Genomic DNA, 55,913 nt, shown 5'->3' with positions numbered 1-55,913 from the left:
GCGTGAGTCCAATCCACCGTCATTCAGACTCAAACCTTAAGAATCTAAGATTCTAGATTTGAGAAGGGCGCTACGGACGGATATGTGTGCGCTGGAAGAACTTAACGAGTTCTTACTATCCCCAGCGACCTCTGCGCTGGGCGGAAATTCGGACGTTGGAAATGCTTGAAGAGCTCTATCCGTGGATCAAGGCGCTGCACGTGATCGCTGTCATTTCCTGGATGGCGGGCATGCTCTATCTGCCGCGGCTGTTCGTCTATCACTGCGAGGCTGAAATCGGCTCGAAGCAGTCGGAGACCTTAAAGGTGATGGAGCGCCGGCTGCTCAAGGCGATCATCAACCCTGCCATGGTCGTGACCTGGCTCGCCGGGCTCTATCTCGCGTGGTCCGGCCACTGGTTCGCTTACGGCTGGTTGCACGTAAAGCTGGCACTGGTGCTGACGCTATCCGCGGTCCACGGCTTTTTTTCGCGCTGGTGCAAGGATTTCGCTGCCGACCGGCGCCCGCGGTCACAGAAATTCTATCGTATTATCAATGAGGTGCCGACCGTCCTGATGATTTTCATCGTGATCATGGTGATCGTGAAGCCGTTCTAGGCAATCATCGTGATTGATCGCTCAGCGCTTCGGCTTGCGGAGTGAAGAGCGATTTTCTATATTGTGTTTATCCCACCCAACGCAGGCGGATGTGGTTGTGGCCGAGCTTTTGAAGGCCGGACACCGCATCAGGTTTGAAGCCCTCCGGCACTCACCTTGCTAGACCTGCGGACCTTACCTGCACCTGCTCGCGTCCGCATTTCTGAGCCTCCTCGCACCCCTCCCAAGGTTACCCCACAGGACCACCCCAATGCGGGAAATTAAACTCCAAGACCTTAAGTCCAAGACCCCGGCCGAGCTCGTCTCGTTCGCGGAAGAGAACGGGGTCGAGAACGCCAGCACCATGCGCAAGCAGGAGCTGCTTTTCGCCATCCTCAAGCAGCTCTCGCTCGCCGAAACCGACATCGTCGGCGAGGGCGTCGTCGAGGTGCTCTCGGACGGCTTCGGCTTTCTGCGCTCACCGGATGCCAATTATCTGCCGGGCCCGGACGACATCTACGTCTCGCCCTCGCAGATCCGCCGTTTCGGCCTGCGCACCGGCGACACCATCGAGGGCCACATCCGCAGCCCGAAGGAAGGCGAACGCTACTTCGCGCTGTTGAAGGTCAACACGCTCAACTTCGAGGATCCGGAAAAGGCCAAGCACAAGGTCAATTTCGACAATCTCACGCCGCTGTTTCCGAATCAGCGTTTCCGCATGGAGATCGACGATCCCACGCGAAAAGACCTGTCCGCGCGCGTGATCGACATCGTTGCGCCGATCGGCAAGGGCCAGCGTGCGCTGATCGTCGCGCCGCCGCGCACGGGTAAGACCGTGCTGATGCAGAACATCGCGCACTCGATCACCGCGAATCACCCGGATTGCTATCTGATCGTGCTGCTGATCGACGAGCGCCCGGAAGAAGTCACGGATATGCAGCGCTCGGTGAAGGGCGAGGTGGTGTCCTCGACCTTCGACGAGCCGGCGGTGCGCCACGTCCAGGTCGCCGAGATGGTGATCGAGAAGGCGAAGCGCCTGGTCGAACACGGCCGCGACGTGGTGATCCTGCTCGATTCGATCACGCGTCTTGGCCGCGCCTACAACACCGTGGTGCCGTCATCCGGCAAGGTGCTGACCGGTGGTGTCGACGCCAACGCGCTGCAGCGGCCGAAGCGCTTCTTCGGTGCCGCCCGTAACATCGAGGAGGGCGGTTCGCTGACGATCATCGCAACCGCGCTGGTCGATACCGGCAGCCGCATGGACGAAGTCATCTTCGAAGAGTTCAAGGGCACCGGTAACTCCGAACTGATCCTCGACCGCAAGGTCTCGGACAAGCGTACCTTCCCGGCGATCGACATCTCGCGCTCCGGCACCCGCAAGGAGGAGTTGATCACCGATCCGCAGGTGTTGAAGAAGATGTACGTGCTCCGCCGCATCCTGAACCCGATGGGCACGATGGACGCGATCGACTTCCTGCTCGACAAGCTGCGCTCGACCAAGAGTAACGCCGAGTTCTTCGACTCGATGAACACCTGAGCCGGTGCGCAAACGTCAGAATTCGAAAGGGCGCCTCGGGGGCGCCCTTTTCTTTTGTGCGGCTTTGCTGCGCGAAGGTGCAGCATGGCTGGTTTTCTGTTTCTCAGCATTACCGCAATTTAAGATATTGATTTTGCTAGTAAAAAGTAGAATATGGCCGAATCCGTTGGCCTGGAGTGGGGAGCTTTCGCAGCAAAAATGCTGCACTCTATCTTGCGGCGCAACACGCAGCACTTACTGCGACGGTAGAGCGACAAACAGAGCAATCGGCGACCGAAACGGTGTTTGCCTTTTCATCGGCACCCGGACAAATAGGCCATGCATCCGCGAGACCAGACCATCTTTGCACTGTCGTCCGGCCGACCGCCGAGCGCGATCGCCGTGGTGCGTGTCTCGGGGCCGCAGGCCGGTCTGGTGCTGACGACGCTCGCGGACAAGTTGCCGGCACCAAGGCTGGCGAGCCGCAGGCTGCTCCAAGACAGTGCGGGCCTGCCAATCGACGATGCCGTGGTGCTCTGGTTTCCGGGGCCGGCGAGTGCGACCGGCGAGGACGTTGCTGAATTTCATGTCCATGGCGGACGCGCGGTGCTGTCGGCCGTCTTCACAGCCATTTCTGCGATTCCGAATACGCGAGCGGCCGACCCCGGTGAGTTCACCCGGCGGGCGTTCGAGAACGGCAAGCTCGATCTCACCGAGGCCGAGGGCTTGGACGACCTCATTCATGCCGACACCGACCGGCAGAGGCGCCAGGCGCTGCGTCAGTTGCAGGGTCTGTTAGGCGATCGCGCGCGCGACTGGCGCGAGCGCATCATCGAGGCCTCCGCGTTGATCGAGGCCGGCATCGATTTTTCCGACGAGGGCGATGTACCGGTGGAGCTGATGGCGCCGGCGCTCAAGACAATCGGATCGCTCCACAGCGAAATTACAAAAGTGCTTGCGGCACAGGGTCATGCTGAACGTCTGCGCGAGGGCCTCGTGGTCGCCATCACCGGCCCGCCGAACGTCGGCAAGTCGACGCTGATGAATCAGCTTGCGCGCCGCGAGGTCGCGATCGTCTCGCCGCATGCCGGCACCACGCGCGACGTGATCGAGGTGCAGCTTGACCTCGACGGCTATCCGGTCACGGTGATCGACACCGCCGGCATTCGTGAGACCGATGATCCGGTCGAGCTCGAAGGCGTACGTCGGGCCAGGGCGCGCGCTGCGGATGCGGATCTCGTGCTGTGGCTGACCGGTCCTGGCGCCGAAGCGGACGGGCGGCAGGATGGCGCCGCACCGGTCTGGCTGATCCGCAACAAGATCGATCTTGGCGACGAGGCTTCGATCGCAACCGCGGCGGCGGACAGGACGTTCGCAATTTCGGCACGGCGTGGCGACGGTCTGACGGAGCTGATCGAGGCACTGGTGGGATTCGCCGCTGCGTTCTTCGCAACCGGTGAGGGGGCGCTGGTCACCCGCGCGCGCCAACGCGACCTGTTGCGCCAGGCGGCGGATTGTTTGCAGCGCAGTCTGGGCCTTGTCAAAGATGGTGAAGAATTGGTAGCCGAGGAGCTCCGCGCCGCCGCCTACGTGCTGGGTCGCCTGCTGGGCCGGGTCGACGTCGAGGATGTCCTCGGGGCCATCTTCCAGAAGTTTTGCATCGGAAAGTAGCGCTAGTTCTTCAATGTAGAATTAGCCCTTGTTCCAGTGCTTCGTTGTTTCACGTGAAACGTCGTTCCATATGGAACCTCGGCTACTTTGCATGGGGTTGTTTTGCCAAAAATGCGACGACGTCAGCATGCCGCGCACTTGTTTCACGTGAAACATTCGAGGGCCAGTTTCCGCTTCCGGCTTTTTCCCGGCTGAGCTAAAAGTTGCCCATGCGAACAGAGCGAGCGAGTTTCGACGTCATCGTCATTGGCGGCGGCCATGCCGGCTGTGAAGCCGCGGCTGCGGCTGCGCGGATGGGCGCGACAACCGCTCTGGTGACGCACCGATTTTCGACCGTAGGTGCGATGTCGTGCAATCCCGCCATCGGCGGCCTCGGCAAGGGTCACCTTGTCCGCGAGGTGGACGCACTCGACGGTCTGATGGGTCGTGTGGCTGATGTCGGTGGCATCCAATTCCGGGTTCTTAATCGTCGTAAAGGCCCGGCGGTCCGCGGTCCACGGGCCCAGGCCGACCGGAAGCTCTATGCCGCGGCGATGCAATCCGCGATCCGTCAGACCGACGGTCTTTCCGTGATCGAAGGGGAGGCCGACGAACTGATCATGGCCGACGGACGGGTGACCGGGCTTCGTCTGGCCGATGGCCGAAGCTTCCAGGCAGGAGCCATCGTCGTCACGACTGGGACCTTTCTGCGTGGTCTGATTCATCTCGGAGAGAAGAACTGGCCCGCGGGGCGCGTTGGTGAAGCGCCAGCGATGGGTCTGTCGAAGTCCTTTGAACGGGCCGGCTTCACCCTCGGGCGGTTGAAGACCGGGACGCCGCCGCGTCTGGACGGCACGACCATCGACTGGTCCGCGGTCGAAATGCAGCCCGGCGACGACCCGCCGGAGCCTTTCTCGGCACTGACAGATCGGATCACGACGCCGCAGATCCAGTGTGGGATCACCCGGACCACGTCCGCGACCCATGAGGTGATCCGGGCCAATGTCCATCGCTCGCCGATGTACTCCGGCCAGATCAAGAGCACCGGACCCCGTTATTGCCCCTCGATCGAGGACAAGATCGTCCGGTTCGGTGATCGCGATGGCCACCAGATCTTTCTTGAGCCGGAGGGGCTGGACGACACCACGGTCTATCCCAACGGCATCTCGACCTCGCTTCCGGAGGAGGTCCAGCTCGCGATTCTGGCCAGCATTCCTGGCCTGGAACGGGCGAAGATGGTCCGACCGGGCTACGCCATCGAATACGACCACATCGATCCCCGCGAGCTTGATCCGACCCTTCAGACCAAGCGGCTACGCGGCTTGTTCCTGGCCGGACAGATCAACGGCACCACCGGATATGAGGAAGCCGGCGGCCAGGGCATTGTCGCCGGGGTGAACGCTGCGCTTGCCGCCAGCGGCGCCGCGCTGACGGTGTTCGACCGGGCGGACGGCTATCTCGGGGTGATGATCGATGACCTCGTCACCCGCGGGATCAGCGAACCCTATCGAATGTTTACCTCGCGGGCCGAGTACCGGCTGACGCTGCGGGCCGACAATGCCGACCAGCGCCTGACCGAGAAGGGCATCGATTTGGGGTGCGTCGGCAGCGCGCGGACCCGGCATCATCGCGCCAAGATGGAGGCCTTGAACGCAGCACGGACGCTTGCGAAGTCCCTGGCCGTCACCCCGAATGAGGCGATCAAGCACGGGCTGTCACTGAACCGGGACGGCCAGCGCCGCTCAGCCTTCGAGCTGATGGCCTATCCGGACGTAGGCTGGAGCCAGGTGCGCGCGATCTGGCCGGAGCTGTCGGCCATCGATCCGGTCATCGCCACCCATCTCGAGATTGACGCCAAGTACGACGTCTATCTGGAGCGCCAGAGCGCCGATGTCGAAGCCTTCAGGCGGGACGAAGGGTTGGTGCTGTCCGAGGTTGACTACAAGCTGGTGCCGGGTCTCTCCAACGAGGTGCGCGCCAAGCTGGAGAAGGCCCGGCCGTTCACCGTCGGCCAAGCCGGTCGGATCGACGGGATGACGCCGGCGGCTTTGGGCATCCTCGCGGCCTATCTTCGCCGCGAAGCCCGCAAGACCTCGAAGGCAATCGCATAGGCGTTTCACGTGAAACAGCGCGGCGGCCCGGGCCGGGATAAATCATCATCACGGCAATCCAAGGCAGGCGAGGGTGGTGGCCGTCGATCCGGACCGGCCCCGACGAGCCCGAAGATCGATAGAGCCAGCGCGAACGATAAGTCGCTGGACTCTGTCCTGGCTACCGACAAGGTCACAGCACTCGAGCTCGCGCCGGTTTCACGTGAAACGGAAGTCCGGCTCGACCGCTACGTCGCGCTGCTCCGTGAATGGCAGGCCAAAACCAATCTGGTCGCGCCCTCGACGCTGCCGCACCTCTGGACCCGGCACATCGCCGATTCGCTTCAGCTCGTGGACCTCGCGCCGTCCGCAAAGCGCTGGGCGGACCTCGGCAGCGGCGGCGGTTTTCCCGGCGTGGTCCTGGCCTGCGCGATGGCGGAGACGGTGGGTGCGAGCGTCCATCTCGTCGAGCGAATCGCCAAAAAGGCGGCTTTCCTGCGCGAAGCGATTCGGATCACGGCGTCGCCGGGGGTCGTACATCTCGCCGAGATCGGGGATAATGTGGATAGAATCACCGGTCCGGTCGATTGCGTCACCGCCCGGGCGCTGGCTCCGCTACATCAACTCATCGGCTTTGCGGAGCCGCTGATGCGTAATGGGGCAAAAGCGTTGTTTCTCAAGGGTCAAGATGTAGAGGCCGAATTGACCGAAGCCGCTAAATATTGGAATATTCAGCCTCAGCTCCACCAAAGCCGCACGGGTGACGGCTGGATCGTGGAACTGACGTCCGTCGAACGGCGCGGGTGAGGGGGAGTGGGGAATTTGCGATGACCGTGATTGACGAGCCGCAGCAAGAACAAACCCAAGAACATACCGAAGTGGTGCCGCACGGCCACCCCCGCATCCTGGCGCTGGCGAATCAGAAGGGCGGCGTGGGAAAAACAACCACAGCGATCAATCTCGGCACGGCGCTCGCGGCAATCGGCGAGCGTGTCCTGATCGTCGATCTCGATCCGCAAGGCAACGCCTCGACCGGTCTCGGCATCGACCGCCGCAATCGCTCCTGCTCGACCTATGACGTGCTGGTGGGCGAAGCCAACCTGCGCGAAGCGGTGGTTGCGACCGCGGTGCCGCGGCTGCACATCGCGCCCTCGACCATGGACCTCTCCGGCCTCGAGCTGGAGCTCGGCCACACGCCCGGCCGGGCATTCAAGCTGCGTGATGCAATCGGCTCGCTCAACAACAACGTGTCGCCCGACGCCGACTACACCTATGTGCTGATCGACTGCCCGCCGTCGCTCAACCTGCTCACGGTCAACGCAATGGCCGCGTCGGACGCGATCCTGGTGCCACTGCAATGCGAGTTCTTCGCGCTCGAAGGCCTGTCGCAACTGCTGCAGACGGTCGAGCAGGTGCGCTCGACGCTCAATCCGAACCTGTCGATCCACGGCATCGTGCTGACCATGTTCGACTCGCGCAACAATTTGTCGAACCAGGTCGTCGCCGACGTCCGCCAGTTCATGGGCGAGAAGGTCTACAAGACCATGATCCCGCGCAACGTGCGCATCTCGGAGGCGCCGTCCTACGGCAAGCCGGTGCTGGTCTACGATCTCAAATGCGTCGGCAGCGAAGCTTATTTGCGGCTCGCCACCGAAGTGATCCAGCGCGAGCGCGAGCTGCGCACCGCGGATTGATACTGCCGTTCCGTAGGGTGGGTTAGCGAAGCGTACCCCACCAAGTGTCCCGCTCCGAGCAAACCAGTGGTGGGTTACGCTTCGCTAACCCACCCTACGAGTCTACGTTTCGAAATTCAGTTCTGGAGTGCTGCTAAGTGAATCCAAGGGAGCTGGCGATGGCCGACGAAGCGCGTTCGCGACTGGGCCGAGGTCTTGCGAGTCTGATCGGTGACGTCGGCGGCGAGGCGGCGCATGTCGAGCGTCCGCGCACGCAGCGCAAGGTGCCGATCGAATTCCTCAAGCCGAATCCGCGCAACCCGCGCCGCACCTTTCCGGAAGTCGAGCTCAAGGAGCTAAGCGACTCCATCAAGCAGCACGGCGTGATCCAGCCGATCATCGTGCGTCCGGTGAAGGGCACACAGGACCGCTATGAGATCATTGCCGGCGAACGGCGCTGGCGCGCCTCGCAGCTTGCTGGCCTGCACGAAGTGCCGATCGTGCCGGTCGACATCAGCGATAGCGATGCGCTGGAATTCGCGATCATCGAGAACGTGCAGCGCGAAGACCTCAACCCGATGGAAGAGGCGAAGGGCTATCACGCGCTCGCGGGTGAGTTCAAACGCAGCCAGGACGACATTGCCAAGGTCGTCGGCAAGAGCCGTAGCCACGTCGCCAACATGATGCGGCTGACAAAACTGCCGGCCGAGGTGCAGGCCTTCATCGCGAGCGGGGAGCTGACGGCCGGCCATGCCCGCGCGCTGATCGGCGTGCCCGATCCGCTCGCCGCCGCCAAGCGCATCGTCGAGGAGGGCCTCAACGTCCGCCAGGCCGAGGCGCTCGCGCATGAGGAGGGCGTGCCGGAGCGCAAGCCGCAGAAGGCGCGCGCCGGGGCCAAGGAGAAGGATCCCGATACGATCGATCTGGAGAAGCGCGTCAGCGACGCGCTCGGACTCAAGGTCACGGTGAACCACCGCGATCCCGGTGGCTCCGTGCAGATCAACTACCGCAACCTCGAGCAGCTTGATGAGGTGATGCGGCGGCTGGCGAAGGGCAATCTCTGACTCCGCCGTCATTCCGGGGCGCGCGACGGAATGACTGCGTTTTATCGTGCATCCATGTGCCCTCTATCACCCTCACCCTGAAGCGGCGTCTCGAAGGGCGAGGAGCACCGGCCGGGCCTTCATCCTTCGAGACGCGCGTTCCGCGCTCCTCAGGATGGGGAACCGACATCTCCACACATCGTCATTGCGAGCGCAGCGAAGCAATCCAGAATCTCCCCGCGGAGGGACTCTGGATTGCTTCGCTGCGCTCGCAATGACGTTTGGAGAGAGCGGAGCTCAGCTCCGCCGCTTCGCATTCGCGGCGATTGCCATCAGTGTGCGCTGGGCGATCGCGGCGGCAAGGGCCGGCTGCTTGCGCGTGTCGAGCGCGGCGGTTGCGAGCTGCTCGATGATGCCTGCGAGACGCGGTACGGTGAAATTGCGCAGCGCCGTCTCGACCGCGGGCTTTCGTGAAAAGTGCAGACGCGGAAATCCGCCGTCGAGCACGGCGGAGGCCGGCGTGCCGTCGGCGATCGCGAGCGCGGACTTGTGCAGCCAGGCGGCCTGACGCTGCGCCGCGGAGATGATCACGCCAGGATAGGTGCCGGCGATCATGGCTTTGGCGAACTCACTCTCGACGACATCCGGCCGGCCGGCGAAAGCGCCGTCGACGATCGGGTCGAGCTTCAGCTCGGAGGCGTCGGCGACGACGGCCATGACATCATCGAGCGTGATCTCGCCTCTGCCGTGCGCATAGAGCGTCAGCTTGCGCAGCTCGTTGCGCGAGGCCTGACGGTCGCCGCCGAGGAAGGACATCAGCGCGGCGCGGGCATCCTGCGCGATGCGCAGGTTCGCGATACGAAGCTCGTCCTCCATCAGCTTGGCGAGGTCGCGCTCGGTGTCGGGATAGCAGCCGATCGCCACGGCCGTCTTGGCGCGTTCGCAGGCCTTGCGCAGCGGCGACTCCGGCCGCAGCTCGCCGGCCTCGATTACGATGCGGCAATCCCTCACCTGCATCTCGGCCAGCGTGTCGATGCCGCTGGCAAAGCTGCGCGAGCCCGCACGCACGCGGATGGCGCGGCGGCCGCCGAACAACGGAACGGTCATGGCTTCATCGACAAGCCGTGATGGTTCGCCGGACAGCTCGTCGCCGTCGAGTTTCACGAGCGAGAAGGGATCATTCGGATCGTCGACGGCTGAGGCAATCAGCGCATCGGCGCGCTCGCGCACGAGGCCGGCGTCGGGACCGTACAGCAGGATGATCGGCCGGCCCGCATCGGGACGGGCGAGGAAGGCATCGATCTCTTTTCCGCGCAGCGCGACCATTTCGCCTCAGGACGTCATTCCGGGGCGCCTCGTCGGAGGCGAACTCCGGTACGCAATTGCGCACCAGAGAATCCAGAAGTTGCGGATCGAGATTCCGGCTTCGCCCTTCCGCCTTCGCTCCTTGAGCTTCGGCGGACACGTCGGGCGCCCCGGAATGACTGGAATGTGTTACGTGCCAGCCGTGAAGAACGAGGCGAGCCGGGTCGAGATATTCTCGGCGACCTCGTTGGCGGCGCGATCCTCGGCGTCGCGCACAGCGCGGTTGCGCGAGAAGCGCTGGTATGAGCCGGGCATATCGTACGACACTCGCGAGAACGTCGTGCCGGTCATCACCGACTTGTTGGTCGCGATCTCGATCAGATTGTACTGGACGTCGATGCCGTAATTCTCGCTGCTCGGCAAGCCCGTGTTGGGATCGATGATCAGAGACGAGCGGCTGGACGTGAAGCGCAGCACCAGGCGATGGGTTGGCGGCATCCCCGTGGCCGTGCCATAGAGCTTGAAGGCAAGGGCGTTGCGGACCTCGACCCCGACACGGGCCTCGCGGGAGGCGTTCGGCTTGTCGACCGGCGGGAGCTCGACCCCCATCAGCTTCTCGCGCAGGCCGGGGGTGCCGTCGGTATGCTCGGCATACATCGGCCGGAAGCAGCCGGCCGTCAGCGCCGCGAGGGCAGCGACCGCCAGCAAACGCGCTGCGATGCGGATCCTAGCCGACAACATTCACGATCCTCTTGGGGACGATGATCACCTTGCGGACGGGCTTGCCGTCCAGCGCCAGCTTTACCGCATCGAGGGCCAAAACGGCAGCCTCGATTTCCGGATTCTCGGCCGCTGTTGCAACCGTGATCTCACCCCGCTTCTTGCCGTTGACCTGGACCACCAGGATCACGCTGTCTTCAACCAGCAAATCGCGTTCGATTTGGGGCCAGGACGCCTCGGAAACCAGCCCCGTCAAGCCCAGGACCTGCCAGCACTCCTCGGCGAGATGCGGCATCATCGGGGAGAAGAGCTGGACCAGGATCTGGCTGGCCTCCCGGATCGCCCAGGCGAGGTCAGTAGCAGGCTGGCCGGGGCGCTGCAGCACCTCGGACAACGCGTTGGCGAATTCGCGGATATGGGCGAGGCAGACGTTGAAGTGCAGCCGCTCGATGCCCGTGGTGACCTTGTCCAGCGCGCCATGGGCGGCCTTGCGCAAGCCGGTCGCGTCGGGGCCGAAGCTTGCGGGCCGTGCCGCCGGCGCGGCCTTTCCGGCCTCGGCTGATTCGTTCACCAGCCGCCACAGCCGCTGCACGAAGCGAGAGGCGCCCTGGACGCGCTCGTCGCTCCAGATCACGTCGCGGTCGGGCGGGGAGTCCGAGAGCATGAACCAGCGTGCGACGTCGGCGCCGTAAGTCTCGATGATGTCGTCGGGGTCGACCGTGTTCTTCTTCGACTTCGACATCTTCTCGATGGCGCCGATCTGGATGGCTTCGCCGCTCGCCAGCAGCGTGGCCCGGCGGTCGTTGCCAGCGCCCTCGATCTTCACTTCGGCCGGCTGGACATAGGTGCCATCCGCCTTCTGGTAGGTCTCGTGCACCACCATGCCCTGCGTGAACATGCCGGCGAACGGCTCGTCCATTGCAATGTGGCCGGTTGCCTTCATCGCGCGCACGAAGAAGCGGCTGTAGAGCAGATGCAGGATCGCGTGTTCGACGCCGCCGATATACTGGTCGACCGGCATCATCCGGTTGGCGACCGCGGGCGTCGTCGGCGCGTTCTCGTTCCAGGGATCGGTGAAGCGCGCAAAGTACCAGGACGAGTCCACGAAGGTGTCCATGGTGTCGGTTTCGCGCTGCGCCTTGCCGCCGCACTGAGGGCAAGTCACGTGCTTCCAGGTCGGGTGATGGTCGAGCGCGTTGCCGGGACGGTCGAAGGTCGCGTCCTCCGGTAGTTTTACCGGCAGATCGGCATCCGGCACCGGCACCACATCGCACTTGGGGCAATGGATGACGGGGATTGGACAGCCCCAATAGCGCTGGCGCGAGATGCCCCAGTCGCGCAGGCGGAAATTGACCTGCCGCTCGCCGACCGGCGCGTTGCCACGCATCTCGGTTTCCAGGCGCTTTGCGATCTCTTCCTTGGCGTCGGCGATGGTCATGCCGTCGAGGAAGCGGGAATTGATCATGCGGCCGTCACCGTCATAGGCGGTGTCGGTGATGACGAAGCTCTTCGGATCCTGACCTTCGGGGCACACGACCGGCGTGTTGCCGAGATTGTATTTGTTGACGAAATCGAGGTCGCGCTGATCGTGCGCGGGGCACCCGAAGATCGCGCCGGTGCCGTATTCCATCAGCACGAAATTGGCGACATAGACCGGCAGCTTCCAGCTCGGATCGAACGGGTGGATCGCGCGGATGCCGGTGTCAAAGCCCTGCTTCTCCGCGGTGTCGATGATCTCTTGCGCGGTGCCGATCTTCTTGATCTCGGCGATGAACTCCGCGAGCTTCGGATTCTTTGCGGCGGCGGCGATCGCCAGCGGATGATCGGCCGAGATCGCCATGAACTTCGCGCCGAACAGCGTGTCGGGGCGCGTCGTGAAAATCTTCAGCTCGGTCTCGCCGGCCGGCGTCGTCGCCTGGTCCAGCGCGAAACGAATCAGCAGGCCCTCGGAGCGGCCGATCCAGTTGCGCTGCATCAGCCGCACCTTGTCGGGCCAGCGATCCAGCCCGTCCAGCGCCTCCAGCAGCTCCTGCGAATATTTCGTGATCTTGAAGACCCACTGGTTCATTTCCCGTTGTTCAACAACGGCACCCGAACGCCAGCCGCGGCCGTCGATCACCTGCTCGTTGGCGAGCACGGTCATGTCGACGGGGTCCCAGTTCACCTTGCGCTTCTCGCGCTCGGCGAGCCCCGCGCGCAGGAAATCCAGAAACATCTTCTGCTGGTGCTTGTAGTAGGACGGATCGCAGGTCGCTATCTCGCGGCTCCAGTCCAGCGACAGCCCGATCGAGCGGAGCTGCTTCTTCATCGCGGCGATGTTGTCGTAGGTCCAGGCCTTCGGCGCGACCTTGCGCTCGATCGCGGCATTCTCGGCCGGCAGGCCGAACGCGTCCCAGCCCATCGGGTGCAGCACGTTGAACCCCTTGGCGCGCATGAAGCGCGCCAGCACGTCGCCGAGCGTGTAATTCCGGACATGGCCGATATGGATGCGCCCGGACGGGTAGGGGAACATCTCGAGCACGTAGTATTTCGGCCGCGGATCATCGTTCTTGGAGACGAAGATCGCCTGTTCGTCCCATTGGCGCTGCCAGCGCGGTTCGGCGTCGCGGGCGTTGTAGCGTTCGGAGGTCATGGAATCGTTGGGTTTTCTTGGATTCGGCCGTCTAAAGACGGCGGACTAGGCCATAGAAGTCCTCAAGGGGTCAATGGGTTGCGACGGGCCGGATCCGCAGGGCCGACCCCCGCATAAATACTGAGACGGCCGTTGGGAAGCGATTAAGGGGTCGGTGCGAGGTTGCGGCCGGACAGAACCCCACAATACGCCCGATGGATACCAGCTTCGATGATCTCGATTTCGACTATGCCGCGTCGATCGCCCAACGGGCGATGCGGGGCATGGTGGAGCAGCGGATTCCGCCGACGCCGAACAATTTTGCCGTCTGGTTCCATTATTTTGCGGGGGATCATGACGATCTGCGTAACGCCGTCGACCTCCTGATCGACCACAACCGACCCTTCGACGCCCGGACCAATCAGGACCTGTTCACAACCTATGTCGCGCCCAATGCGGGCGTTGTCGCCCTCGAGACGTCCGAACGCCTGCATGCGCTGATGGGAACGGCGAAAGAATTTCTGGCCACCGTGATCGCCGACAACCGTTCCCAGATGCAGGTGATCAGCGACGTTGCCGATCAGAGCCAGGCCGGCGTCGACCCGAGGACCCTGGTCGCGCAGCTCATGAACGAGCTGGCACGCGCCGCCACCCGGGCGACGCGGTTGGAGGCGGGCTTTGCCGAAAAGACCCGCGAGCTCGACGTGATCCGCGATTCCCTCTCCAAATCGGAAGAGCGCGCCCGGACCGACACGCTGACGGGCCTGGCGAACCGGCGTGCGCTCGACGAATTCCTGCGCAAGGCGCAGGCGAATGCGATGAAGCAGGGCACGCCGCTCAGCGTGCTGATGCTCGACATCGACCACTTCAAGGCCTTCAACGACAATTTCGGCCATGGCGTTGGCGACCAGGTGCTGCGCCTGATGGCAAAAGTCTTGCGCGAAAAGGTTCGCGATATCGATCTGCCGGCGCGCTATGGCGGCGAAGAGCTGGTCGCGGTGATGCCGGATGCGGATCTTGCAGCCTGCGCGGCGATCGCCGAGCGTATCCGGCGTTCGATCGCGGCGTGCACCATCACGCGCCGTTCGACCGGGGAGGTGCTGCCCAACATCAGCATATCGATTGGCGTGGCGCAGTACCGGGCAGGCGAGCCGATCGCCGACCTCATCGAGCGCGGCGACCGCGCGCTGTATCTCGCCAAGGGCCGCGGCCGTAATCGCGTCGTGACGGAGAGAGAGCTCGACCGCGTCTGGGCCGCAGGTTAGCGCGCCGAATCAGCCCGCCATCGCCATCGTGCCGTCCTCGATTGGCGCGATGCCATGCTCGGCGACGGTGTTGCGGCCGCGATGCTTGGCGGCGTAGAGCGCGGCGTCGGCCGCCTCGATCAGATCGCCGGGACGCAAGCTCTCGTTCGGCCGCGTTGCGGCAACGCCGATCGATACGGTGACGATCATGTGGTTCGACGTGATGTGCGGCAGGCACAGCTTCAGCACCGCCGCGCGCACCTGCTCGCCGATCTCGACGGCGCGCGCCACGTCGGTGTTCGGCAGCAACAGGCAGAATTCTTCGCCGCCATAGCGCGCTGCAAAGCCCATCGTGTCGGCGGCGATACCGGACAACGTCTCGCCGAGCCGGGTCAGGCAGGAATCGCCCTCGAGATGGCCGTAGGTGTCGTTGAACAGCTTGAAATGGTCGACGTCGATCATCAACAGCGCGAGATCGCTGCCATATTGCTGCGCGCGCATCCATTCGAAATCGAGCCGGCTCTGGAAACCTCGGCGGTTGGCGAGCCCCGACAGCATGTCGATCGAGGCCATCACCATCAGCCGGTCGTTGCTCGCGATCAGCTCGCGCTCGCGTTGGCTGAGCTGCGCCGCCATCGCATTGAACGCGCGCGCCAGCGGCACGAATTCGGACGGCAGGCTCTTGCGCGCAGCGCGCGCCGACAGATCGCCCTCGCCGAGCCGCTTGGCCATGTCGGCGAGCATCTCGATCGGCTTGATCACGAGCTTCTCGGCAGCGATCAGCGCGCCGAGCAGGACGAACACGACGACGAAAGCGAGCTGGAGATAGGCGGTGCGGATGTCGCGGCTGACCGCCGCGGACACCTTGTCCTCATCGATGCTCGCAATCAGGCGAGCATTGGTGCCGGCGATGCGAATGAAGCTGACCGCGCGGCGCGAGCCGTCCGCGGCCAGGAAAGACAGCGAGCCTTCGTCCTGGTCCGAACGCAAGGCCCGATCCGCGATCGCGGACATCAGCGGCATGTTGTCGAGCGGACGTCCGACCGCGCTGTGCTGGTCCGCGGGCGCCGCCAGCACAGTGCCGGCACTGTCGACCAGCACCGCCGTGATGCCGGCGCGGCCGCCGAGATTGCTCATCACCTTCGACATCCAGTCGAGGTTGACGGTCGCGAGTACCACGGCGTCGGATACGCCGCTGAGCGCCGACACCGGGTAGACCGCCATCACGGTCGGCGACTGCACCGGACGCGAGAGCAGGAAGTCGGAGAGCACGAACCGGCCCGTCTCCTGCGCCTGCTGGAAATATGGCCGATCGCTGAGATCGAGGCCGACATACATGTTGTTGGTGGCGCACTGGATGCGCCCGTCCTCGCCCGCGATCAGAAGCGTGCGAATCCAGGGAAGGCTGGAGGGAAGGCTCGCCCGCAGCACATCGCAGCTTCGGCTGATGCCGCCGACCGATGCACGGATGAAGGCCTCCGATTTCAGGATGGTCTCGACCGATGAAATCACTTCGCGCTGCGCATCGGCACTGTGCCGCGCAATGGTGGTGAATTCGCCGGTGGCCTGCGCGATCTGCCGGGCGCGCGTCTCTTCGAGCGAGCGGATGCGCTCGAGCATCAAGGGCGCCACCAGAATCACCGCAAGCAACGCAAGCCGCGCCCGGATTCCGAGAACCTGCTTGAGTTTCGCTCGTTTGCGGTTGAAACTGACGTTTGCCATCTTCGCTACCACCCCAGGCGGCAAGGTAAAGCGAAGGGTTCAAAAACCCTTTCTTGAACTTGGTAAAATTGGAATTACCTCCGTCAGCATCAGCGACGGGTCAATTTCATGACAGACGAAAACGCCGCCCCGCTAACCGGGCATTCACCAAATGCGCTCGCTGCAGTCGAAGCGGAAATCGCGCGCGCCTGCAAGGACGCGCGGCGCGATCGCGCCTCGGTCACGCTGATTGCGGTGTCCAAGACCTTCGCTGCGGACGCAATTACGCCGATTATCGCCGCCGGACAGCGCGTATTCGGCGAGAATCGCGTGCAGGAGGCGAAGGGCAAGTGGCCAGCGTTAACGTCCGCTTACCCGGATATCGCGCTGCATCTGATCGGGCCGCTGCAGTCCAACAAGGCGAAGGAGGCGGTCGCGCTGTTCGATGCCATCCATTCGGTCGATCGCCCGAGCATTTGCCAGGCGTTAGCCAAAGAAATCGAATCCCAGAACAAGCACCCGCAGCTCTTCGTCCAGATCAATACCGGCGAGGAGCCGCAGAAGGCCGGCGTTGCGCCTGGCGAGGCCGATGCCTTCATCGCGAGTTGCCGCGACACCTACGGGCTGACGATTTCCGGGCTGATGTGCATTCCGCCGGTGGACGAGCCGCCGGCGGCGCATTTCGCGCTGACCGCCAAGATCGCCGCGCGCAACGGATTGAAGAATCTGTCGATGGGCATGAGCGCGGATTTTGCCACCGCCATCATGCTCGGTGCCACGCATGTGCGCGTCGGGAGTGCGATCTTCGGGCACCGCTAGGTTACCGGCGAAGTTGCTCCTGGTCGTCCTGGCGAAAGCCGAGGCTTGGACAAGCTCGCAATGACGGCGAAGTGTGAGCCGCGCTAGGCGAACCTGACCGACACTTTTCCCAGCGTACCAAAATCCGCGGCAAAATGATCGCCGGCCTGGATCGGCAATGGCGGATGGCACGTGCCTGTCGTCACCACCTCCCCTGCCCTCAAGGTGATGCCGAGTTCGCGCAGCTCGTTCGCGAGCCAGGCGAGCGCGATTCGGGGATCGCCGAGCACGTTCTTGCCGTGGCCGATGTAGCGCTTGTCCCGCAACGTAATCTGCGGCCGCTCCTCGACGAGATCCATCGCGCGCCAGTTGGCCGTGGTCGATGCGCCTAGCACGAACAGATGCGCGCAGGCATTGTCGGCGATGAGCTGGGCTTCGCCGGCGCTGACGAAATCGGCGAAGCGCGAATCAGGAATTTCGATCGCGGGATGCAAGCTGTCGACCGCGGCAAGCACCTCATCGACGCCGAAAGGCGCAGAGCGCGGCGGCAAATCGCGCCCCATGCGGAAGGCAAATTCCGGCTCGCCGACCCGCATCTCATTGCCCTCCATCGAGGCCGTGCCGCCATCGGCAATGACGGTGTCGTTCAATATGCGGCCGGCCATCGGGCCTGCGACATTGATGTGCTTCTGTCCGGCCTCGCTCGTTGCGGCGATCTTCCAGCCGAATAATTGTCCGGCCGAATGTGCTTCGAGCGCGGCCTGCACGGCGTAGCCTTCGGTGCGGCTCTGCGGCCGCAAGCGTGCCTCCAGCGCATCAAGCTTGGTACCGTCGCGCCAATGTTTGACGAGCACGCGCGATGCGGCGGCGATCTGATCTCTGTCGAGCATGGTCCCTCACCCGATGATGATTCTGGTTCGTGGTCCCAATCGTCGGAGCAACTGAAGCATCGCCGGTTTGGTCATGGAGACGCAGCCCGCAGTCGGACCGAAATTGTCGCGGGCCAGATGCAGGAACACCGCGCTGCCGCGACCGGCGATGCGCGGCTTGGTGTTGTGGTCGATCTCGACGATGAAATCGTAGAGGTGGTCGGCTCGCTTGAGCCGGTCGCCGCCCTGCTCCCGCCGGAGCCGGACCGGCTGATTGTAATGGCGGTCCTTCGGGTCTTCGCACCAGGCATCCTCATCGCCGATGCTCCGGGCCGACAGGAATGTCTGCGGACGGCTGTGGCGATCGCCTCGCCACCACAATTGCCGCGGCCGGAAGCTCCCCCTTGGGGTGCCGCCATCGCCCTCGCGCTTGTTGGCCAGGATGCCGCCGCGGCCTAGTGCTACCGGAATCGTCAGCGGTCCCGCCGTCAGCCAGCCCCGGCGCGGGTTACCGGCGGCCGGCCTGATGCGGATCGCCGAAAGCGGGCCCGCGCGCCGATTTTTGAGGTAACTATCTGAAATCGCGCTGTTTTTCATGTGAACGTGCAATGTCGGGTTCATTACAGGACATTCATCAAAACGCCCTGTTATTCTGAGCTAGAGTAATTCTGGCTTGTGAATCGGTAACAGCCCACTACTTCAACACGAACAACAATAAAAACGGCGACCTCTAAACTTTACCATCGCGGCTGGGCGCGGCATCCGTGCGCGTCGAGCCGGACTCCAAAAGGATGATCCCCAATGCCCAATGCCCGCAAGATCCTGATCGTGGATGACGATTCCGATCTGCGCGATACGTTGGTGGAGCAATTATCGCTGCACGAAGAATTTGAAGCTTCCGCCGTGGATACCGGCGCCAAGGGAGCCAGCGCCGCAAAGGCCAACTCCCCCGATCTCGTCCTCATGGATGTCGGCCTGCCCGACACCGACGGCCGCGAAGTGGTCCGCTCCTTACGCAAGGGTGGATTCAAGGCCCCGATCATCATGCTGACCGGCCACGACACCGATTCCGACACCATCCTGGGCTTGGAATCCGGCGCCAACGACTATGTCGCAAAGCCCTTCCGCTTCGCCGTGCTGCTTGCACGCATCCGCGCCCAGCTCCGCCAGCATGAGGCCAGCGAGGACGCAGTGTTCTCGGTCGGCCCCTACAGCTTCCGCCCCGGCTCGAAGATGCTGACGGCCGCCAACGCGCGCAAGGTGCGCTTGACGGAAAAGGAAACGGCGATCCTGCGCTTCCTCTACCGGGCCGGCCAGATGCCGGTCTCGCGCGAGACCCTGCTCCAGGAGGTCTGGGGCTACAACTCCGGCGTCACCACCCACACGCTGGAAACCCACATCTACCGCCTCCGCCAGAAGATCGAGAAGGACGCCGCCAACCCGGAAATCCTGGTCACGGAAGCCGGTGGCTACAAGCTGGTGCCGTGATACGCTTTGGGGGCGTGCGAATCGTTTCAAGTCGCACGCCTTTAAGTCTCGGACCTGAATGTCAATCGACGACGACGTAGCGCTGCTCGAGCGTGTCCCGACACTGCGCCTGTTGGGAGACGCTTCGTTGCGCATGCTGGCGATCGGGTCCGAGCAGCGCGACTTCGTCCGTGGCGATGTCCTGTTCAATCTTGGCGACGACGCCGACGCCGGCTTCGTGGTCCAGCGCGGCGCCTTTCGCGTCGATGACGGCGCCGGCGCCGAGATGATCGCGGGTCCCGGCGCTCTGATCGGCGAGCTCGCGCTGGTGGTGCCGATGAAGCGGCCGTCGAGCGCGATCGCGCTGGAGCACTCCACCGTCATCCGTGTCGCCCGCAGCCTGTTCCAGCGCGTGCTGGAAAGCGACCCCGCCGCCGCCCGCCGCCTGCGCGACGAATTCGCCATTCGCTCCAGCCAGATCGCCAGTGATATCTTGATGGCGGGTGCGAAGTTGACGTCCTGATCGTTTCCTCCCGCTCTCCCCGTTCTTGCGGGGAGAGGGTTGGGTGAGGGGCTCTATCCACGCAAACGGCGAGCAGTGAGTACACGGAGACTCCCCCTCACCCGCACACGCGGCGTGAGCTACACCTCCAGCGTCACCGACACCGGGACGTGGTCGGACGGCCGCTCCCAGCTCCGCGCGTCGCGCAAAATCCTGAAATCGCTGACCGTATCCTTCAGCGCGCGCGAGACCCAAATGTGGTCGAGCCTGCGACCGCGGTCACCGACGGTCCAGTCGGCGGCGCGGTAGCTCCACCACGTATAGACCTTCTCCGACATTGGGATGCGCTCGCGCGCGACGTCGATCCATTCGCCGGCGTTGAGCGCCGCCAGCAACTTTTCGCATTCGATCGGCGTGTGCGAGACGACTTTCAGGAGCTGCTTGTGCGACCACACGTCGTTCTCGTGCGGGGCGACGTTGAGATCGCCGACCAGGATGTGGCGATCCTCACCCCGCGGGTGCAGCGGCTCGCAGGCCTTCATCTCGTCGAGGAAGCGGAGCTTGTGGTCGAACTTCTCGTTCAGCGCGGGATCGGGAATGTCGCCGCCGGCAGGAACGTAGAAATTATGCAGCACCAGTGGTTTTGCGATGTTGGCCTTTTCGCCGAACGACACAGAGATATGGCGCGAATCCAGCTTGTCGCAGAAAGTGCGGATGTCCTTGGATTCGAACGGCAGCTTCGAGACGATGGCGACGCCGTGATAGCCCTTCTGCCCGTTCAGCGCGACGTGCTCATAGCCGAGCCGCTTGAAGCGCTTCAGCGGAAAGGCGTCGTCGATGCACTTGGTCTCCTGCAGGCACAGCACGTCCGGCCGCGCGCTCTTGAGAAATTTCGCGACGAGATCGATGCGCAGCCGCACCGAGTTGATGTTCCAGGTTGTCAGGGAGAGACGCATGGGAACTGCGTCTTAGCACGGATTGGCCTGGGGAAACCGCTTGTCCACAGGGTCAGAAGCGTAGGTGGGTTGGCGCAGCGTAACCGATCATCTCAATCCGCCTGCTGAGGCTTGGTGGGTTACGCTTTCGCTGACCCACCCTACGATTCTCAACCCGGCGCCGGGCCGTAATTGGTGAAGTCGATCTTGAACATGCCGGGATCGAGCTTCTTGGTCGAATCGAGATTGTAGACCGCGATCGTGGTGTCGTAGCCCTGCGGGTCGGTGACGGTCCACTGCTTGAGCTGGCCGTCCTTGGCACCGAACATCAGTAGCAGGCGGCTGGTCCCGACCAGCGCCTGTTTCTCCTCGATGGTGACGCTGACGAAGACGTCGTCGGCGGTGACATTGACGACGTTGGTATCCTTCATCAGGTCGATCCGGTCCGACAGCAGGAAGCGTAGCGGCGTCTGCGACAGCGGATAGACATCCTGCGTCGCGAGCTTGCGGTCGCGCACGACCAGCGACGAGCCGTCGGCGATGATGTCGATCGGGCTCGGCGGATCGTATTCGAAGCGCACCTTGCCCGGCTTCTGGATGTAGAAGTCGCCCTGCGTCTTGCTGCCGTCGGGACCGACCTGGACGAAATTCCCGACCAGCGTCTGCAACGACGACAGATAGGCGCTCACCTTGGCGGCTTGGGCTTTCTGGTTCGCATCGAAAGTCTGGAAGATGCTGCTCGGCACGTTGCGGCGCGGATCCGGGATTACCGGATTCGGCGGCGTGTGCGTCGCGCCCGTCGTCGTCGGCCCACGCTGGGCATCGGAGCCAGATCCGCCATCGCGGCCCTTCGGCGCAGGCTTTGGAACAGGCACATTCTGCGCAAACGACGTCGCGGTCGCCATCGCGGCGGTGACGAGAAGCACGCCCACGACGCGCACGCTTCGCGCAGCGACGGAGGCAGCGAATCGAATGTCCGGATGTCTGGTCAACACGTCGTCCTGTTTGGCTGGGCGCCCTTTTACCGTGATTTTGGGCAAAAGCGGAGATCGTTTTTGCGTGAAAATAGCATTCCGAGGCGGCTTGCCTCACATATGGCTGTCTTCTTCCTCGACCAGAATCTCGCGCTTTCCCGCGTGGTTGGCGGGTCCGACAATGCCTTCCAGTTCCATGCGCTCCATCAGCGATGCAGCGCGGTTATAGCCAATTTGCAGGCGGCGCTGGATGTAGCTGGTCGAGGCCTTGCGGTCGCGTTTGACGATCGCAACTGCCTGCGCGAACAGGTCGCCGCCGCCATCCGCGCCCATGCCGGTGGCATCGAACACCGCGCCATCCTCGTCCTCTGTGGGCTCTTCGGCGGTGACCGCCTCGAGATATTCCGGCTGTCCCTGGGTCTTGAGGTGACGCACCACCTTCTCGACCTCCTCGTCGGACGCGAACGGGCCGTGCACGCGGCTGATGCGGCCGCCGCCGGCCATGTAGAGCATGTCGCCCTGGCCGAGCAGTTGCTCGGCGCCCATCTCGCCGAGAATGGTGCGGCTGTCGATCTTCGAGGTGACCTGGAAGGCGATGCGGGTCGGGAAGTTCGCCTTGATGGTACCGGTGATGACGTCGACCGATGGACGCTGCGTGGCGAGGATCACGTGCAGGCCGGCGGCACGCGCCATCTGCGCGAGACGCTGGACAGCGCCTTCGATGTCCTTGCCCGCGACCATCATCAGGTCGGCCATTTCGTCGACGATGATGACGATATAGGGCAGCGGCTCGAGCGAGAGCTTCTCTTCCTCGTAGATCGCCTTGCCGGTCTCCTTGTCGAAACCGGTGTGGACCGTGCGCGTCGGCTCCTCGCCTTTGGCTTTCACTTCGAGCAGGCGTGCATTGTATCCGTCGATGTTGCGCACGCCGAGCTTGGCCATGTTCTTGTAGCGCTCTTCCATCTCGCGCACGGCCCATTTCAGCGCGACCACGGCCTTCTTCGGATCGGTCACGACGGGCGTAAGCAGATGGGGGATGCCGTCATAGACGGAGAGTTCGAGCATCTTCGGGTCGACCATGATCAGCCGGCACTGGTCGGGACGCAGCCGGTAGACCAGGCTGAGGATCATGGTGTTGATGGCGACAGACTTACCGGAGCCGGTGGTACCGGCGATCAGCATGTGCGGCGTGCGCGCCAGATCGATGATGACGGGATCGCCGCCGATGGTCTTGCCGAGGCAGAGCGGAAGCTTTGCCACCGTCTCGGTCGCCTCCTTCGCGACGAGCAATTCGCGCAGGTAGACCTTTTCGCGATGCGCGTTCGGCAGTTCGATGCCGATGGCGTTGCGGCCGGGAACGACGGCGACGCGCGCCGACAGCGCGCTCATCGAGCGGGCGATATCATCGGACAGGCCGATCACGCGTGAGGATTTGATACCGGGCGCAGGCTCCAGCTCGTACAGCGTGACCACCGGACCCGGATTGGCCTTCACTATCTCGCCGCGCACGCCGAAGTCCTGGAGCACGCCTTCGAGCGCGCGCGAATTGGCCTCGAGCTCGGCTTTGCTGAGCGGCTGGCGATCGGCAGCCTTCGGCGCCGCCAGCATGGAGACGGACGGAAGGTCGAACTTGTCGGAAGATTTCTTCGCTGGCGTCTTCGGCGCGGCCTTCTTGCGCGGGCCACGCGCGGCCGGCGCCTCCTCTTCCTCTTCCTCGTCTTCTTCCTCTTCGTGCTCGTCCTCGTAGTCCTCCTCGTCGTCTTCGGACTGCGGCGAGATCGAGGGGGCGGCGCGGCCGCCGCCGAGATTGGGCTCCTGACGCTCGAACGAGGCGGCGCGGGCCTTGGGCCCACTCGAGACCAGCGCGCGATAGGCGGTGCCGAGCAACCAGATCAGCCGCGCCTTCGTGCTCATCAGCGCATGGAACAGCCAGCCCAGCGAGACCGAGCCGCGATCGGACTCCTCTTCGTCATCGAGCGGCGTATCGTCGTTCTCGATCGGCCCGAGCTCTTCGTCATGCTCGCGCGCGCCGAGGCCGCAAGCGATCAGGAAGGTCGCGGTCATCGCGACGAACAGGATGACACCGAGCACCATGCGGTAGATCACGCCGGGCGGTCCGAAGATCACGGCGGGCGCACGCACCAGCGCATCGCCGACGACGCCGCCGAGCCCGGTCGGCAGTGGCCACGCGCCGCCATGCGGCCAGCAGCTCGCGAAGCCTGCCCCAATCGCCGTGCAGAGAATCCAGCAGCCGAGCCGCAGCGCCTCGCGGTCGAACGGACGATGGGTCAGCATGCGCCAGCCCCAAACCGCGACGGTGAGGACCAGCATGATCGCGCCGAGCCCGAGGATCTGCATCGCAAGGTCGGCGCCGATCGCGCCGGCATAGCCGAGAATGTTGCGGATCGGTCGCGAGGTCGCGTGACTGAGGCTGGGGTCCTGCACCGACCACGTCATCAGCGCGGTCGCGGCGACGCCCGACAGGGCGATCAGGCCGAGGCCGGTGAGCTCGCGCAGGCGCCGCGTCAGCGCCTCGCGGATCGAGGGCGGCAGATGGCCCACCAGTGGAATGACACGTTCGATTGCCGACATGCTCATGGGCCCCGCCTAACCCAGAGTCTCGACCAGGCGGTGCAGTGCCGCCGCCGTGGTCTCACCATCCTGTACCAGCGCGAGGCGAATGAAGCCTGCACCCGGATTGAAGCCGTCGGGCTGCAGCCGCGCCAGATAGCTGCCCGGCACCACGCGCACGCCGGCTTCTTTGAAGAGCTTGACGGTCACGGCCACGTCGTCGCCGAGCTCGGACGTGTTGAGCCAGACGCAAAAGCCGGCGTCGGGCCGGCGATAGCCGTAACGATTGCCGATGATCTGGTCGGCGAGATCGAACTTGATCCGGTAGAGCCTGCGGTTCTCCTCGACATGCGCCTCGTCGCCATAGGCGACCGCGCCGACATGCTGCAGCGGCACCGGCACCTGCGGCGCCGCGACGTTGCGGAGCTCGAGGAACATGCTGATGAATTTCCTGTCGCCGGCGGCGAAGCCGACGCGCATGCCCGGCAGGTTCGAACGCTTCGACAGCGACTGGAACGCGACCACGCGGGTGAAGTCGGGGCCGGCGCATTCGAGGGCGCTGCCCGGCGCGTCGCGGGTGTAGATCTCCGAATAGCACTCGTCGCTCAGGATCACGAAACCATGGCGATCGGCGAGCTGCTTCAAGCGAATGAAATAGTCGCGCGAGGCGACCGAGCCCTGCGGGTTGGCGGGCGAGGCCAGGTAGAACGCCACCGTGCGCGCCAGCGTCGCCTCGTCGATCGCATCGAGATCCGGCAGGAAGCCGTTCTCGACCGTGGTCGGCAGATAAATCTGCTCGCAAGCGGCCGCGCGGGCGCCGGCGCCATAGACCGGGTAGAACGGGTTCGGCATCAGGATCGCGGGTTTGCCGGGACGCGGCCCGACATAGCGCGCGGCCGTGATCGCGGCGAAGAACAGCCCTTCGCGGCTGCCATTGAGAACGAGGATCTCGCTCTCGGGGTCGATCGGGCGCGGCAGATTGAAGCGCGCCGACAGCCAGGCGCTGGCGGCTTTGCGGAACGGCTCGATGCCCTTGGCAAGGGGATAACGGCCGAAATCGGCGGTATGCTTTGCCAGGACTGGGCCGACGAAGTCCGGCACCGGGTGCTGGGGCTCCCCAACTGCCAGCGTAATCAGTGGCTTACCCGGCTGGTACGGCGCCAATAGTTCGTTCAGCCGGATGAACGGCGAGCGTTCGGTATCGGAGCTTCCACCGCCCAGCGGCGCACGGGATGAAGCGGTCATAGCCATTCGTTGGGCGCCAGCACTCTTGGAACTGCCGGTCACGGAAAAGGCGCCGGCGGGAAGCGGTTCAGTTCACCATAGATAGGGCGAGGTTAAGACGCGATTAACCATCGGCGGGTGGGTCCGTCCAGACCGGAATAATTAGACCGGAACAAGAGGATGCGCCCTTGGCGAGGACCGCCGGTTCCCGATGGCGGGATGCTGTCGCGTGGCACGCAGGGCCGTCGCCGAGTATATCCGCGCCGTCTGACCGGGCTTGTCCCGGCCATCCACAACCCTTCCCGTTGCCCCAAGATGCCCGGGACGAGCCGGGCACGACGAGAGACGCGAACGGCTAATGGCCGGGCAGCTTCTCGAATGTCGGGATGCCTGTCGGGATCTGATGGAATTCCTGCTTGTCGCAGGTGTAGATCGCCATCTGCGGCTTGAATTGCGCGGGCTCATCCAGCGTGCCGACTTTCAGGATCGCGGCGGGAAGGCCTGGAACCTTGGTGACCAGATGGGTGCCGCACTCGGCGCAGAATTCGCGCGTGACGGCGCGTTCAATGTCCTTGCGGGTGAACTGCTTGGGCTGTCCGGTGATGTAGCTGAATCCGGCCGCTGGCATCGCGATGAAGGTGTTGGGCGCACCGCCCGAGATGTACTGGCACTCGCGACAATGACACTGCGCCTGCATCATGGGGTCGCCCTCGGCGACATAGCGCACCTCGCCGCAATAGCATCCACCTTCCAGTCGCATGGCGACCTCCCTTTAGTTGTTCGTTGAGGTCGATATTTCTGCGCCGCCTGCTCCGAATGGCAATCCCTTTCTTTCGCGCGTGCCGGCAAAAAAGACATCGCCCCGCAACGGTCCTGTGGCAGCTATCTCCTGGCAAGCCCGCAGCCGCTGAACCCTCGGCCATACCAGCATCCGCTGCTCATGCACTCTGCTTCCAGCCGCGGGCAAGCGGTTGAAGCACAATCCGCGCGGCCACCGAGACTGACACACGCCACGGCGCACCTGCTTCGCATCGCCGAGCAGCTCAGCCCGCCACCGGTCTGCCGGGCCTTTCCACCTTCCCGCTGTTCGGGCGAGACCACGGCCGTCTTGTCGTCGCGCTTTGTGGCCCGTTTCGGATCAGTCTGAGCCGGGTTTGCATTCGGGCCCTGGGGTGCCAGTTTCGACAATTCCATCCGGCAGGGCCGCGCAGTCTCGGTGCGAACGCCGGCTCCGCTCGCCTCCTTCAGCGCGAGGACGATCTTGTACTGGTAGGGACTGCCGGCGGGACGGCGCAGCGGATCGTTCTCGCCAAAGAGACCATTGACAGTGATGCTCGCGCTGCCATCGGCCTCGATCCTTCCATCATAGACGGACGAGCCGGGCTTGCCTTCGTCGCCAAAGACGGCGTGAAGCACCCCATCCTTGATACGCAGGGCGTACTGGTAATAGCCCTCCGGGAATGGTGGCTTGCTCTCGCAGGTCTCCTTGCCGATCCAGGTTCCGTCGAAGGCGGCGCTGCGCTTTACGTCATCTGCGGATTTTGTCAGCGCTGCGATACGGGATTTCGCGAGGTCGGCGAATGCGCAAGCCGGGAAGCGTACGAGGTGGTCCTTGAATGCCGCAAGCGTGCCGAGGGCTTCCGCGCTGCGCCAATGATCTCCGGCATCCGCACAGGGATCGGACTGGGGCGGCGCCGATGGGGCTAGCGCCGCGGTCTCGGGCTTGCCGTTCAGGTAGTACTCGCCAAAGAACGACAGCGAAAGCTCGGGCACCTGCGAGCCGTTGGTGCGCTGGTAGACGCCGGCGCTGATGGTCTGAAACACCGTATTGATGTTGTCCCTGTCGCGGATATGCTCGAGGAACGCGCTGGTATAGGGACTGTTACGGCCGTCGCCGTCATCGGCGGTCCGCCCGGCCTGGGTTGCATAGGAGATGATCGTGCCGTCCGGGCTCTCCATCTTGGCCAGCCCGCGTGCCACCGTCACGCCGCGGCCCTGCCCCACGTTCCGCCGCAGCTCGTCGGCAAAGGGGTTGTCGCGGCAGGCGTCGAGCACAAGGATCCGCAGGTTCTTCGCCTGCTGCAGATCCGCAAGGATTTCGTCAGCACGCACCAGACGCCGCAAATCGACCTCGTCACGGACGACGGCATCGACAGGTACAAGATAATTGACGCCGGCGAACTGGAGCGCGTGCCCGCTGTAATAGAACAGGGCCACGTCGGCACCGCGGGCCTCACGCGCAAAGCGAAGCACGGTGTCCTGCATTGCGGCCTGATCGAGATCGGTCGCGACCAGGGGCTCGAATCCCGCTCGCTTCAGTGCCGCTCCGACGTCAGCCGCATCATTGGTCGGATTGGTCAGGGCGGGAACGTTCCTGTAGGCGCCGTTGCCGATCACCAGCGCGACGCGCTTGTCCGCGTGGGCATCAAGGGCCGACAGAGCAAGCAACAGGAAGCAAAAAGCCAGGAATTGCAACAAACGCATGAAATTCCGCTCCAAATCGGGAGCATGATATTCGCCAATCTTGGCATTATGCAATTTGGCTTACGGCAGTTCATCTGCCGGGACTGTGCGGCGCGTCAAAAAGAAAGGGGCTCCAACTTGCGCTGGAGCCCCTCAACGGTCGGGGCATTGCCGGGTATGTGCCCAAACCGTAGTTCTGGGCGCGATTTCCGAGGAGATCGCGCCCGGGAGGAGAGTTACATGTTGTAGGCGCGCTCGGTGTGCTCGGTGATGTCGAGGCCTTCGCGCTCGCTCTCGACGTTGGTACGCAGACCAACGATCACATCGACGACCTTGTAGAGGATCGCCGAACCGATGCCCGACCACACCAGCGTGGTGCAGACGCCGGTAGCCTGCGCGATCATCTGCGCCGCGAAGTCGTAATCGGCAACCTTCGGCGGGATCGCCGTGTAATCGACGATGCCTGCACCGCCGAGGGCGGGGTTGACCAGGATGCCGGTGCCGAGGGCGCCGACGATGCCGCCGATGCAGTGCACGCCGAACACGTCGAGAGAGTCATCGTAGCCGAGCGCGTTCTTCACGACGGTGCAGAAGAACAGGCAGACCACGCCGACCACGAGGCCGAGGACGATCGCGCCCATCACGCCGGAGTAGCCGGCCGCCGGAGTGACCGCGACGAGGCCCGCGACCGCGCCGGAGATGACGCCGAGCACCGACGGGTGGCCCTTCACGATCCACTCCGCGAACATCCACGACAGCGCGGCGGCTGCGGTGGCGACGAAGGAGTTGGTCATGGCGAGGGCTGCGCCGCCATTGGCTTCGAGGTTGGAGCCGGCGTTGAAGCCGAACCAGCCGACCCAGAGCAGCGAAGCGCCGATCATCGACATGGTCAGCGAGTGCGGCGCCATCAGGTCCTTGCCGTAACCGATGCGCTTGCCGATCAGGAGAGCGCCGACCAGGCCGGCGATACCGGCGTTGATGTGAACGACGGTGCCGCCCGCGAAGTCGATCGCGCCCTTCTTGAAGATCCAGCCGGCGTCGGCGCTGATCTCGTCGAGCTTGGCCTGCGCCGCGGTCTTCGCCGCCGCATCACCCGCCGCAGCGAGCGCCTTGGCCGCATCCTGGATCGCGTCCGGGCCGGGCCAGTACCAGACCATGTGCGCGATCGGGAAGTAGATCAGCGTGACCCAGAGCGGGATGAACAGGGCGATCGCCGAGAACTTCATGCGCTCGGCGAAGGCGCCGACGATGAGGGCGGGCGTGATCGCCGCGAAGGTCATCTGGAAGCACATGTAGATGAGCTCCGAGATGTTGGCGTCCACGCTGAAGGTTGCGGCCTTCGAGTCGGTCGTGACGCCCATCATGAAGGCCTTGGAGAAGCCGCCGATGAAGTCGGAACCGCCGGTGAAGGCGAGGCTGTAGCCGTATACGGCCCAGATCACGGTGACGACGCAGACGGTGTAGAACACCTGCATCAAGACCGAGAGCATGTTCTTGGAGCGGACGAGGCCGCCATAAAACAGCGCGAGGCCCGGGATCGTCATCAACAGCACGAGCACTGTCGATGTCAGCATCCAGGCGTTGTCTCCCTTGTTGACCGTTGGCTCGGCGTAGGCTGCGGTCGCAGCGAACATGCCGACTGCGAGAGCCGCCAATCCCGCGCCATAGGGACGCTTAAACGTCATTGTATTCACTCCTGATTGGATAAGGTTGAGCGCGAAATCAAAGGGCCGCGGCGTCGGCCTCGCCGGTGCGGATGCGGACCGCATGGTCGAGGTTGATGACGAAGATCTTGCCGTCGCCGATCTGTCCGGTTTTCGCGGCGGACGTGATGGCGTCGATGGTCTTGTCGACCTGCCCGGAGGCGACAGCGACTTCGATCTTGATCTTGGGCAGGAAGCTCACGGCGTATTCGGCGCCGCGATAGATTTCCGTATGGCCTTTCTGACGGCCGTATCCCTTGACTTCCGTCACCGTAAGACCGTGAACGCCGATGGCGGTCAGGGCGTCACGGACTTCTTCCAGCTTGAATGGCTTGATAATCGCCATAACAATTTTCATGGGTCCTATCCCCGCTTGGGCCCGGTCCGGACATGGCCGGGCGTTTCTCGACTGGTTCGCCACGAGGAGAAGTTTCACTACGCGGGCACAGCCAGGACCCTTAGAATCAAATGCCGTGCCAGATCGTCCGCCTTGCCTAACCGACTATGAATGCGGGGCTTTCCGCGTTTGGCGGGTGGTGTGCCGCAGTGCGCTATTACGTCGCGCTCAAAACGTAATCATGCCTGCTCAAAGTGCAGGCATGACAGGCTGCCGACACAATGTTGCTCACGTGTCGGGCAGCAGCACGGTATTTTAGTGTGGGTAAGGGTAGGCGCTACCGCAGGGCCTTGGCATGTTGCGAAATGTCGAGCCCTTCGAGCTCGTGCTCACGGGACACGCGCAATGGCATTCGAGAGCGACCAGCTTGAGCAGGACAAAGCCCACGCCGGCGGTGAGGCAGCCGAATGGTATTCGGTGGAAGGTCGACCATCAGGCGGCGTCGCGTTCCGCGAAAACCCTGTCGATCAGTCCCCATTCGACCGCTTGCTGCGCGGTCATGAAGTGGTCGCGGTCAAGGGTCCGTTCCACCTCCTCCTCGGGGCGCCTGCAATGTTGCGCATAGAGCCGGATGATGCGCCGCTTCGTTTCCTGCATTTCGGTGGCATGGATCATGATGTCAGACGCCTGGCCTTGAAATCCGCCGAGTGGCTGGTGCACGTGAAGGCTCGCGTTGGGCAGGGCGGCGCGGTGACCGGGCTCGCCGGCCATCAGCAGGAAGGACCCCATGGAGCGCGCGGTGCCCATGCATAGCGTATGGACCGGCGCCTTGATGAACTGCATGGTGTCGTACATCGCAAGTCCGCTGGTAATCACGCCGCCATAGGAGTTGATGTAGAGATTGATCGGCTTGTTCGGGTTCTCTGCCTCCAGGAACAGGAGCTGCGCGCAGACGAGTCCGGACATTGCATCATTGACTTCGCCATTGAGGAAGATGATGCGCTCGCGCAAGAGTCGGGAGTAGATGTCGAAGGATCGCTCGCCGCGGCTGGACTGTTCGACGACCATAGGCACGAGTTGCAGCATGTCGCGCATCTGCGACCTCCGTTTCTACAGGGGATGAAGTCGTATTATCGCTAAAGCGCGATCAGGCCGCGCGCATCAGGCGGCAATTGGTGTTAGCCGGCCGCGGCAGCTTTTCGTTGACGTCGCAGGCTTGTTGGATGATGCGAAACCGAGTGCCGCCGGACTCGTTCGGTTCGATCCTGAAGGTGACGTGGCTTTCTCGAAAAGGGGGCTCGGAATCGCGGAGCCGGTAACGCACCTCTTCGCCCGCGACCGATGATTCGAGCTCGGCGCCCGCAAGGTCGGCATCCGGCAGCCAGCGCTCGCGCAGGGCCGGAATGGTGACGGCACGCCAGACCTTTGCTGGCGGTGCATCGAGGTCATATTCGAGAACCAGGGCTGCGTCGGGCTGATCCGGCTTCACTGCGTCGCTCATTGATCCATATCCTTCAAGAGATCGGCGAGCGCTTCCACGCGTTTCGGCCAGTAGGCTCGGTAGCGCGCAAGCCATGTCCCGATGGTGGCGATGCCGTTCGGATCGACCTCGTAGTTCACAAAGCGGCCCTGCCGCTGTTCGCGCACGAGACCTGCTGCACGCAGAACCGCGAGATGCTGCGACATCGCCGGTTGGCTGATCTCCAATCCGTCGCGCAAAGCGCTGGCATTCAGGCTTCCGCCAGCGAGCCTTTCAAAGACCTTTCGGCGCGTCGGGTCGGCCAGCGCCCTGAAGATGTCGGCTTCGATCATGACAACACATAAGCACACACTTATGTGTTGCGCAAGCCCCGAGAATCTGAGGCTGTCCGGTGCTTGGAGCGACCGGCAGGAAGCGCACCGAACTACTGCAATGCCTCACCGTGCTGGGAAATGTCGAGACCTTCCAATTCGTGCTCACGCGAGACGCGCAAGGGCACGAACAGGGCGACCAGCTTGAGCAGGATGAAGCTCACGCCCGCCGACCACACGAAGGTGACGGCAACGCCATAAAGCTGGATCAGAAGCTGCTGCGGGTGACCCTCGAGCAGGCCGGCGGCCCCGCCGATGGCGCTGGTCGCGAACACGCCGGCAAGCAGGGTGCCGGTCAGCCCGCCGATGCCGTGGACGCCGAACACGTCGAGCGAGTCGTCATATTTGAAGCGGTGCTTCAGCCAGGTGCAGGCCCAATAGCAGACCGCTCCGGCAATTACGCCGATGACGATGCCGTGCCAGGGCGCGACGAAGCCCGAGGCCGGCGTAATTGTGCCGAGCCCGGCGACCGCGCCCGAGATCATGCCAAGCACCGAGGGCTTGCGCCGCGTCGACCATTCGATCGCGCCCCAGGTTACTGCGCCGGAGCAGGCCGCAAGATGCGTCGCGATGATCGCCATCACCGCGCGCGCGTTGGCCGCGCCCGCCGAGCCGCCGTTGAAGCCGAACCAGCCCACCCACAGCAGGCCGGTGCCCATCACGGCGAGCGAGAGATCGAACGGCGAGAGATTGTCGGTGCCGTAGCCATGACGGCGTCCCATCACCTTCGCCGCGACGAGGCCGCCCGTGCCGGCCGACAGATGCACCACGAGGCCGCCGGCGAAATCCAACACGCCCGTGCTGGCGAGGAAGCCGCCGCCCCAGACCCAATGCGCCAGCGGAATGTAGACGAAGATGAACCAGGCGATGGAGAACAACAGATAAGCGGAGAAGCGCATGCGGTCGGCGACCGAGCCCGCCACCAGCGCCACAGTGATGATGGCGAAGGTCATCTGGTAGAGCATGAACAGCGCTTCCGGAATCGTCTTCGCGGCCGGATTGACGCTGTCCAGCGTCATGCCGGCAAGGAACCAGCGGTCGAGCGTACCGAGCCACGGGCCGTCGCCGACGAAGCAGAGCGAATAGCCGAACGCGACCCAGAGGATCGAGATCAGCGTCACCGCGGCGAGGCTCTGCGCCATGGTGGCAAGCACGTTCTTCTTGCGCACCATGCCGGAATAGAACAGCGCGAGCCCTGGGATCGTCATCATCAGCACCAGGGCGGTGGCGACGATCATCCAGGCGGTGTCGGCGGTATTGATGTCGCTCGTCGCCGCGCGCGCCGGCGAGGCAATGACGGACAGAAGTCCAATCGGCGCAGCAATGCCCGCTGCGCGGCGCAAATTTACCGCCATGTCGTTTTCCCCAGCTCATAGGTCAGGTCGAACGCTGTGGCGTCGTTGCCGGTGCGTTTCGAAGAAAGAGTCAGTCGCAACTGTGTCACAAGCATTTCACCCCCTCATCCTGGGGAGCGCGCCTATGCGCGTCTCGAAGGATGGCCGCGGGCAAGATCCGGGCGACGCGGTCGATCAGAGCGCGTCGCTGTCGGTCTCGCCGGTGCGGATGCGCAGCGCGTGGTCGATCGGCGTGACGAAGATCTTGCCGTCGCCGATCTGCCCGGTCCGCGCGGTCGCGGTGATCACGCTGACCGCCTTGTCGGCGATGTCGGAGGGGACTGCGATCTCGATCCGCAGCTTCGGCAGGAAGTTCACGACATATTCGGCGCCGCGATAGATCTCGGTGTGACCCTTCTGGCGGCCATAACCCTTCACTTCGGTCACGGTCATGCCGTGGACGCCGATCGCTGTCAGTGCCTGACGGACCTCATCGAGCTTGAAGGGTTTGATGATCGCGACGACGAGTTTCATGGTCAGGCCTTATTTTCCCGGGCTTCGCAGCGCTGCATGCGAACGGCGCTGCGTCAATCTGGCATCTTTCCGGGCAAATGGCACAAAAAAGTTGCAGATTGAAGGGGAAAAACGCGCGCGGCCCGCGGCCGTCGCCTCTGTACAGGGCAGCCGTCCACCCTTCACAATGCACTTTTGGTGTGGAGGCGGTGAACCTGCGCGTGCCGGACGGTACATAAGTATTTTGGGACTAAAGGGGGCGCTTCATGGCGAGTTGGTTCTACGCATCCGAGGGCAAGCAGCAGGGGCCCTATCCCGAAGCGCAATTCCGCGATCTCCTCGCCCAGGGCATCGTCCGTCCCGACACGCTGGTATGGACCGAAGGCATGGCCGGCTGGCAGAAGGCGGCCGAAATCCCCGGCTTGATCGGCGGCGTCGGTGCGCCGCCGATGGTCCCTGCGGCCGGTGGTTCCCCCGTGCGAGCCGGGGCCGGTGGACCGTTGACGAGCGATTTCAGCGTCTTTGGACTTCTCGGCCGCAGCATCGTGTTCATAATCGGCACGTTGCTGGTGATCCCCGCACCATGGGTTGCCGTCTGGTTCTACAAATGGGTCGCGTCCCAAATCCAGGTGCCGGGCCGGCCGAATTTCGGCTTTGTCGGCCAGCCGATGGACATCTGGTGGGTGTTCATGGCGTCCGCGCTTCTGACCTATGCCGGTGTGACCGGCATTTCGATCGCGCCGCTGATTGGCCTCGTCATCCAGTCGTTGCTGGCCTGGATGATCATCCGCTGGATCGCCGTCAATCTCACCTCGAACGGCGAGCGGCTGCCGATGTCGTTCCAGGGCAGCGCGATCGGTTACATCGGCTGGTATCTGCTGATGTTCATCTCCACTATCACCATCATCGGCTGGGCCTGGGTGATCGCGTTCTGGATGCGATGGATCTGCAGCAACATCGAGGGCACGCGGCGCGAGGTCGTGTTCAACGGAAGCGGCTGGCAGATCCTGTGGCGAACGGTGGTGTTCTCCCTCGCCTCGAGCTTCATCATTCCGATTCCGTGGATGCTGCGCTGGTACGCGCGCTGGTACGTGTCGCAATTCGCGCTTGTCGATCGCGGCGCCGTAGTCAACCACGGGTTCTGAACTACTTCCGCTCGCGCACGGAGCCTTCCTGCGCGACGGAGGCCACCAGCGTGCCGTCGGGCTTGAAGATCAGGCCGCGGGTCAATCCGCGGCCGCCCTGCGCGCTCGGCGAATCCTGCGCGTAGAGCAGCCATTCATCGGCACGGAAGGGGCGGTGAAACCACATCGCGTGATCAAGGCTCGCCGGCATCATCCGCTTGTCGAACAGCGTGCGGCCATAGCGCGCCATCACCGCGTCCAGCAGTGAGAAGTCCGACGCATACGCGAGCGCGCACATGTGCAGCGCCGGATCGTCAGGCAGTTTGGCTGCGGTCCTGATCCAGACATTGATGCGCCCGTCGTCGATCTTCTGGCCGAAATAGCGGCCGAGCTCGACCGGACGCAGCTCGATCGGACGATCGGATTCATAGTAGCGGCGGATGAATTCCGGCATCTCCCGGAACATCGGCTGCTTGGCGACCTCCTCCGCCGTGAGTTTTTCCGGCGGCGGCACGTCGGGCATTTTGTCCTGGTGGTCGAAGGCGCCCTCCTCCTCGGCATGGAACGAGACCATGATCGAGAAGATCGCGTTGCCGTGCTGGATCGCGGTGACGCGGCGCGTCGAATAGCTCCTGCCGTCGCGCAACCGCTCGACCTGATAGATGATCGGAATCTGCGGATCGCCCGGCAGGATGAAATAGCAATGCAGCGAGTGCGGCAGCCGGCCCTCGACCGTGCGGCAAGCCGCAACCATCGCCTGCCCGATTACCTGCCCGCCGAACACCCGCTGCCAGCTTGTCTTCGGGCTGTTGCCGCGGAACAAATTGACCTCGAGCTGCTCGAGGTCGAGGATCGAAATGAGGTCGATCAGGCTTTTGGACATTGGTCGAGCTTTCGCATTGTCGTCATTCCGGGACGCGAGTTAGCGCGAACCCGGAATGCGGAAGTTTATTGCGCGAGATTCCGGACTTCGCCTCTGCGATGTGCCGCGGAACGATACATTGCGGAACAGGCCCGCCCTTGTTTCACAGCACTGTTTCGCCCACCTCAAGTCTGCTAGCAAGACCCACGAGTTGGCCGGGAAATTTGGGTATGTCGGTACAGGGTAGCATTGTCATTTGCGGCGGCGCGTTTGCCGGCCTGGCGCTGGCGCTGGCGCTGCGTCAGGGCCTCGGGCCTGACGTGCCCGTTATCGTCGCCGACCCCGCGCTGGCGACGCGCCCGAGCCGCGATGCGCGCGCCACCGCGATCGTTGCGGCCTGCCGCCGCCTGTTCGAGGCGATCGGCGCCTGGGATGACGTCAGAGGCGAGGCGCAGCCGATCCTCGACATGGTCGTCACGGATTCGAAGCTGGAGGACGCCACGCGCCCGGTGTTCCTGACCTTCGCCGGCGACGTTGAGCCGGGCGAGCCCTTCGCGCATATGATCGAGAACCGCCGCCTGATCGATGTGCTGGTGGCGCGCACGGCAGCCGAGGGCGTCGATCTCCGCGCCACCGCGGTAACGTCCTACGACGCGCGTCCCGACGGCATCGACGTGACGCTGGGCGATGGCAGCGTGATCGCCGCGGGCCTTTTGATCGCCGCCGATGGCGCACGATCGAGGCTGCGCGAGCGCGCCGGCATCGCCACCCACGGCTGGGAGTACGATCAATCCGGCATCGTCGTCACCGTCGGCCATGAGCGCGATCACGAGGGGCGCGCCGAAGAGCACTTCTTACCCGCAGGTCCCTTCGCGATCCTGCCGCTTACGGGAAAACGGTCCTCGCTTGTCTGGACCGAGCGCCGCGCGGAAGCCGCGCGCATTGTTGCCTTGAGCGAAGAGGAATTCCACGGCGAGCTCGAGCAGCGTTTTGGCCTGCATCTCGGCGAGGTGAAGGCGCTCGACAAGCCGCGCGCGTTCCCGCTGTCCTATTTCGTGGCGCGTTCCTTCGTCGCCGAGCGCCTGGCGCTGGTCGGCGATGCCGCCCATGTCATCCATCCCATCGCCGGCCAGGGCCTCAACATGGGGCTGAAGGATGTCGCGGCGCTGGCCGAGGTGATCGTCGACGCCGCGCGGCTCGGCATGGATATCGGCGCGGCCGACGTGCTCGAACGCTACCAGCGCTGGCGGCGTTTCGACACCATGGCGATGGGGGTCGCGACCAATTCGCTGAACTTCCTGTTCTCAAACAAGTCGACGCTGCTGCGCACCGTGCGCGATATCGGCCTCGGCATCGTCGACCGCGCGCCGCCACTGAAGAATCTCTTCATCCGCGAGGCCGCCGGTCTGACGGGCGAAGTGCCGCGGCTGTTGAAGGGCGAGGCGTTGTAAGGAGGCGAATTGTGCGTGGCGAATAGCGAGTAGGTCCATTCGCTACTCATCATTCGCTATTCGCCATCCTCAATCGATCTTCCGCGCCTCCTCAGGCAGCATGATCGGGATGCCGTCGCGGATCGGATAGGCGAGCTTGGCCGACCGCGAGATCAGCTCCTGCCGCGCGGCATCGAATTCGAGCGGGCCTTTGGTCAGCGGGCAGACCAGGATCTCCAGCAGTTTGGGATCGACGCTGTTTTCGGGGCGTTCGGTGGTCGCGTTCATTGTTGTCTCCGGTGATCGGGTGCCTGTAGCACAGAACGCGGCCGCCGCCCAAACTCCGTATATCGGGAATGGTGCGCTGCCCTAGGCGGAGACCATGCGCAAGAGCTCATCGAGCTGAGCTTTGAGCCGTGCGGCCGGCACTGGCACGCCCGACAGGGCGAAGCCGAGAAACGTCCAGTACAGGATTTGCGCGCGGGCCTCTGCCGTCGCCGGGCCAAGCCCCCGCTTCGCCAGCAGCGTCTCGATATAGTCGAGCCGCCGGCGGTCGATGGCGCGGACCGCTGCCTGCGCGGCCGGATCGAACGCCGCCCAGTTGCGCACCGAACGCTCGAGGTCGAGTCGCGCCCCAAAGGACCTGCGCAGCAGGGATTTTAGCGGCTCGTTGCTGTCGGCCTCGACGTCGGCGATGATCTGCTCGGCCGCGATCTCGCGCCAACGCTTCAGCACGGCCGCGTGGAACGCACCGAGATCGGCAAAATGCCAGTAGAAGCTGCCGCGCGAGACGCCCATGGCTCTCGCCAGCGGATCGGCCTTCAGTGCGGTGAAGCCGTCCTTGGCCAGCGCCTTCAGGCCCTGATTGATCCAGTCGTCGGCGGAGAGCTGTTCGGCCATGTCCGGTTCCAAATACCCGACCATACACTAGTGTATTGACAGACGCTGCGCCAGCGTCTACCCCACCATACATATCTGTATGGTAAGAATTGTTGGGAGACATGGCGATGCGCGATCTCTTGCTCCAATGTGCCGGACTTGCCGTGATCATCGCGGCCCTCGTTCACGGAATCCTCGGTGAGACCAAGGTTTTCGCGCGCGCCCGCATCGAGCCGGAACGTCTGCGCACCCTGATCCGCCTGGTCTGGCAGACCTCGACAGTCGCCTGGATCGGCGGCGGCGTGTTGCTCATCGCGACCCCCTGGATGGCCTCGGAGCCGGCCCGTCACTGGATCATCACCACGCTGGCCTGCGTGTTCGCCTTCGCGGCCTTCGCCAATGCCTTCGCCACACGCGGCCGGCATTTCGGCTGGATGGCGCTCAGTGCCGTCGTCGTGATGGCGGTCGCCGGCTACTAGCGTTGTGACTCCGACAGTCCATTCCGTCATCCCGGGGCCTGAGCGGAGCGAGGGAGCCCGGAATCCATAGGGCCGCAGAGCACGTGGATGAATGGATTCTCAGATGCGCAGTTGCGCATCATAGCTCGCGACTTCGTCGCGCCCCGGAATGACACTGAGTGAATCAGATGTCAGAGACGCAACACTTGCGGCCGTGCATCCGAGAACGCGGCCGATCCGAACTCATGAGGCGTAAGGCCGCAGCGGCGCATCAAACGCGCGCTGCATGCGGAGAGCGCTGATCTTTTCGCCGACGTTAGAATATATCTAAAGCCATTCAGCGTTGAACCCGATTGACTCCGCCGTCACCTCTGCTTCCTTCGATCGCGCTTCGCGCAAGATCTTGCGCACACGAAACAGGAGGAGATTTTCGTGAGAGTCATTCGTGTTGTTGCCATTGCACTTTCGATCGGGATGAGCATGGGGTCGGCGGCCATGGCCGACGGCTTCAAGAACTGCACCAAGCTCGACAAGGCGTCCTGGAAGCCGGCCGGCGATGCCGAAGCCAAGGCCAAGGCGGCCGGCTATGAAGTGCGGCGCTCCAAGATCGAAGGTTCGTGCTACGAGGTCTACGGCGTGAAGGAAGGCAAGCTCTACGAGCTGTTCTACAGCCCGGAGGATCTCAGCCTGAAGCACACGATCGCGAAGTGACGTTTAGAGTGATCCTGGCTTGATGGAAGAGGCGGTGTCAGAAGCGCGCAGGACGTCCACACCGAACTCCGCGGATCGAACCGTTTCGCGGACAGTGGGGGTCTGGGACCTCCCGTTGCGCCTCTGGCACTGGTTACTGGCCGGCTTTGTTCTGGTCGCCTGGTTCACGCCCAATGTTTATGACGGGCTTCACCGCATCGCCGGCTACACCGTGATCGGGCTATTGGCCTTCCGCCTGATCTGGGGGGCCTATGGAAGGCGCTACGCGCGCTTCCGCATGGTCGGGGTCAGGCTTCGCGCCGCGCCGCGCTATCTCTGGAATCTGCGCCGCGGCATGACCGGACGCTATATCGGGCTCAATCCCGCCGGCACGTTGATGCTGGTGGCTCTGCTCCTGACCCTCGCCGTCTCCGCGATATCAGGCGCGATGGCGGTCACCGTCACCTTCTTCGGCGTCTGGTGGGTCGAGGACACCCACGCCTATTCCTCGGACGCCGTCATCGTCCTGGTCGTGTTGCACGTGGCTGGGGTGATCTTGATGAGCATTCTCCAGCGCGAGAACCTGGTGAGCGCGATGTTCACGGGCCGGAAGCGCATCCGCAATCGTCTCTAGACGTTCGTGCCCTTCCCTGCGGGCGCCTCCCAACTCGGCCCTGATGCCGATGGCACTATCCCCTCGCCCAAACATTCCGCCAATCTCAGATTGTGCGGGCAGTTTTTACCTGCCGATAAGCATGCAACCGGGAATTGCACGAAATTAACGCGAACAACGCTTAGCCCGTTCACAATCAGGAACATTGACGATGGAGCGGCTTTGAATGTTCCGCGTTTTTACCTGCGTTACCGCAGAGCATGATTGGCGGCTCGTCATGCTCGCCGGACTGGTTTGCTTCACCGCAAGCATTGTTGCGGTGAGCATCTTTCATCGCGCAATCGCGTCGCAAGCCAGAACGCGGCTGATCTGGATCGCGATCGCCGGCGCTGCCATCGGATACGGCATCTGGGCAACGCATTTTGTTGCAATGCTGGCCTACGCGCCCGGCGTCTCGACCGGTTACGGCATCGTTCTGACCGCGCTGTCGCTGGCCGCGGCGATGATCCTGACGTCGGGAGCCTTTGGTTTTGCCGCAAGCAACTCCGGCCGGTGGCGGGCGGCTGCCGGCGGCGCCATCATCGGCGCGGGCATCGCGAGCATGCACTATCTCGGTATGTGGGCGCTCGAGGTGCCGGGTCGCGTGACCTGGGCGCCGGAGCTGGTGCTCGCCTCGATCGTCCTCGGCGTGGTCCTGGGCTATGCTGCACTTGCGGTGGCCCTGCACCACCAGCACAAATGGGGGACCTTCGCCGCCGCGCTGTTGCTGACGCTCGCCATCGTGTCGCATCATTTCACGGCCATGGGGGCCGTACAGATCGTTCCGGACCCGGCGCTGACAATCGATACCTTGTCGCTTTCGCCCACCTTCCTCGCCGTGGCAATTGCGGGCGCGGCCCTGTCGGTGCTCGGCATGAGCCTCGTCGGCGTGATCGCGGATCGGCGCCTTGCGACCAGAACCAGCAAGTTCGAGGAAATCATCAGCCAGTTATCGATTGCCCGGCAGCAAGTCGAAGGCTCGCAAAGAGCGCTGCACGAGCAAAAACTCAGGCTGGATACGGCCATCAACAATATGGTTGAAGGCCTTTGCATGTTCGATGCGGAGAAGCGACTTGTCGTCTGCAACGAGCGTTATGCCCGACTTTATCGGCTACCGCCGGAACTGCTGAGGACAGGAACACCGCACACCGACATCATCAGGCATCGCATCGCGAACGGCATTCTCAAGGGAGACACCAGCGAGGGCGCTGCCGAGCAGCTCATCTCGAAATTGGGTGCGCTGCCGGTCGACACGGTCTCGAGCAGGATCGACGAGTTCGCGGATGGCCGGTTGATCTGCGTGACGCGACAGCCGATGGCGGGTGGCGGTTGGGTCGCCACGCATCTCGATGTCACCGAGCAACGGCGGTCCGAGGCCAAGATCACTCATATGGCGCAACACGACGCGTTGACCGATCTGCCAAATCGGGTGCTGCTCAGAGAGCGGATGGAGCATGCGCTTGCCGTGACGCGCAATGGCGGCCTCGATCTGGCCGTGCTCATGCTCGACCTCGATCGCTTCAAGGAAGTCAACGACACGCTCGGACATCCGGCGGGCGATACTCTGTTGCGTGCCGTCGCGGCGCGTTTGCGCGAATGCACCACGGATACGACGTTGATCGCCCGACTGGGCGGCGACGAGTTCGCCGTCATCGACTATGTCACCAACCCGGCCGTGGAGGCCGCCGCCCTCGCCGAGAACATTAGAAAGGTGCTTTGCGAACCTTTCGACCTCGGCGATCACCGGGTTACAGTGGGCACCAGCATCGGCATTGCCATTGCGCCGCGCGATGGCACCGATTCCGACATGATCATGAAGAGCGCGGATCTCGCCCTCTACTCGGCCAAGAGTGGCGGGCGCGGTGCATACCGTTTCTTCGAGCCGGAGCTCGACCAGCTCATGCATGCCCGGCGCAACCTCGAGCGCGATATGCGGGCCGCGCTTGCCGGCCGCGAATTCGAGCTCCATTACCAGCCCTACGTCAATGCCGTGACCGGTGAGACCAGCGGCTTCGAGGCCTTGCTACGCTGGCATCACCCGCAGCGAGGTCTGGTCATGCCTTCCGACTTCATCCCGCTTGCAGAGGAAACCGGCCTCATCGTGCCACTCGGAGAATGGGTCCTGAGGACCGCATGTGGCGAAGCCGCCAAATGGCCGGCCCATCTCAAGATCGCGATCAACCTGTCTCCCGCTCAATTCAGAAGCAAGGAGCTCGTTCCGGTCGTTCTCGGCGCGCTGGCGAACTCAGGGCTGGCGCCGCACAGGCTCGAGCTCGAGGTCACCGAGACGGTGATCATGCACGACAGCGAAGCTGTATTCGCAGCGCTCGGCCAACTGCGCGAACTGGGCGTCCGAATCGCCCTGGACGACTTCGGCACCGGCTATTCATCGCTAAGCTTTCTGCAGAAATTTCCGTTCGACAAGGTCAAGATCGACCGCAGTTTCGTCAACGAACTGTGCAGCACGAGGCAAGAGGCGAGCCATCTCGCGAAAGCGGTGGTTCGTTTCGCGGTCAGCCTCGGCAAGACGACAACCGCTGAAGGCGTCGAAACCCAGGAGCAGCTCGACATCCTGCGTGAAGAGGGGTGCGCCGAAACGCAAGGCTACTATTTCAGCCGGCCGATGCCCGCATCGAGGATCGCGAAAATGCTGCGGCGAAGAACCAAGGCGGCCGTCTGCGCTGCCTGAGCAATCAGGCCATCACCGCAGCGGGGGATCGCCGCTGGCGCGCTTCTTGGCGAGGTGGGCCGGCATTCTGGCTAGATGCGATTCCGCGCAGTGATGGCGATGGCGCAGCTTGAGGCCTTGGGCAGCCAATCCGCCATGCATGAGGGCGTCTCCTAGTCCCAATCGTCTGCTTCTGTAGGGATTCCAGTCATATCAACTGCTCACGCTCCGGCTCGGGGCGAGTTCTTTTTATTTATTCTAATTCTAAGCTGGAGTGATTCTAGTCACGAACTTCCCTCTTCTGCTTCCCAAGAATGCCATTGCCTGTTTTTCCTGCGGCAGGATGTCGCAATTCTTGGGGGCACACATGTCACTGCACGTTTCCGCTGACCCGTTTGCATTTCGATTCGAACGCCGATGCCCCAGCCGATCAGCTCTGCTGGCGGCGACCGCGATATCGTTCTTGAGTTCTAGTGGAGCTCTTGCAGCGGATGGTGACGCGAACGCCGCGTTGCTGAAGAAGCTCGAGAAGATGGAGCAGCGCATCCAGCAGCTCGAATCCGAGCTGAAGCAGAAGCAGGATCGCCCGGCCGCTGATGCAGACGCAAAGCGGGCGGCCAAAACGGCATCGCTGACGAGCGCCAATGCGCCCGCGCCGTCCGCCGAAGCAAAGGACGCGCCAGCCAAGCCTGAGAACCATAAGCCCGAAGCCCAACCGTCCGAGAAATCGGCCAAGTCGAAGTCGAAAGACTCCATCCCTCTACCCCCACCGCCGTCAGCGTCGGACAAACCGATCCTCGGGCTGTCGGATTCTCCGGTCTCCGGTCTCAGCATCGGGGCATATGGTGAGATCAACTTCGGTACCATGCAAAATCCTGCTGCCGGCGGCCAGTGGCAGAAGGGTTTTGACGCGGCCAGGTTCGTCCTCCTGCCCACCTATGCGATCACCTCGAACATCATCTTCAATGCGGAAATCGAGTTCGAGCACGCGGGCTCTGGATTTGACAACGACGACAAGCTGCACGGCACTGCCGAGATCGAGCAGCTCTGGGTCGACTTCAAGATCATCGACCAGTTCAACTGGCGTTCGCCGGGCATTGATCTCGTGCCGATCGGCTACATCAATCAGCATCACGAGCCCACGCAATATTACAGCGTGCTCCGGCCCGCACTCTACAACGGCCTCATTCCGTCGACCTGGAAGGTTCCATCCACCAGCGTCTATGGGACGATCACCGAGGATCTCAAATATCAGGTCATGGTCAGCACCAGTAACGAGGATTTTGGCGACTCCTTCGACAATCGCACTGAGGCAAAGACTGTCCCGCTTCCCGGGACGGCGTACATCGCCGGCATCGACGGCGTAACCGCGCTCGCATTCTCCAGGCCCCCGCTCGGCGACTTCCAGCAACTCAACAACGCCACGGCCGTGTCCGGCCGGCTCGACTTTACGCCGACATTCTGGCCAGGATTCGCCGGAAGCGTCAGCGCCTATTTCTCACCGAACACGACGCCGCGAGGCGCGCATGACGATTTCGGTAACTTCCTCGGCAGGTCCAGTCTCGCAATGTTTGACGCCGAATTCCGCTATAGGGTGCCCGACACGGGTCTTGAGTTTCGCGGTGAATATGTCCGCGCCGATTTCGGGCACCCGGAAAACCTGCGCGCCAACAACGACTCGGATCCGACCAACAATGTCGGCAAGTCGATGTACGGCTATTCCGGCGAGATTGCCTATCATGTCCCGCTAGGCACGATTCTCAACAGCGAGTGGGAGGCTGTGCCGTTCTACCGCTACACCTATCAGAACCTGCAGACCGGCGGCTTCGCGGGAACCGATGCCAATCTGCCGACCGGTCAGGGTCAGCGGCAGTATCACACGGCCGGTTTTGCGGTGTTTCCATCGCCGAAGGTCGTGCTCAAGGCAACCTATCAGCATGTGATCGACAAGAGCGCCACGGGCGCGCTTTCGGATTCGTTCCTCGGCGGCGTCGGCTTCTTCTTTTGATGCCGACAGGGTCGCCTAGGATATCGCTGCAAGACCTGATGACACGACCAGGAGCGAGGTGACTATGAATTGGGTTCGATACACCCTGCCGGCGGCAGCGATCTTGTCTGCCGCCTCTCCCGCCTATGCCGTTCGGTATCTGTCGATCGAGGACGCGCAGAAGGCGGCATTTCCGTCCGCAACGCATTTTTCCGAGGTCCAGGCGGGCCGGGTCTGGAAAGCCGAGGCCGGCGGCAAGGTTGTCGGCTTCTTCGTGTTCGACCGGGTCGTCGGCAAGCACCTTTTCATCGACTACGCAGTGGCGCTGACCCCGGCGGGTGCCGTCCACAGAGTCGAGATCCTGGAATATCGGGAATCCTATGGCGGCGAAATCAGGAGCCCGAGCTGGCTCGCACAGTTCGTCGGTAAGACCAGCGGCAGTGCGCTCAAGATCAACGGCGATATCAGGAACATCGCCGGCGCGACGCTGTCGTCGACCCATGTTACCGAAGGCGTGAAAAGAATACTGGCGGCTTATGGCAATCGCATCCGATAGAATCCGTCGCGCAAGGCCACTGCTCGGCACCTTCGTGGAGATCGAGGTTGCGGGCGCTCGCAGATCCGACCTGGACGGTGCCATCGACGCCGCATTCGATGCCATTGCGCAAGTGCATAGGCTGATGAGCTTTCATGAGCCGGATAGCGACGTCAGCCGGCTCAACCGCGAAGCCGGCATTCGTCCGCTGAATATACATGCGTGGACGTTCGAAGTGCTCAAGACCGCCGTTGAGCTGCATCGCCGCTCCGGCGGGCTTTTTGATATCACGATCGCACCGGCGCTGCAGACCATGGGGTTGCTGCCGCTTCTGAAGGGTCAGCCGGTGGCGGCGCCGATTGGGCGCCCCACCGACGCGATTGAGCTGCTTCCGGACCAAGAGGTTCGCTTTCGATCGACCGAAGTCACGATTGACCTTGGTGGCATAGCGAAGGGCTTTGCCGTCGACCGCGCCGTTGCCGCGCTGCGCGATTTTGGCATTCCAGCCGGCATGGTGAACGCCGGTGGCGACCTTCGGGCCTTTGGCACGGAGTCGCACGCGGTTCACGTCCGCGATCCCCGCGGTCCCGGCCGATCGATCTGCCGCATCGATGTGGCCGACGAAGCGCTGGCCTCAACGGCGCGCCGCGTCGAGCTGTTCGACAGCAGTGAGCCGGGCTGTTCGGTGGTGATTGATCCCGCAACTCAGAGGCCGGCAAGCCTGATCGACGGCGTCACGGTTCGCGCGCCCTCCTGCATGGTTGCCGACGGTTTGACCAAGATCGTCATGATCTCCGGGACGGATGCGGGCAAACTGCTCGAATGTTACCAGGCCGGCGCCTTGTTGATCTCGGCCGACGGCGACGTTCAGATCACCTCCGACTGGCAGCACGCGGTGCACCTTGCGGCTTAGAACATCGTTTCGCTACTCGCTCTACGCGGCGTTCGCGGCGCTGTTTCTGACCGGCGCCGGTTGGCTCGCGGCCGACTGGCAGAAGGACGTTGCCGGCGACGATATCTGGCAGCAGATCGCGGCCAACATGCTGATGGTCCATGGCGGCATCGCGATGCTGGCGCTGTTGCTGCTGGGCGCCCTCGTTCCGGTGCACCTGCGGCGATCGTGGCGAGGCGGCAAGAATCTCGTTTCCGGATCGGTCATGGCGGCGTTCAATGCGGTCCTGATCGCGACCGCATTCGGGCTCTATTATCTGGGATCGGAAGCGGTACGGCCCTGGATGAGCTGGATCCACCTGGGCACCGGATTCTCGTTGGCCCTGATGCTTCCGCTTCATATCTGGCTGGGTCGACGGGAGTCGCGATAGCGTCCTGCAGGCTCGTGCTATTGCAGCGGCGGATCGCCCGAGGTGCGCTTCTTGGCGAGATCCATCTCGGTCACCGCGATCAGGATTTCGGCGCGGGTCTTCAGGTCCGGCGCCTCCAACATGGCCTGCTTCTCGGCCGGGCCATAGGGCGACATCATTGCCAGCGCATTGACGAGGGCCTCATTGGGCGCGCTCTCGACGCCCTCCCAATCGACCTTGAGGTTGTTGGCCTTCAAAAAGTCCGCCAGTGCCGCGAGCAGCGCCTCGCGATTGACGTCATCCTCGCCCTTGCGGGCGGTGAAGTCGTCGGCGAACGCGAAGAAATCCACCTTGCACTGCCGGTAGGCCGTGAGCACGTCGAGCTCCTCGACCACCTTGAAGCGCGCAATGCCGGTGAGCTCGAGGATGTAGCGGCCGTCGCCGGATTCGGCGAGCTGGGTGATGCGGCCGACGCAGCCGACACGGAACAGCACCGGCTTGTCGGCATTCTTCGGCGAATGCGCCACGTCCGGCTGGATCATGCCGATCAGGCGATGGCCGTCGCGCAAGGCGTCGTCGACCATCGCGAGGTAGCGCGGCTCGAAGATGTTGAGCGGCATCTGGCCGCGCGGCAACAACAGCGCGCCGGGCAGGGGAAACACCGGGATGATCTCCGGAAGGTCCGCGGGCCCGCGATATTCGATATTGATCGGCATCTTGCCCGGTCCCCGCTCGCCGGCTGGCGCCTATGAAAACAGGATTGTCGATAAGCGCTTTCGTCCCTCGACGGTCGCATCGTCGGTGCTGCCCCAGGCCTCGAAGAACTGCACGAGCTGCTTGCGGGCGCCGTCATCGTTCCATTTGCGGTCGCGCTTGACGATATCGAGGAGCTGGTCCGTGGCGGCCGCGCGATTGCCTTGCGCATTGAGGGCCGTCGCAAGGTCGAATCGTGCCTGATGATCGAGCGGGTTTGCGGCGACTTTCTGTTCCAGCTCGGCGATCGGCCCGAGCGACTTGGCCTGCTCGGCGAGATCGATCGCGGCCTGCACGGCCTTTACCGCGGGCTCGTTGCGCTTGGATTCCGGGACCATGGCGAGCGTCTGCTTGGCCTGCTCCATGGCGCCGGACACGGCGTAGCACTTCGCGAGCCCGGCAAGGGCCGCGATGTTCGTCGAATCATGATGCAGCGCCTCGGCATAAATCTGCGCCGCCGCCGCCGCGTCGCCCTCCGCGAGCACCGCCTCGGCCTCCTTCACGATCTCGTCGACATTGACCTCGCCTGGCGCGGTCACGCCCTTGGTCAGCCGCTCGATGAAGGCGTTGACCTGGCTCTCCGGCACCGCGCCCATGAAACCGTCGGCCGGCTGGCCGTTGACGAAGGCAATCACGGCAGGGATCGACTGGATGCCCATCTGGCCCGGGATCGCCGGATGCTGGTCGATGTTCATCTTGACCAGCTTGACCTTGCCCTTGGCTGCACGGACCGCCTTTTCCAGCACGGGGGTGAGCTGGCGGCAGGGGCCGCACCATTCCGCCCAGAAATCGATCAGCACCGGTTGGCGCTTCGATTCCTCGATGACGTCCTTCACGAAGGTCTGGGTGGTCGTGTCCTTGATCAGATCGGCGGCCGCCGGGCCCGCTGCTCCGTTACCCTGGTCGATGATCGTCACGGGATCCCCTCGTCTGATGTCTGGAATGGCGGCTCTTTAGCATGTTGCCAATGCCGATGCCTTGCTGTCGGCTCCTAAAATTGGGCCGTGACGGCCGAATTTCAATCCACAGGCGTCGATTCGGCGGTTCCTGGCCGTTTCGGGTCGATTCGACCGGGATTGGGGGTCTATGTGGGGCTCCAAATGCGAATCTATGCCGCCGGTAGCTGTTGCATTCGGCTCCCGCTTTTGGCATACGACAGCCGTTGCCGGCGCGTCATGCGACCGACACAGGATGCGGGTGTAGCTCAGTGGTAGAGCACGACCTTGCCAAGGTCGGGGTCGAGGGTTCGAGCCCCTTCGCCCGCTCCAATCTTTCCCAGAGCATCCAGCCAAACCGGCACGGATCGTGGTTCGCCAGCGCCGCTGGCGGCTGGTCGGGATTTGCAATGACAATACTGGTCACGGGCAGCGCAGGCCACCTCGGGGAGGCCATCGTCAGGACGTTGCGGGGGCGCGGTTCTACTGTGCATGGGGTTGATTTGAAGAAATCAGCCTTCACCGATGCGGTCGGTTCCATTGTCGATCCCGGCTTCGTCCGAAGCCAGATGGACGGCGTCACCGCCGTCATCCACACCGCGACGCTGCACAAGCCGCATGTGGCGACTCACGCCAAGCAGGATTTCATCGACACCAACGTCACCGGCACGCTCAACCTGCTCGAGGCGGCCGTTGCCGCCGGCGTGCGCAGCTTCGTCTTCACCAGCACCACCAGCGCATTCGGCTCGCAGCTCCGGCCGGGGGCGGGAGAGGCTGCGGTGTGGGTCACCGAGCATCTGCCGTCGGTGCCGAAGAACATCTACGGCACGACAAAACTGATGGCCGAGAACCTGTGCGAGCTGTTCTTCCGCGAGCATCGTCTTCCGGTCCTCATCTTGAGGACGTCCCGCTTCTTTCCCGAAGACGATGACGATCCCGCGCTGCGGGCGGCTTACGCGCAGGAGAACGCGCAGGCCAACGAGCTGCTCTATCGCCGGCTGGATATAGCGGATGCCGTGAGCGCCCATCTGCTCGCGAGCGAGAAGGCCGCCGCGATCGGCTTCGCGCGCTACATCGTCTCGGCCACGAGCCCGTTCGAGCCGCACCATGTCGCAGCACTGGCCCGTGACGCGGCCGGCGTGGTGCGCGCGCTCTATCCCGATTGCGAGCAGCTCTTCGCCGCGCGTGGCTGGCGCCTGTTTCCGGCGATCGACCGCGTCTACGTCAACGAGCGCGCGCGCCGTGAACTCGGCTGGCGGCCCGAATTCGATTTTGCCCATGTCCTCAACTGCCTTCGCGATGGCATGGACTTTCGCAGCGCGCTGGCGCGCGAGGTCGGATCGAAGGGCTATCATGAAACGGTGTTTGCGGATGGACCGTATCCCGTCTTGTCGTAGATCGTCTGTTTGATTCCGCGTTGCAGCGAGGACGTTGTCACAGCGTTACTTGTGATTCCGTCTCAATTTTGATCGAGCCCGATTGCAGCGCGCGTGCCGCGCTTCTCAGTGTTCGCAGATGTGCTAACCTTTTTCGGTCTGATCTCTCGACAGACTCCGAACTTCGCCTACCCGACTAGCAAAACAAAATAATGCGCAGCCTGGACGGCTGCCTTAGGGGAGTGACGCGATGAAATTCCATCGATCCGTTTTCGCGTTTGCAGCGGTTGCCCTTCTCGCAGGGACGAGCGTTGTCAATGCGCAGCAGCAGCAGGACAAAGGCCGCGCGCTGAAGAAATACGAGTCAGGCACCAAGGAGTTCTGGACCCATCCGCCGGACGACTGGTTCCTGGGCGATGAGACCGAGGCGCAGAAGGGTCTGGCGCCGCCCTCGGGGCCGCCGACGGGTGCATCGGACGCCGAGCTCGCGGCGATGATGAAGAAGATCAAGCTGCCGCCGGGCTTCAAGATCGAGGTGTGGGCGTCGGGTGTGCTCGCCGCGCGGCAGATGGCCTGGGGCGACAAAGGCACGCTGTTCGTCGGCTCGTTCGGTCTCGGCAATGTCTATGCGATCAAGGACAACAATGGGAAGAAGGAGGTCAAGACCGTCCTCAAGGGGCTGAACATGCCCACGGGTCTGGCCTTCAGGGACGGCGCGCTCTACGTCATCGCCGTCGACAAGCTGATCCGCTATGACGATGCTGAAGCCAAGCTCGATAATCTCGGCGAGGGCAAGGTCGTCTATGACGACATGCCGTCCTACGCCGCGCATGGCTGGAAGTACATCGCCGTCGACAAGGACGGCTGGTTCTACATTCCGTTCGGACCGCCCTTCAATATCGGCATTCCTCCGACCAGTGTCTCGCAGATCCGGCGCGTCGATCCCAAGACCGGCAACGCCGAAGTCTGGGCGCTCGGCGTTCGCAATTCGGTCGGCGGCGACGTCGATCCGCGCACCGGCAAGTACTGGTTCACCGAGAATGCCCGCGACTGGGTCAGCGACGATCTGCCGTCAGACAAGCTCAACATGATTAACAAGATCGGCGAGCACTTCGGCTATCCCTACTGCCACCAGGGCGACCTGCCCGATCCAAAGTTCGCGATGGGCCACAAGTGCTCCGAGTTCACGCCGCCGGTGCTGAATCTCGGCGCCCACGTCGCTCCGCTCGGCATGAAATTCTATACCGGCGATCAATTCCCCGCCGAGTACAAGAACAACATCCTGATCGCCGAGCACGGCTCCTGGAATCGTCACAAGTACCAGGGCGGCCGCATCATGCGCGTGATCGTCGGGCCCGACGGCAAGAACGCCAAGCAAGAGGTGTTCGCCTCCGGCTGGATCGAGGGCGACCAGGGCTATCTCGGCCGCCCCGATGACATCATCCTCGCCAAGGACGGCTCAATCCTCGTCGCCGACGACTGGGCCGGCGCGATCTACCGCATCAGCTACGGCAAGAAGTAGCGCGACATGAAAGAGAGGCCGCGGCCAGGAGATGGCCGCAGCCTCTTTGCCTTCAACCTCAATGTCGTTCCGGATCGCGCGTCAGCGCGAGTCCAGAACCCATAACCCCGATCGTGGTTATGGATTCCGGGCTCGCGCCAAGTGGCGCCCCCATTGCGCAATTGCGCAATGTGGAATGACGAGCCTCTCTCACAGTGGAATTTTCAAACATGCGCCGGCAGTTCATCTCGCACGCAATCAGCGCGCTTGCGCTTCTTTCGCTCGGCGTCGATCCGACCCACGCCGCCGATGCGGCCGCCGTCAAGGAAAAAGCCGCAGCCTGCGCCGGCTGCCATGGCGAGAATGGCATCTCGCAAACCGAGAACATCCCCTCGATCGCCGGCCAGCCCGATCAGTTCCTGCAATGGCAGCTCGTGTTCTTCCGCGCCGGCTCGCGCAAGAACGAGCAGATGCAGCCGATCGTCGAGGAGCTCAACAACGAGGACATCCGCAATCTGGGGGCCTATTTCGCCGCATTGACGCCGCCGAAGGGACCGGAGGACAAGGACCCCGATCTGTCGAAGAAGGGCGAACAAGCTGCCGCCGGGCGGCGCTGCGCCTCATGCCACACCGACACTTATGCCGGCACCAAGGCCGTCGCGCGTCTCGCTGGCCAGCGCGAGGAATATCTCGTGAAGGCGCTGCACGACTACAAGGCGGGCTTGCGTGTCGGCGGCGGCGTTGCCGCAATGGCCGACATCGCCTATTCGCTGAGCGAGGACGAGATCACCGCGCTCGCGCACTATCTGGCGCACTTGCAGTAAATATCTCTCGTCGTCCCGGACAAACGTAGCGAAGCGGAGCGCAGATCCGGGACCCATAACCACAGGACGTGGTTATGCGAAGGCTCGGGTTGCCAGCTCGCGCCACAACCGTTCCCTGTGGTTGTGGTTATGGGTCCCGGGCTCGCGCTTCACGCGCCCCGGGACGACACCCAAATAGACGCCCTACCCCGCCCGCTGCTTCTCATACGCCTTCAGATGAGTATAGGCGATGCGCAGCTTCGGCACCGGTACCTTGGCGGCATCGCCGCGTGCGATGAGATCGCCGATGACGTGATCGGCCTCGACCGGAAGGCCCGCCTTGATGTCGCGGAACATGGACGCCGTCATCGGCGAGCCCTCGGTGGTCAGGTTGCCCTTGACGCGCGCGAAGAACGGCCCGCCCGGAGGGTAGCCTGAGGCGGCGGCGATCGCGCTGGTTTCATCCAGCATGCCGAGCAGGAAATCCTTGCCGCCGGGGGCGGCGAGGATATTGCCGACGGATGTCCGCATCAGGCTGGTGGAAGCAGCAAGCGTTGAGAGGAACACCCACTTCTCCCACATGTCCTGCATGATGTTCTGGCTGGCAGTAGCGCCATTGATGCCGCCCTTGAAGGCCTCGTCGATCGCCTTGACGCGCTCGGACAGCTTACCGTCGCGCTCGCCGTAATTGATCGACTGGATCGGCTGGAGCTGCACGACTTCGCGCTTCTCGTTCAGCGTGGCGGCGATGGCGCACAGCCCGCCGAGCACGCGTTCGGCGCCGAATCTCCGGTCGAGCACATCAAGATGTTTCATGCCGTTGAGCATCGGAATGATCGCCGTGTTCGGGCCGACCCCTGCCGCAAAAGACGTGATGGCGTCATCGAGATCGAACGCCTTGCAGCTCAAGAGCACGACGTCGAACTTGTCCTTGAGCTTGTCGGCCTCGACCCGCGGCGGATCCTTCAGCGTCACGTCGCCGTTCGGGCTCTTGATGACGAGGCCGGCGCTCGCAAGCTCGCTGGCGCGGCGCGGCCGGACCAGGAAGGTGACATCGCGGCCGGCCTGCAACAGCCTGCCACCAAAATAGCCGCCGATGGCGCCGGCGCCGACCACGAGGATACGCATTGGACGCTCCATTATTATTCTTGGCGAATAGGGAGTAGCGAATAGCGATTGAGATTTCCACTCGCTATTCGCTACCCACCATTCGCGCCCTTCACTTTCCCGACACCATCTCCTCGACCTCGCGGAGTTGCTCCTTGCCGAAGAACATCTCGTTGCCGACGAAGAAGGTCGGTGAGCCGAACGCGCCGCGCGCCACCGCCTCCTCGGTGTTCTTGATCAGCTTGGCCTTCACCTCCGGCTCTTGGGAGCGGGCGAGCAGCTTTTGCGCATCGAGCCCGGATGATGCCAGCGCCTTCATCGCGACCTCGGGATCGTCCATCTTCTTCGGCTCGCGCCACATATGGTGGAAGGCGGCCTCGACATATTTCTCGAAGACGCCCTCTGCCTGCGCCGCTATCGCCGCGCGCATCAGGTTCAGCGTGTTGACGGGAAAGTGCGGATTGAAGACGTAGGGCTGGACGTGAAAGCGCTTGATGAATCGCTCGGTCTCGATCGCCTGGAATTCGCGCTTGTTCTTGACGCCCGCGAGCGTCTCGGCCGGCGATTTGTTGTTGGTTGCCTTGAAGATGCCGCCGAGCAGGATCGGCACGTACTGGAATTTCACGCCAATCCGCTTTTCGATCGCCGGGATCGCCTCATGGCTGAGATAGGCGTTGGGACTGCCGAAATCGAACAGGAATTGCGGGGCTGTGCGGGTCAAAATCGTCCTCCCTGACGGCTCTTTTCGGCATTGTGGCGCAGGGCGCGCCGCAGGTCCACCGTTTAATGATGGTCATAATACTTTGATGATCCGGTCAGATCAGACGCCGGATCGCGCGCTTGCGCCAGACCAGCACGTAATAGCCCATCTGCAAAATGAACATGGCGCAGAACACGATCGGATAGGCGGCCCACACGCCCTGAATGCCGACGGTCCGGCTCAAGATCACCGCGGATGGCAGTTCGATCGCGACGATGGCGAAGATCGACAGCAGCATCGGCGTCAGGGCGACGCCGGCTGCGCGCATTGCGCCGGAAAATACCGTCGCCATGCCGAACGGCACCGAGCTCCACAGCGCGACGTGCAGCAATCCCGTCGCAAGATCGCGCACGGCGCCGTCGGTGATGAAGATACCGAGCACCGGGCGCGCCGCCAGATAGCTCACCGCGACCAGGCCGCCTGTCAGAACGAGGTTGAATTTGAGGCCGGTGCGCACGATGCCGTCGAGCCGGGTTCTGTCACCGCGGCCGACGGCTTGAGCCCCGAGGATCGAGACCGCGATCGAAATCGACATCGCCGTGAACTGCGTATACCCCATCACCTGATTGACGGCGCCGTAGGCGGCGGTTGCATTCGACCCGAAGCCGTTGACGAGGCCGAGCAGCACCAGTTCGGCGATCGCCATCACCACCATGCCGATCGCGCTCGGTAGGCCGATGCCGAGGATCTTGCCGAGCATGGCAGGGTCGATCCGAAGATGGCGCAGAAGCGCATCGTCAGGCGCCAGCGCATGCTTTTTCCGGCGCAGATAGACAGCCAGCATAATCAGCGTCAGCGCGTTGGCAATCGCCGACGCCCAGGCGGGGCTGGTGATGCCCGCGGCCGGTAATCCGAATGCGCCGTGGATCAGAATCGGCGTGAGCGTAAGCCCGATCGCGGTCGACAGCGCCAGCGCCAGCAGCGGCGTGAGCGTGTCGCCGACGCCGCGGATCATGGCCGTCTTCAGCAGGAACACGAAGCCGAGCGGCATCGTCACCAGCATGATGCGGGCATAGGCGCTGGCCTGGTCGAGGATGTCGGAAGGGGTAGCAAGCGCCGTCATCAATTGCCGGCTGAAGAGCCCGCCGGCGGCCGCCACCGCGATTGCGAGCAGCAGGCCGACCGCGAGCGTCGTGCCTACGATGATCTTGATCTTGTTGTGCTCGCCCGCGCCGAAAGCCTGGCCGATCAGCACGGTGGCGCCGGTGCTCAGGCCCATGACGAAGGCGAACAGGAAGAACATCACCGGAAAGAACGCCGCCGCCGCCGCGAGCGCGTCGACGCCGATCATCTGGCCGAGATAGACGTTGCTGACGGTCCCGAACAGCGACTGCAGCGCGTTGCTCAGCATCAGCGGCGCGAGGAAGCGGAGGAAAATCGTCCAGAGCGGTCGGGGAGCGGACATGGATGGCCTTTCTTCAGGGCGTGCGAAGCCGTTGCCACGCAAGGTGCGTGGCTCGGCCGTCGATGGGTTGAGAGAAGCGGTGCGCGGTTTAAGCGCGATCGCTGTAGGCGAGCTTGACGATGTGGTCGCGGATGTCGGCGGGCCAGTCGGCGATCAGACCGGTGAAGCGTCGCCGGTCATCCGCAAACAGCGCTCGCGAGGCTTCCTCGAAACGCGCGAAGTTGCCCGCCATCGTCGACATGAAGTGGTAGGCGGCATCGCGCGCCTGCCGCTCGCGATCCTTGTCGCCGCTCGCACGCCGCGACTCGTCGACGAGCTTGCGCAGCGCCACCGAAGCGCCGCCGGGCTGAGCGTTGAGCCATTCCCAATGCCGCGGCAGCAGCGTCACCTCGCGCGCGACCACGCCGAGCTTCGGCCGCCCGCGGCCGCGTGGCTCGCTTGGCGGCGCCTCCTCTGCCGAGGGCGGCGGAGCAAGCTTCGCCACCCGAGCCAGCACCTCGTGATCCTCGCCGCGCAGGTCGAAATCGATGGTACGCCCGGTCCCGTCGTCAAAGATGACGATCGGCTCGTCCGGCCGAGGCGGCGCGCGCTTGACGGCGAGCGCGACGTCGCCCGCCGGGCCGGAGGCGAGCCGGCGCTGGCCGATGAAGGCTGTAAAGGTCCCTTGCATTGGAATCATTGCCAGATTTTTCGATCTCGGCTTTTAATACCCGGGTAAATTGCTCGCGTCAATATACCCGGGTGAAAACATGGTCCGGATCGCTCGACATTGTGTTCCCGGACTGGCACGAACTTCCGGCCAAGTGACCAAGCCGGGGACCATGCGATGCTGACCGTTCATCACCTCAACAATTCCCGCTCGCAGCGCGTGCTGTGGCTGCTCGAAGAGTTGGGCGTGCCCTATGAGATCGTGCGTTATCAGCGCCAGCCCGACCTGCGCGCGCCGAAGGAGCTGCGCGCCATCCATCCGCTCGGCAAGTCGCCCGTCATCACCGACAACGGCAATACCATCGCCGAG

Annotated in this window: 53 protein-coding genes and 1 tRNA gene (1 of these 54 only partly in view); 26 read left to right on the top strand and 28 right to left on the bottom strand. The window is 63.5% G+C overall.

What is annotated here, in order from left to right; genetic code table 11:
- Positions 1-161: 161 nt before the first annotated feature.
- From hemJ to MTR72_RS13265, 7 genes are all read left to right on the top strand, one after another.
- Positions 162-596 carry a protoporphyrinogen oxidase HemJ gene (gene hemJ, locus MTR72_RS13295; RefSeq protein WP_280971160.1) on the top strand — a complete coding sequence of 145 codons (435 nt, stop codon included), beginning with the start codon at positions 162-164 and terminating at the stop codon, positions 594-596.
- A gap of 250 nt (positions 597-846) precedes the next feature.
- Positions 847-2,112, top strand: coding sequence for a transcription termination factor Rho (gene rho, locus MTR72_RS13290; RefSeq protein ID WP_027525104.1), 1,266 nt, complete (start codon positions 847-849; stop codon positions 2,110-2,112).
- 318 nt (positions 2,113-2,430) lie between these two features.
- A complete protein-coding gene (gene mnmE, locus MTR72_RS13285) occupies positions 2,431-3,762 on the top strand; it encodes a tRNA uridine-5-carboxymethylaminomethyl(34) synthesis GTPase MnmE (RefSeq protein WP_280967518.1) in 1,332 nt (443 codons plus the stop codon).
- Positions 3,763-3,971: 209 nt separating this feature from the next.
- Positions 3,972-5,852 (top strand): tRNA uridine-5-carboxymethylaminomethyl(34) synthesis enzyme MnmG, encoded by a 1,881-nt coding sequence (gene mnmG, locus MTR72_RS13280; protein ID WP_280967519.1) that lies wholly within the window; start codon positions 3,972-3,974, stop codon positions 5,850-5,852.
- 144 nt (positions 5,853-5,996) lie between these two features.
- Positions 5,997-6,638, top strand: coding sequence for a 16S rRNA (guanine(527)-N(7))-methyltransferase RsmG (gene rsmG / locus MTR72_RS13275; protein ID WP_280971161.1), 642 nt, complete (start codon positions 5,997-5,999; stop codon positions 6,636-6,638).
- Between the two features lie 20 nt (positions 6,639-6,658).
- Positions 6,659-7,525 carry a ParA family protein gene (locus tag MTR72_RS13270; protein ID WP_280967520.1) on the top strand — a complete coding sequence of 289 codons (867 nt, stop codon included), beginning with the start codon at positions 6,659-6,661 and terminating at the stop codon, positions 7,523-7,525.
- 158 nt (positions 7,526-7,683) lie between these two features.
- Positions 7,684-8,568 (top strand): ParB/RepB/Spo0J family partition protein, encoded by an 885-nt coding sequence (locus MTR72_RS13265; RefSeq protein ID WP_280967521.1) that lies wholly within the window; start codon positions 7,684-7,686, stop codon positions 8,566-8,568.
- 276 nt (positions 8,569-8,844) lie between these two features.
- Here MTR72_RS13265 and holA read toward each other — a convergent pair whose 3' ends face one another.
- The 3 genes from holA to leuS form a co-directional block, all read right to left on the bottom strand.
- Positions 8,845-9,873, bottom strand: a complete 1,029-nt coding sequence (gene holA / locus MTR72_RS13260) for a DNA polymerase III subunit delta (protein WP_280967522.1) — start codon at positions 9,871-9,873, stop codon at positions 8,845-8,847.
- Positions 9,874-10,041: 168 nt separating this feature from the next.
- Positions 10,042-10,593, bottom strand: coding sequence for an LPS assembly lipoprotein LptE (lptE, locus tag MTR72_RS13255; protein WP_280967523.1), 552 nt, complete (start codon positions 10,591-10,593; stop codon positions 10,042-10,044).
- Entirely contained in the window at positions 10,580-13,204 is a 2,625-nt protein-coding gene (leuS, locus tag MTR72_RS13250) for a leucine--tRNA ligase (protein WP_280967524.1), read from the bottom strand. Before leuS ends, lptE begins: the two co-directional genes overlap by 14 nt.
- Positions 13,205-13,398: 194 nt before the next feature.
- Between leuS and MTR72_RS13245 the strand changes: the two genes are divergently transcribed.
- Positions 13,399-14,448, top strand: a complete 1,050-nt coding sequence (locus tag MTR72_RS13245) for a GGDEF domain-containing protein (RefSeq protein ID WP_280967525.1) — start codon at positions 13,399-13,401, stop codon at positions 14,446-14,448.
- 9 nt (positions 14,449-14,457) lie between these two features.
- Here the strand turns inward: MTR72_RS13245 and MTR72_RS13240 are convergent, their stop codons facing one another.
- On the bottom strand, positions 14,458-16,149 hold the full coding sequence (locus MTR72_RS13240; protein ID WP_280967526.1) for a diguanylate cyclase domain-containing protein: 1,692 nt from the start codon (positions 16,147-16,149) through the stop codon (positions 14,458-14,460).
- Positions 16,150-16,257: 108 nt separating this feature from the next.
- On the opposite strand from MTR72_RS13240, the gene MTR72_RS13235 reads away from it, so the two are divergent.
- A complete protein-coding gene (locus MTR72_RS13235; protein WP_280967527.1) occupies positions 16,258-16,947 on the top strand; it encodes a YggS family pyridoxal phosphate-dependent enzyme in 690 nt (229 codons plus the stop codon).
- Between the two features lie 83 nt (positions 16,948-17,030).
- Here the strand turns inward: MTR72_RS13235 and MTR72_RS13230 are convergent, their stop codons facing one another.
- Complete coding sequence (locus MTR72_RS13230) at positions 17,031-17,816, bottom strand: 2-keto-4-pentenoate hydratase (RefSeq protein WP_280967528.1); 786 nt, start codon at positions 17,814-17,816, stop codon at positions 17,031-17,033.
- 6 nt (positions 17,817-17,822) lie between these two features.
- Positions 17,823-18,392, bottom strand: a complete 570-nt coding sequence (locus tag MTR72_RS13225; RefSeq protein ID WP_280967529.1) for a L,D-transpeptidase family protein — start codon at positions 18,390-18,392, stop codon at positions 17,823-17,825.
- Positions 18,393-18,596: 204 nt separating this feature from the next.
- Here MTR72_RS13225 and MTR72_RS13220 point away from each other — a divergent pair, with 204 nt between their 5' ends.
- Positions 18,597-19,283, top strand: a complete 687-nt coding sequence (locus MTR72_RS13220; protein ID WP_027554029.1) for a response regulator transcription factor — start codon at positions 18,597-18,599, stop codon at positions 19,281-19,283.
- Between the two features lie 58 nt (positions 19,284-19,341).
- A complete protein-coding gene (locus MTR72_RS13215) occupies positions 19,342-19,785 on the top strand; it encodes a cyclic nucleotide-binding domain-containing protein (protein WP_280967530.1) in 444 nt (147 codons plus the stop codon).
- Between the two features lie 119 nt (positions 19,786-19,904).
- On the opposite strand, the gene MTR72_RS13210 is transcribed toward MTR72_RS13215, so the two are convergent.
- From MTR72_RS13210 to MTR72_RS13150, 13 genes are all read right to left on the bottom strand, one after another.
- Positions 19,905-20,720 (bottom strand): exodeoxyribonuclease III, encoded by an 816-nt coding sequence (locus tag MTR72_RS13210; protein WP_280967531.1) that lies wholly within the window; start codon positions 20,718-20,720, stop codon positions 19,905-19,907.
- Between the two features lie 149 nt (positions 20,721-20,869).
- Positions 20,870-21,604 carry an outer membrane lipoprotein carrier protein LolA gene (locus tag MTR72_RS13205; RefSeq protein WP_280971162.1) on the bottom strand — a complete coding sequence of 245 codons (735 nt, stop codon included), beginning with the start codon at positions 21,602-21,604 and terminating at the stop codon, positions 20,870-20,872.
- 183 nt (positions 21,605-21,787) lie between these two features.
- A complete protein-coding gene (locus MTR72_RS13200) occupies positions 21,788-24,271 on the bottom strand; it encodes a DNA translocase FtsK (RefSeq protein ID WP_280967532.1) in 2,484 nt (827 codons plus the stop codon).
- 9 nt (positions 24,272-24,280) lie between these two features.
- Complete coding sequence (locus tag MTR72_RS13195) at positions 24,281-25,495, bottom strand: aminotransferase class I/II-fold pyridoxal phosphate-dependent enzyme (protein WP_280967533.1); 1,215 nt, start codon at positions 25,493-25,495, stop codon at positions 24,281-24,283.
- A gap of 328 nt (positions 25,496-25,823) precedes the next feature.
- Positions 25,824-26,228: a GFA family protein gene (locus tag MTR72_RS13190; RefSeq protein ID WP_280967534.1), complete on the bottom strand. Its 405-nt coding sequence runs from the start codon at positions 26,226-26,228 to the stop codon at positions 25,824-25,826.
- Between the two features lie 122 nt (positions 26,229-26,350).
- Positions 26,351-27,952 carry a caspase family protein gene (locus tag MTR72_RS13185; RefSeq protein WP_341510398.1) on the bottom strand — a complete coding sequence of 534 codons (1,602 nt, stop codon included), beginning with the start codon at positions 27,950-27,952 and terminating at the stop codon, positions 26,351-26,353.
- A 215-nt stretch (positions 27,953-28,167) separates the two neighbouring features.
- Positions 28,168-29,616 carry an ammonium transporter gene (locus MTR72_RS13180; protein WP_280967536.1) on the bottom strand — a complete coding sequence of 483 codons (1,449 nt, stop codon included), beginning with the start codon at positions 29,614-29,616 and terminating at the stop codon, positions 28,168-28,170.
- Between the two features lie 37 nt (positions 29,617-29,653).
- Positions 29,654-29,992, bottom strand: a complete 339-nt coding sequence (locus tag MTR72_RS13175) for a P-II family nitrogen regulator (RefSeq protein WP_280967537.1) — start codon at positions 29,990-29,992, stop codon at positions 29,654-29,656.
- 471 nt (positions 29,993-30,463) lie between these two features.
- Positions 30,464-31,066 (bottom strand): ATP-dependent Clp protease proteolytic subunit, encoded by a 603-nt coding sequence (locus MTR72_RS13170; protein WP_280967538.1) that lies wholly within the window; start codon positions 31,064-31,066, stop codon positions 30,464-30,466.
- Positions 31,067-31,118: 52 nt separating this feature from the next.
- Entirely contained in the window at positions 31,119-31,472 is a 354-nt protein-coding gene (locus MTR72_RS13165; RefSeq protein WP_280967539.1) for an SRPBCC family protein, read from the bottom strand.
- Positions 31,469-31,783: an ArsR/SmtB family transcription factor gene (locus MTR72_RS13160; RefSeq protein WP_280967540.1), complete on the bottom strand. Its 315-nt coding sequence runs from the start codon at positions 31,781-31,783 to the stop codon at positions 31,469-31,471. The genes MTR72_RS13165 and MTR72_RS13160 overlap by 4 nt, the downstream gene beginning before the upstream one ends.
- A 92-nt stretch (positions 31,784-31,875) precedes the next feature.
- Entirely contained in the window at positions 31,876-33,177 is a 1,302-nt protein-coding gene (locus tag MTR72_RS13155) for an ammonium transporter (RefSeq protein WP_280967541.1), read from the bottom strand.
- A 174-nt stretch (positions 33,178-33,351) separates the two neighbouring features.
- On the bottom strand, positions 33,352-33,690 hold the full coding sequence (locus tag MTR72_RS13150) for a P-II family nitrogen regulator (protein WP_027554019.1): 339 nt from the start codon (positions 33,688-33,690) through the stop codon (positions 33,352-33,354).
- A gap of 245 nt (positions 33,691-33,935) precedes the next feature.
- Between MTR72_RS13150 and MTR72_RS13145 the strand changes: the two genes are divergently transcribed.
- On the top strand, positions 33,936-34,814 hold the full coding sequence (locus tag MTR72_RS13145; RefSeq protein WP_280967542.1) for a DUF4339 domain-containing protein: 879 nt from the start codon (positions 33,936-33,938) through the stop codon (positions 34,812-34,814).
- Position 34,815: 1 nt separating this feature from the next.
- Here the strand turns inward: MTR72_RS13145 and tesB are convergent, their stop codons facing one another.
- Entirely contained in the window at positions 34,816-35,676 is an 861-nt protein-coding gene (gene tesB / locus MTR72_RS13140) for an acyl-CoA thioesterase II (RefSeq protein ID WP_280967543.1), read from the bottom strand.
- Between the two features lie 209 nt (positions 35,677-35,885).
- On the opposite strand from tesB, the gene MTR72_RS13135 reads away from it, so the two are divergent.
- Positions 35,886-37,106: a ubiquinone biosynthesis hydroxylase gene (locus tag MTR72_RS13135; RefSeq protein WP_280967544.1), complete on the top strand. Its 1,221-nt coding sequence runs from the start codon at positions 35,886-35,888 to the stop codon at positions 37,104-37,106.
- Positions 37,107-37,175: 69 nt separating this feature from the next.
- On the opposite strand, the gene MTR72_RS13130 is transcribed toward MTR72_RS13135, so the two are convergent.
- On the bottom strand, positions 37,176-37,373 hold the full coding sequence (locus tag MTR72_RS13130) for a Trm112 family protein (RefSeq protein WP_280967545.1): 198 nt from the start codon (positions 37,371-37,373) through the stop codon (positions 37,176-37,178).
- 81 nt (positions 37,374-37,454) lie between these two features.
- Positions 37,455-37,985 carry a TetR/AcrR family transcriptional regulator gene (locus tag MTR72_RS13125; RefSeq protein ID WP_280967546.1) on the bottom strand — a complete coding sequence of 177 codons (531 nt, stop codon included), beginning with the start codon at positions 37,983-37,985 and terminating at the stop codon, positions 37,455-37,457.
- 107 nt (positions 37,986-38,092) lie between these two features.
- Between MTR72_RS13125 and MTR72_RS13120 the strand changes: the two genes are divergently transcribed.
- The 8 genes from MTR72_RS13120 (at position 38,093) to MTR72_RS13085 (ending at position 46,276) form a co-directional block, all read left to right on the top strand.
- Positions 38,093-38,443 carry a hypothetical protein gene (locus MTR72_RS13120; protein WP_280967547.1) on the top strand — a complete coding sequence of 117 codons (351 nt, stop codon included), beginning with the start codon at positions 38,093-38,095 and terminating at the stop codon, positions 38,441-38,443.
- 411 nt (positions 38,444-38,854) lie between these two features.
- The gene (locus MTR72_RS13115; protein WP_279373844.1) at positions 38,855-39,133 is read left to right on the top strand and encodes a PepSY domain-containing protein; all 279 of its coding nucleotides are present in this window, start codon (positions 38,855-38,857) and stop codon (positions 39,131-39,133) included.
- Between the two features lie 19 nt (positions 39,134-39,152).
- Complete coding sequence (locus MTR72_RS13110; RefSeq protein WP_341510397.1) at positions 39,153-39,746, top strand: cytochrome b/b6 domain-containing protein; 594 nt, start codon at positions 39,153-39,155, stop codon at positions 39,744-39,746.
- A gap of 205 nt (positions 39,747-39,951) precedes the next feature.
- Positions 39,952-42,453, top strand: coding sequence for an EAL domain-containing protein (locus tag MTR72_RS13105; protein WP_280967549.1), 2,502 nt, complete (start codon positions 39,952-39,954; stop codon positions 42,451-42,453).
- Between the two features lie 442 nt (positions 42,454-42,895).
- Positions 42,896-44,440: a hypothetical protein gene (locus MTR72_RS13100; protein WP_280967550.1), complete on the top strand. Its 1,545-nt coding sequence runs from the start codon at positions 42,896-42,898 to the stop codon at positions 44,438-44,440.
- Between the two features lie 64 nt (positions 44,441-44,504).
- A complete protein-coding gene (locus MTR72_RS13095) occupies positions 44,505-44,975 on the top strand; it encodes an FMN-binding protein (protein ID WP_280967551.1) in 471 nt (156 codons plus the stop codon).
- Complete coding sequence (locus MTR72_RS13090; protein ID WP_280967552.1) at positions 44,956-45,867, top strand: FAD:protein FMN transferase; 912 nt, start codon at positions 44,956-44,958, stop codon at positions 45,865-45,867. The genes MTR72_RS13095 and MTR72_RS13090 overlap by 20 nt, the downstream gene beginning before the upstream one ends.
- Positions 45,857-46,276: a hypothetical protein gene (locus tag MTR72_RS13085; RefSeq protein ID WP_280967554.1), complete on the top strand. Its 420-nt coding sequence runs from the start codon at positions 45,857-45,859 to the stop codon at positions 46,274-46,276. The genes MTR72_RS13090 and MTR72_RS13085 overlap by 11 nt, the downstream gene beginning before the upstream one ends.
- 17 nt (positions 46,277-46,293) lie before the next feature.
- Here MTR72_RS13085 and MTR72_RS13080 read toward each other — a convergent pair whose 3' ends face one another.
- Positions 46,294-46,971 (bottom strand): LON peptidase substrate-binding domain-containing protein, encoded by a 678-nt coding sequence (locus MTR72_RS13080; protein WP_280967555.1) that lies wholly within the window; start codon positions 46,969-46,971, stop codon positions 46,294-46,296.
- Positions 46,972-47,001: 30 nt separating this feature from the next.
- Entirely contained in the window at positions 47,002-47,925 is a 924-nt protein-coding gene (trxA, locus tag MTR72_RS13075; RefSeq protein ID WP_280967556.1) for a thioredoxin, read from the bottom strand.
- Positions 47,926-48,201: 276 nt separating this feature from the next.
- Between trxA and MTR72_RS13070 the strand changes: the two genes are divergently transcribed.
- From MTR72_RS13070 to MTR72_RS13055, 4 genes are all read left to right on the top strand, one after another.
- A tRNA-Gly gene (locus tag MTR72_RS13070) sits at positions 48,202-48,276 on the top strand.
- A 77-nt stretch (positions 48,277-48,353) separates the two neighbouring features.
- On the top strand, positions 48,354-49,340 hold the full coding sequence (locus MTR72_RS13065; RefSeq protein WP_280967557.1) for an NAD-dependent epimerase/dehydratase family protein: 987 nt from the start codon (positions 48,354-48,356) through the stop codon (positions 49,338-49,340).
- Between the two features lie 229 nt (positions 49,341-49,569).
- Entirely contained in the window at positions 49,570-50,841 is a 1,272-nt protein-coding gene (locus MTR72_RS13060) for a PQQ-dependent sugar dehydrogenase (RefSeq protein WP_280967558.1), read from the top strand.
- 209 nt (positions 50,842-51,050) lie between these two features.
- Positions 51,051-51,644 (top strand): c-type cytochrome, encoded by a 594-nt coding sequence (locus MTR72_RS13055; RefSeq protein ID WP_280967559.1) that lies wholly within the window; start codon positions 51,051-51,053, stop codon positions 51,642-51,644.
- 183 nt (positions 51,645-51,827) lie between these two features.
- Here the strand turns inward: MTR72_RS13055 and panE are convergent, their stop codons facing one another.
- The 4 genes from panE to MTR72_RS13035 all read right to left on the bottom strand — a co-directional run bounded on the left by panE (position 51,828) and on the right by MTR72_RS13035 (position 55,565).
- Positions 51,828-52,751: a 2-dehydropantoate 2-reductase gene (gene panE / locus MTR72_RS13050; RefSeq protein ID WP_280967560.1), complete on the bottom strand. Its 924-nt coding sequence runs from the start codon at positions 52,749-52,751 to the stop codon at positions 51,828-51,830.
- Between the two features lie 91 nt (positions 52,752-52,842).
- A complete protein-coding gene (locus MTR72_RS13045) occupies positions 52,843-53,451 on the bottom strand; it encodes a 2-hydroxychromene-2-carboxylate isomerase (protein ID WP_280967561.1) in 609 nt (202 codons plus the stop codon).
- Positions 53,452-53,545: 94 nt separating this feature from the next.
- On the bottom strand, positions 53,546-54,895 hold the full coding sequence (locus tag MTR72_RS13040) for an MATE family efflux transporter (RefSeq protein ID WP_280967562.1): 1,350 nt from the start codon (positions 54,893-54,895) through the stop codon (positions 53,546-53,548).
- 88 nt (positions 54,896-54,983) lie between these two features.
- A complete protein-coding gene (locus MTR72_RS13035; RefSeq protein WP_280967563.1) occupies positions 54,984-55,565 on the bottom strand; it encodes a DUF2239 family protein in 582 nt (193 codons plus the stop codon).
- A gap of 156 nt (positions 55,566-55,721) precedes the next feature.
- On the opposite strand from MTR72_RS13035, the gene MTR72_RS13030 reads away from it, so the two are divergent.
- A protein-coding gene (locus MTR72_RS13030; RefSeq protein WP_280967564.1) for a glutathione S-transferase family protein crosses the window boundary here: on the top strand, positions 55,722-55,913 show its 5' end (the start). Its footprint extends 474 nt past the window's final position; the window shows 192 of its 666 coding nt (coding positions 1-192); its start codon is at positions 55,722-55,724; the stop codon falls past the right edge of the window.

Source organism: Bradyrhizobium sp. ISRA442 (assembly GCF_038085055.1).
Taxonomy (GTDB): Bacteria; Pseudomonadota; Alphaproteobacteria; order Rhizobiales; family Xanthobacteraceae; genus Bradyrhizobium.
The sequence above is the reverse complement of the archived record's forward strand: the minus strand, read 5'-3'. Positions and strand labels throughout refer to the sequence as shown.

What these genes read in the sequence shown, in the direction of transcription:
- hemJ (WP_280971160.1), top strand. Translation starts at nt 162, where the DNA reads ATGCTTGAAGAGCTCTATCCGTGGATCAAGGCGCTGCACGTGATCGCT.
- rho (WP_027525104.1), top strand. Translation starts at nt 847, where the DNA reads ATGCGGGAAATTAAACTCCAAGACCTTAAGTCCAAGACCCCGGCCGAG.
- mnmE (WP_280967518.1), top strand. Translation starts at nt 2,431, where the DNA reads ATGCATCCGCGAGACCAGACCATCTTTGCACTGTCGTCCGGCCGACCG.
- mnmG (WP_280967519.1), top strand. Translation starts at nt 3,972, where the DNA reads ATGCGAACAGAGCGAGCGAGTTTCGACGTCATCGTCATTGGCGGCGGC.
- MTR72_RS13270 (WP_280967520.1), top strand. Translation starts at nt 6,659, where the DNA reads ATGACCGTGATTGACGAGCCGCAGCAAGAACAAACCCAAGAACATACC.
- MTR72_RS13265 (WP_280967521.1), top strand. Translation starts at nt 7,684, where the DNA reads ATGGCCGACGAAGCGCGTTCGCGACTGGGCCGAGGTCTTGCGAGTCTG.
- holA (WP_280967522.1), bottom strand. Translation starts at nt 9,873, where the DNA reads ATGGTCGCGCTGCGCGGAAAAGAGATCGATGCCTTCCTCGCCCGTCCC.
- lptE (WP_280967523.1), bottom strand. Translation starts at nt 10,593, where the DNA reads ATGTTGTCGGCTAGGATCCGCATCGCAGCGCGTTTGCTGGCGGTCGCT.
- leuS (WP_280967524.1), bottom strand. Translation starts at nt 13,204, where the DNA reads ATGACCTCCGAACGCTACAACGCCCGCGACGCCGAACCGCGCTGGCAG.
- MTR72_RS13245 (WP_280967525.1), top strand. Translation starts at nt 13,399, where the DNA reads ATGGATACCAGCTTCGATGATCTCGATTTCGACTATGCCGCGTCGATC.
- MTR72_RS13240 (WP_280967526.1), bottom strand. Translation starts at nt 16,149, where the DNA reads ATGGCAAACGTCAGTTTCAACCGCAAACGAGCGAAACTCAAGCAGGTT.
- MTR72_RS13235 (WP_280967527.1), top strand. Translation starts at nt 16,258, where the DNA reads ATGACAGACGAAAACGCCGCCCCGCTAACCGGGCATTCACCAAATGCG.
- MTR72_RS13230 (WP_280967528.1), bottom strand. Translation starts at nt 17,816, where the DNA reads ATGCTCGACAGAGATCAGATCGCCGCCGCATCGCGCGTGCTCGTCAAA.
- MTR72_RS13225 (WP_280967529.1), bottom strand. Translation starts at nt 18,392, where the DNA reads ATGAAAAACAGCGCGATTTCAGATAGTTACCTCAAAAATCGGCGCGCG.
- MTR72_RS13220 (WP_027554029.1), top strand. Translation starts at nt 18,597, where the DNA reads ATGCCCAATGCCCGCAAGATCCTGATCGTGGATGACGATTCCGATCTG.
- MTR72_RS13215 (WP_280967530.1), top strand. Translation starts at nt 19,342, where the DNA reads ATGTCAATCGACGACGACGTAGCGCTGCTCGAGCGTGTCCCGACACTG.
- MTR72_RS13210 (WP_280967531.1), bottom strand. Translation starts at nt 20,720, where the DNA reads ATGCGTCTCTCCCTGACAACCTGGAACATCAACTCGGTGCGGCTGCGC.
- MTR72_RS13205 (WP_280971162.1), bottom strand. Translation starts at nt 21,604, where the DNA reads ATGGCGACCGCGACGTCGTTTGCGCAGAATGTGCCTGTTCCAAAGCCT.
- MTR72_RS13200 (WP_280967532.1), bottom strand. Translation starts at nt 24,271, where the DNA reads ATGAGCATGTCGGCAATCGAACGTGTCATTCCACTGGTGGGCCATCTG.
- MTR72_RS13195 (WP_280967533.1), bottom strand. Translation starts at nt 25,495, where the DNA reads ATGGCTATGACCGCTTCATCCCGTGCGCCGCTGGGCGGTGGAAGCTCC.
- MTR72_RS13190 (WP_280967534.1), bottom strand. Translation starts at nt 26,228, where the DNA reads ATGCGACTGGAAGGTGGATGCTATTGCGGCGAGGTGCGCTATGTCGCC.
- MTR72_RS13185 (WP_341510398.1), bottom strand. Translation starts at nt 27,952, where the DNA reads ATGCGTTTGTTGCAATTCCTGGCTTTTTGCTTCCTGTTGCTTGCTCTG.
- MTR72_RS13180 (WP_280967536.1), bottom strand. Translation starts at nt 29,616, where the DNA reads ATGACGTTTAAGCGTCCCTATGGCGCGGGATTGGCGGCTCTCGCAGTC.
- MTR72_RS13175 (WP_280967537.1), bottom strand. Translation starts at nt 29,992, where the DNA reads ATGAAAATTGTTATGGCGATTATCAAGCCATTCAAGCTGGAAGAAGTC.
- MTR72_RS13170 (WP_280967538.1), bottom strand. Translation starts at nt 31,066, where the DNA reads ATGCGCGACATGCTGCAACTCGTGCCTATGGTCGTCGAACAGTCCAGC.
- MTR72_RS13165 (WP_280967539.1), bottom strand. Translation starts at nt 31,472, where the DNA reads ATGAGCGACGCAGTGAAGCCGGATCAGCCCGACGCAGCCCTGGTTCTC.
- MTR72_RS13160 (WP_280967540.1), bottom strand. Translation starts at nt 31,783, where the DNA reads ATGATCGAAGCCGACATCTTCAGGGCGCTGGCCGACCCGACGCGCCGA.
- MTR72_RS13155 (WP_280967541.1), bottom strand. Translation starts at nt 33,177, where the DNA reads ATGGCGGTAAATTTGCGCCGCGCAGCGGGCATTGCTGCGCCGATTGGA.
- MTR72_RS13150 (WP_027554019.1), bottom strand. Translation starts at nt 33,690, where the DNA reads ATGAAACTCGTCGTCGCGATCATCAAACCCTTCAAGCTCGATGAGGTC.
- MTR72_RS13145 (WP_280967542.1), top strand. Translation starts at nt 33,936, where the DNA reads ATGGCGAGTTGGTTCTACGCATCCGAGGGCAAGCAGCAGGGGCCCTAT.
- tesB (WP_280967543.1), bottom strand. Translation starts at nt 35,676, where the DNA reads ATGTCCAAAAGCCTGATCGACCTCATTTCGATCCTCGACCTCGAGCAG.
- MTR72_RS13135 (WP_280967544.1), top strand. Translation starts at nt 35,886, where the DNA reads ATGTCGGTACAGGGTAGCATTGTCATTTGCGGCGGCGCGTTTGCCGGC.
- MTR72_RS13130 (WP_280967545.1), bottom strand. Translation starts at nt 37,373, where the DNA reads ATGAACGCGACCACCGAACGCCCCGAAAACAGCGTCGATCCCAAACTG.
- MTR72_RS13125 (WP_280967546.1), bottom strand. Translation starts at nt 37,985, where the DNA reads ATGGCCGAACAGCTCTCCGCCGACGACTGGATCAATCAGGGCCTGAAG.
- MTR72_RS13120 (WP_280967547.1), top strand. Translation starts at nt 38,093, where the DNA reads ATGCGCGATCTCTTGCTCCAATGTGCCGGACTTGCCGTGATCATCGCG.
- MTR72_RS13105 (WP_280967549.1), top strand. Translation starts at nt 39,952, where the DNA reads ATGTTCCGCGTTTTTACCTGCGTTACCGCAGAGCATGATTGGCGGCTC.
- MTR72_RS13095 (WP_280967551.1), top strand. Translation starts at nt 44,505, where the DNA reads ATGAATTGGGTTCGATACACCCTGCCGGCGGCAGCGATCTTGTCTGCC.
- MTR72_RS13090 (WP_280967552.1), top strand. Translation starts at nt 44,956, where the DNA reads ATGGCAATCGCATCCGATAGAATCCGTCGCGCAAGGCCACTGCTCGGC.
- MTR72_RS13080 (WP_280967555.1), bottom strand. Translation starts at nt 46,971, where the DNA reads ATGCCGATCAATATCGAATATCGCGGGCCCGCGGACCTTCCGGAGATC.
- MTR72_RS13065 (WP_280967557.1), top strand. Translation starts at nt 48,354, where the DNA reads ATGACAATACTGGTCACGGGCAGCGCAGGCCACCTCGGGGAGGCCATC.
- MTR72_RS13060 (WP_280967558.1), top strand. Translation starts at nt 49,570, where the DNA reads ATGAAATTCCATCGATCCGTTTTCGCGTTTGCAGCGGTTGCCCTTCTC.
- MTR72_RS13055 (WP_280967559.1), top strand. Translation starts at nt 51,051, where the DNA reads ATGCGCCGGCAGTTCATCTCGCACGCAATCAGCGCGCTTGCGCTTCTT.
- panE (WP_280967560.1), bottom strand. Translation starts at nt 52,751, where the DNA reads ATGCGTATCCTCGTGGTCGGCGCCGGCGCCATCGGCGGCTATTTTGGT.
- MTR72_RS13040 (WP_280967562.1), bottom strand. Translation starts at nt 54,895, where the DNA reads ATGTCCGCTCCCCGACCGCTCTGGACGATTTTCCTCCGCTTCCTCGCG.
- MTR72_RS13035 (WP_280967563.1), bottom strand. Translation starts at nt 55,565, where the DNA reads ATGCAAGGGACCTTTACAGCCTTCATCGGCCAGCGCCGGCTCGCCTCC.